General features: G+C 63.3%; 51 protein-coding genes (1 of these 51 running past the window's edge). 38 read left to right on the top strand and 13 right to left on the bottom strand.

The genetic code is table 11. The features are described from left to right. Positions 1-1,493, bottom strand: a 1,493-nt coding sequence (locus KIP88_RS11510) for an NAD-dependent succinate-semialdehyde dehydrogenase (RefSeq protein WP_214488037.1), incomplete at its 3' end; no start/stop codon positions are given. Positions 1,494-1,597: 104 nt separating this feature from the next. Then, positions 1,598-1,918, bottom strand: a complete 321-nt coding sequence (locus KIP88_RS11515) for a hypothetical protein (protein ID WP_214488038.1) — start codon at positions 1,916-1,918, stop codon at positions 1,598-1,600. A 368-nt stretch (positions 1,919-2,286) separates the two neighbouring features. Here KIP88_RS11515 and KIP88_RS11520 point away from each other — a divergent pair, with 368 nt between their 5' ends. Then, complete coding sequence (locus KIP88_RS11520; RefSeq protein WP_214488039.1) at positions 2,287-3,480, top strand: serine hydrolase; 1,194 nt, start codon at positions 2,287-2,289, stop codon at positions 3,478-3,480. A 189-nt stretch (positions 3,481-3,669) separates the two neighbouring features. After that, positions 3,670-5,364, top strand: a complete 1,695-nt coding sequence (locus KIP88_RS11525; RefSeq protein ID WP_214488040.1) for an AMP-binding protein — start codon at positions 3,670-3,672, stop codon at positions 5,362-5,364. Positions 5,365-6,453: 1,089 nt separating this feature from the next. Here the strand turns inward: KIP88_RS11525 and KIP88_RS11530 are convergent. Further along, positions 6,454-7,455, bottom strand: coding sequence for an adenosine kinase (locus KIP88_RS11530; protein WP_214488041.1), 1,002 nt, complete (start codon positions 7,453-7,455; stop codon positions 6,454-6,456). A 112-nt stretch (positions 7,456-7,567) separates the two neighbouring features. On the opposite strand from KIP88_RS11530, the gene murJ reads away from it, so the two are divergent. From murJ to KIP88_RS11550, 4 genes are all read left to right on the top strand, one after another. Next, positions 7,568-9,112 (top strand): murein biosynthesis integral membrane protein MurJ, encoded by a 1,545-nt coding sequence (murJ, locus tag KIP88_RS11535; RefSeq protein WP_214488042.1) that lies wholly within the window; start codon positions 7,568-7,570, stop codon positions 9,110-9,112. An 80-nt stretch (positions 9,113-9,192) separates the two neighbouring features. Further along, complete coding sequence (gene trpS / locus KIP88_RS11540) at positions 9,193-10,245, top strand: tryptophan--tRNA ligase (protein ID WP_214488043.1); 1,053 nt, start codon at positions 9,193-9,195, stop codon at positions 10,243-10,245. A gap of 92 nt (positions 10,246-10,337) precedes the next feature. Next, on the top strand, positions 10,338-10,832 hold the full coding sequence (locus KIP88_RS11545) for a universal stress protein (protein WP_214488044.1): 495 nt from the start codon (positions 10,338-10,340) through the stop codon (positions 10,830-10,832). A 116-nt stretch (positions 10,833-10,948) separates the two neighbouring features. Further along, the gene (locus KIP88_RS11550; RefSeq protein ID WP_214488045.1) at positions 10,949-11,518 is read left to right on the top strand and encodes a NifU family protein; all 570 of its coding nucleotides are present in this window, start codon (positions 10,949-10,951) and stop codon (positions 11,516-11,518) included. 114 nt (positions 11,519-11,632) lie between these two features. Here the strand turns inward: KIP88_RS11550 and KIP88_RS11555 are convergent, their stop codons facing one another. Beyond that, a complete protein-coding gene (locus KIP88_RS11555; protein WP_214488046.1) occupies positions 11,633-13,318 on the bottom strand; it encodes a PAS domain-containing methyl-accepting chemotaxis protein in 1,686 nt (561 codons plus the stop codon). 426 nt (positions 13,319-13,744) lie between these two features. On the opposite strand from KIP88_RS11555, the gene tsaB reads away from it, so the two are divergent. The 13 genes from tsaB (at position 13,745) to trmB (ending at position 26,781) form a co-directional block, all read left to right on the top strand. Beyond that, entirely contained in the window at positions 13,745-14,449 is a 705-nt protein-coding gene (gene tsaB, locus KIP88_RS11560) for a tRNA (adenosine(37)-N6)-threonylcarbamoyltransferase complex dimerization subunit type 1 TsaB (protein WP_214488047.1), read from the top strand. Beyond that, positions 14,446-14,928 carry a ribosomal protein S18-alanine N-acetyltransferase gene (gene rimI, locus KIP88_RS11565; RefSeq protein ID WP_214488048.1) on the top strand — a complete coding sequence of 161 codons (483 nt, stop codon included), beginning with the start codon at positions 14,446-14,448 and terminating at the stop codon, positions 14,926-14,928. Before tsaB ends, rimI begins: the two co-directional genes overlap by 4 nt. A gap of 52 nt (positions 14,929-14,980) precedes the next feature. Next, complete coding sequence (locus tag KIP88_RS11570) at positions 14,981-15,430, top strand: Fur family transcriptional regulator (protein WP_214488049.1); 450 nt, start codon at positions 14,981-14,983, stop codon at positions 15,428-15,430. A 4-nt stretch (positions 15,431-15,434) separates the two neighbouring features. Continuing rightward, a complete protein-coding gene (locus KIP88_RS11575; RefSeq protein ID WP_214488050.1) occupies positions 15,435-16,124 on the top strand; it encodes an HAD family hydrolase in 690 nt (229 codons plus the stop codon). A gap of 152 nt (positions 16,125-16,276) precedes the next feature. Then, positions 16,277-18,244 (top strand): glycosyltransferase family 39 protein, encoded by a 1,968-nt coding sequence (locus KIP88_RS11580; RefSeq protein ID WP_214488051.1) that lies wholly within the window; start codon positions 16,277-16,279, stop codon positions 18,242-18,244. 99 nt (positions 18,245-18,343) lie between these two features. After that, entirely contained in the window at positions 18,344-19,777 is a 1,434-nt protein-coding gene (gene miaB / locus KIP88_RS11585; RefSeq protein WP_214488052.1) for a tRNA (N6-isopentenyl adenosine(37)-C2)-methylthiotransferase MiaB, read from the top strand. A gap of 4 nt (positions 19,778-19,781) precedes the next feature. Continuing rightward, a complete protein-coding gene (locus KIP88_RS11590) occupies positions 19,782-20,837 on the top strand; it encodes a PhoH family protein (protein ID WP_214488053.1) in 1,056 nt (351 codons plus the stop codon). 83 nt (positions 20,838-20,920) lie between these two features. Then, complete coding sequence (ybeY, locus tag KIP88_RS11595) at positions 20,921-21,424, top strand: rRNA maturation RNase YbeY (protein ID WP_374226455.1); 504 nt, start codon at positions 20,921-20,923, stop codon at positions 21,422-21,424. 1 nt (position 21,425) lies between these two features. Further along, positions 21,426-22,544 (top strand): hemolysin family protein, encoded by a 1,119-nt coding sequence (locus KIP88_RS11600; protein WP_214488055.1) that lies wholly within the window; start codon positions 21,426-21,428, stop codon positions 22,542-22,544. Then, positions 22,541-24,151 carry an apolipoprotein N-acyltransferase gene (gene lnt, locus KIP88_RS11605; RefSeq protein WP_214488056.1) on the top strand — a complete coding sequence of 537 codons (1,611 nt, stop codon included), beginning with the start codon at positions 22,541-22,543 and terminating at the stop codon, positions 24,149-24,151. The genes KIP88_RS11600 and lnt overlap by 4 nt, the downstream gene beginning before the upstream one ends. Positions 24,152-24,396: 245 nt before the next feature. Continuing rightward, a complete protein-coding gene (locus KIP88_RS11610) occupies positions 24,397-24,813 on the top strand; it encodes a helix-turn-helix domain-containing protein (RefSeq protein WP_214488057.1) in 417 nt (138 codons plus the stop codon). Positions 24,814-24,913: 100 nt separating this feature from the next. Then, positions 24,914-26,041 carry a M20 family metallopeptidase gene (locus KIP88_RS11615; RefSeq protein WP_214488058.1) on the top strand — a complete coding sequence of 376 codons (1,128 nt, stop codon included), beginning with the start codon at positions 24,914-24,916 and terminating at the stop codon, positions 26,039-26,041. After that, complete coding sequence (gene trmB, locus KIP88_RS11620) at positions 26,041-26,781, top strand: tRNA (guanosine(46)-N7)-methyltransferase TrmB (protein WP_374226461.1); 741 nt, start codon at positions 26,041-26,043, stop codon at positions 26,779-26,781. The genes KIP88_RS11615 and trmB overlap by 1 nt, the downstream gene beginning before the upstream one ends. Positions 26,782-27,049: 268 nt before the next feature. Here the strand turns inward: trmB and KIP88_RS11625 are convergent, their stop codons facing one another. After that, positions 27,050-28,120, bottom strand: coding sequence for a DUF2336 domain-containing protein (locus tag KIP88_RS11625; protein WP_214488060.1), 1,071 nt, complete (start codon positions 28,118-28,120; stop codon positions 27,050-27,052). 340 nt (positions 28,121-28,460) lie between these two features. Here KIP88_RS11625 and rimP point away from each other — a divergent pair, with 340 nt between their 5' ends. The 9 genes from rimP to KIP88_RS11670 all read left to right on the top strand — a co-directional run bounded on the left by rimP (position 28,461) and on the right by KIP88_RS11670 (position 39,800). Next, positions 28,461-29,240, top strand: coding sequence for a ribosome maturation factor RimP (gene rimP, locus KIP88_RS11630; RefSeq protein ID WP_214488061.1), 780 nt, complete (start codon positions 28,461-28,463; stop codon positions 29,238-29,240). A gap of 3 nt (positions 29,241-29,243) precedes the next feature. After that, positions 29,244-30,854: a transcription termination factor NusA gene (nusA, locus tag KIP88_RS11635; protein WP_214488062.1), complete on the top strand. Its 1,611-nt coding sequence runs from the start codon at positions 29,244-29,246 to the stop codon at positions 30,852-30,854. Positions 30,855-30,929: 75 nt separating this feature from the next. Further along, complete coding sequence (locus KIP88_RS11640; RefSeq protein WP_214488063.1) at positions 30,930-31,610, top strand: RNA-binding protein; 681 nt, start codon at positions 30,930-30,932, stop codon at positions 31,608-31,610. Positions 31,611-31,687: 77 nt separating this feature from the next. Beyond that, complete coding sequence (infB, locus tag KIP88_RS11645; RefSeq protein ID WP_214488064.1) at positions 31,688-34,345, top strand: translation initiation factor IF-2; 2,658 nt, start codon at positions 31,688-31,690, stop codon at positions 34,343-34,345. 188 nt (positions 34,346-34,533) lie between these two features. Then, a complete protein-coding gene (gene rbfA, locus KIP88_RS11650) occupies positions 34,534-34,947 on the top strand; it encodes a 30S ribosome-binding factor RbfA (protein ID WP_214488065.1) in 414 nt (137 codons plus the stop codon). Beyond that, entirely contained in the window at positions 34,947-36,083 is a 1,137-nt protein-coding gene (gene truB, locus KIP88_RS11655) for a tRNA pseudouridine(55) synthase TruB (RefSeq protein ID WP_214488066.1), read from the top strand. Before rbfA ends, truB begins: the two co-directional genes overlap by 1 nt. 2 nt (positions 36,084-36,085) lie before the next feature. Then, positions 36,086-36,355: a 30S ribosomal protein S15 gene (gene rpsO, locus KIP88_RS11660; protein ID WP_074272228.1), complete on the top strand. Its 270-nt coding sequence runs from the start codon at positions 36,086-36,088 to the stop codon at positions 36,353-36,355. Positions 36,356-36,673: 318 nt separating this feature from the next. Further along, a complete protein-coding gene (gene pnp / locus KIP88_RS11665; RefSeq protein ID WP_214488067.1) occupies positions 36,674-38,827 on the top strand; it encodes a polyribonucleotide nucleotidyltransferase in 2,154 nt (717 codons plus the stop codon). 226 nt (positions 38,828-39,053) lie between these two features. After that, positions 39,054-39,800 (top strand): superoxide dismutase, encoded by a 747-nt coding sequence (locus KIP88_RS11670; protein ID WP_214488068.1) that lies wholly within the window; start codon positions 39,054-39,056, stop codon positions 39,798-39,800. Between the two features lie 103 nt (positions 39,801-39,903). On the opposite strand, the gene katG is transcribed toward KIP88_RS11670, so the two are convergent. Continuing rightward, positions 39,904-42,057, bottom strand: a complete 2,154-nt coding sequence (gene katG / locus KIP88_RS11675; protein WP_214488069.1) for a catalase/peroxidase HPI — start codon at positions 42,055-42,057, stop codon at positions 39,904-39,906. A 99-nt stretch (positions 42,058-42,156) separates the two neighbouring features. Here katG and KIP88_RS11680 point away from each other — a divergent pair, with 99 nt between their 5' ends. Then, the gene (locus KIP88_RS11680; RefSeq protein WP_214488070.1) at positions 42,157-43,083 is read left to right on the top strand and encodes a LysR substrate-binding domain-containing protein; all 927 of its coding nucleotides are present in this window, start codon (positions 42,157-42,159) and stop codon (positions 43,081-43,083) included. Positions 43,084-43,120: 37 nt separating this feature from the next. Here KIP88_RS11680 and KIP88_RS11685 read toward each other — a convergent pair whose 3' ends face one another. Continuing rightward, complete coding sequence (locus tag KIP88_RS11685) at positions 43,121-45,118, bottom strand: autotransporter outer membrane beta-barrel domain-containing protein (RefSeq protein ID WP_374226456.1); 1,998 nt, start codon at positions 45,116-45,118, stop codon at positions 43,121-43,123. Between the two features lie 172 nt (positions 45,119-45,290). On the opposite strand from KIP88_RS11685, the gene KIP88_RS11690 reads away from it, so the two are divergent. The 5 genes from KIP88_RS11690 (at position 45,291) to KIP88_RS11710 (ending at position 48,302) form a co-directional block, all read left to right on the top strand. Beyond that, positions 45,291-45,746: a GNAT family N-acetyltransferase gene (locus KIP88_RS11690; protein WP_214488071.1), complete on the top strand. Its 456-nt coding sequence runs from the start codon at positions 45,291-45,293 to the stop codon at positions 45,744-45,746. Positions 45,747-46,021: 275 nt separating this feature from the next. Further along, entirely contained in the window at positions 46,022-46,666 is a 645-nt protein-coding gene (locus tag KIP88_RS11695; protein WP_308163512.1) for a hypothetical protein, read from the top strand. A gap of 29 nt (positions 46,667-46,695) precedes the next feature. Continuing rightward, positions 46,696-47,283: a hypothetical protein gene (locus tag KIP88_RS11700; RefSeq protein ID WP_214488073.1), complete on the top strand. Its 588-nt coding sequence runs from the start codon at positions 46,696-46,698 to the stop codon at positions 47,281-47,283. After that, on the top strand, positions 47,261-47,533 hold the full coding sequence (locus KIP88_RS11705; protein WP_214488074.1) for a hypothetical protein: 273 nt from the start codon (positions 47,261-47,263) through the stop codon (positions 47,531-47,533). The genes KIP88_RS11700 and KIP88_RS11705 overlap by 23 nt, the downstream gene beginning before the upstream one ends. 172 nt (positions 47,534-47,705) lie before the next feature. Continuing rightward, complete coding sequence (locus KIP88_RS11710; RefSeq protein WP_214488075.1) at positions 47,706-48,302, top strand: glutathione S-transferase family protein; 597 nt, start codon at positions 47,706-47,708, stop codon at positions 48,300-48,302. Between the two features lie 106 nt (positions 48,303-48,408). On the opposite strand, the gene fabV is transcribed toward KIP88_RS11710, so the two are convergent. The 3 genes from fabV to fabA all read right to left on the bottom strand — a co-directional run bounded on the left by fabV (position 48,409) and on the right by fabA (position 51,471). After that, positions 48,409-49,578 carry an enoyl-ACP reductase FabV gene (gene fabV / locus KIP88_RS11715; RefSeq protein ID WP_214488076.1) on the bottom strand — a complete coding sequence of 390 codons (1,170 nt, stop codon included), beginning with the start codon at positions 49,576-49,578 and terminating at the stop codon, positions 48,409-48,411. An 84-nt stretch (positions 49,579-49,662) separates the two neighbouring features. Continuing rightward, positions 49,663-50,886, bottom strand: a complete 1,224-nt coding sequence (gene fabB, locus KIP88_RS11720; protein ID WP_214488077.1) for a beta-ketoacyl-ACP synthase I — start codon at positions 50,884-50,886, stop codon at positions 49,663-49,665. Between the two features lie 63 nt (positions 50,887-50,949). After that, entirely contained in the window at positions 50,950-51,471 is a 522-nt protein-coding gene (fabA, locus tag KIP88_RS11725) for a 3-hydroxyacyl-[acyl-carrier-protein] dehydratase FabA (RefSeq protein WP_214488078.1), read from the bottom strand. A 337-nt stretch (positions 51,472-51,808) separates the two neighbouring features. Between fabA and irrA the strand changes: the two genes are divergently transcribed. Further along, complete coding sequence (gene irrA, locus KIP88_RS11730) at positions 51,809-52,300, top strand: iron response transcriptional regulator IrrA (RefSeq protein WP_283848508.1); 492 nt, start codon at positions 51,809-51,811, stop codon at positions 52,298-52,300. A gap of 146 nt (positions 52,301-52,446) precedes the next feature. Here the strand turns inward: irrA and KIP88_RS11735 are convergent, their stop codons facing one another. Then, the gene (locus tag KIP88_RS11735) at positions 52,447-52,974 is read right to left on the bottom strand and encodes an SH3 domain-containing protein (protein WP_214488079.1); all 528 of its coding nucleotides are present in this window, start codon (positions 52,972-52,974) and stop codon (positions 52,447-52,449) included. Between the two features lie 348 nt (positions 52,975-53,322). Between KIP88_RS11735 and KIP88_RS11740 the strand changes: the two genes are divergently transcribed. Continuing rightward, complete coding sequence (locus KIP88_RS11740) at positions 53,323-54,324, top strand: D-glycerate dehydrogenase (RefSeq protein WP_214488080.1); 1,002 nt, start codon at positions 53,323-53,325, stop codon at positions 54,322-54,324. Positions 54,325-54,465: 141 nt separating this feature from the next. On the opposite strand, the gene KIP88_RS11745 is transcribed toward KIP88_RS11740, so the two are convergent. Further along, positions 54,466-55,380, bottom strand: a complete 915-nt coding sequence (locus tag KIP88_RS11745) for a LysR family transcriptional regulator (protein ID WP_214488081.1) — start codon at positions 55,378-55,380, stop codon at positions 54,466-54,468. A gap of 120 nt (positions 55,381-55,500) precedes the next feature. On the opposite strand from KIP88_RS11745, the gene KIP88_RS11750 reads away from it, so the two are divergent. After that, positions 55,501-56,496, top strand: a complete 996-nt coding sequence (locus KIP88_RS11750; protein ID WP_214488082.1) for an aldo/keto reductase — start codon at positions 55,501-55,503, stop codon at positions 56,494-56,496. Positions 56,497-56,499: 3 nt separating this feature from the next. Here KIP88_RS11750 and KIP88_RS11755 read toward each other — a convergent pair whose 3' ends face one another. Next, complete coding sequence (locus KIP88_RS11755; RefSeq protein ID WP_214488083.1) at positions 56,500-57,303, bottom strand: molybdopterin-synthase adenylyltransferase MoeB; 804 nt, start codon at positions 57,301-57,303, stop codon at positions 56,500-56,502. Positions 57,304-57,465: 162 nt separating this feature from the next. Here KIP88_RS11755 and KIP88_RS11760 point away from each other — a divergent pair, with 162 nt between their 5' ends. Then, on the top strand, positions 57,466-57,671 hold the start of the coding sequence (locus KIP88_RS11760; RefSeq protein WP_214488084.1) for a serine protease. The gene runs 1,168 nt beyond the window's last position; only the first 206 of its 1,374 coding nucleotides appear in the window; its start codon is at positions 57,466-57,468; its stop codon lies off the right edge, out of view.

A 57,671-nucleotide genomic window follows, 5' to 3' on the forward strand; every position in this document is an offset into this window, starting at 1 on the left:
TACACCCCCGCCATCATCACGTATTTGATCTCGAGATATTCCTCCATGCCGTGATGCGAACCCTCGCGGCCGAGGCCACTCTCCTTCACGCCACCGAACGGCGCGACTTCAGTCGTGATCAGCCCGGTGTTGACGCCGACCATGCCGGACTCCAGCGCTTCCGCGACGCGCCAGACGCGGCCGAGATCGCGTGAATAGAAGTACGACGCCAGGCCGAACGGCGAGTTGTTGCACATCGCAATCACCTCGGCCTCGTCCTTGAAGCGGAACACCGGCGCCAGCGGGCCAAACGTTTCTTCGTGCGCGACCAGCGCGTCCGGCTTCACGTTCGAAAGCACGGTCGGCTCGAAGAAGCTGCCGCCGAGCGCGTGGCGTTTTCCCCCGGTGACGATCTTGGCACCGCCCTCCACCGCATCGGCAATGTGTTTCTCGACCTTGTCGATCGCTTCCATGTTGATCAGCGGGCCCTGCACCACGCCTGCTTCGGTGCCGTCGCCGATTTTCATCGCCGCGACCTTCTTGGAAAGCTTTTCGACGAACTGGTCGTAGATCTTGTCCTGGGCGTAGATGCGGTTGGCGCAGACGCAGGTCTGGCCCATGTTGCGGTATTTCGAGACGATGGCCCCTTCGACGGCGGCATCGATATCGGCATCGTCGAACACCACGAACGGCGCGTTGCCGCCGAGTTCGAGGCCGAGCTTCTTCACGCCGACGGCGGCCTGCTGATAGAGGATCTTGCCGACCTCGGTCGAGCCGGTGAAACCGACGAAGCGCACAGCGGGATGTTCGCACAGCACCTTGCCGATCGCCGACGAATTGCCGGTGAGGATGTTGAACACGCCCTTCGGCACGCCGGCCTTTTCAGCGAGCGCGACCAGCGCCAGCGCGGTCAGTGGCGTTTCATTGGCGGGCTTGAGCACGACGGTGCAGCCCGCGGCGAGCGCCGGCGAGACTTTTCGCGTGATCATCGAGCACGGGAAATTCCACGGCGTGATGGCGCCGCAGACGCCGATCGGCTGCTTGATCGCGAGCAGGCGCGCATCGGGCCGCTGCGTCGGGATGGTTTCGCCGTAGACGCGACGGGCTTCTTCCGCGAAAAATTCGACATAGGCGCCGCCGATATCGACCTCGCCGAGCGCTTCCGCCAGCGGCTTGCCCTGCTCTGACGTCAGGATCAGCGCGAGGTCCTCGCGGTTGGCGATGATCAGATCGAACCATTTTCGCAAAATGTTGGAGCGCTGTTTTGCCGTGAGCTTGGCCCAGGCCGGGAATGCGCGCTCGGCGGCTTCAACCGCTTGGGTGGCTTCCGCAGTGCTGAACGCCGGTACCTTGGCGAGTTCGACGCCATTGACCGGATTGGTGACCGGGCGCGATGGCGTGCCGACCCAGGCGCCGTCAATGTAGCAGCGGTCGCGCAGCAGCGAGGGGTCCTTGAGGCGGTCGTGCAGCGAGGGTGTGGAAGCTTGGGCGCGAGCGGCAACGGGCGGGTTCATGGCGTACTCCTCGGATTTTCTTGGGATATTGGTCCGAGTATAGGCCCGTATCGTCAGCAATGCACCGCCCGCTGAGGCAACCCTGCTTCAACCAATTTTGAGCGTCAGGCCGCGCCGCTCATATAGGTTTCGCGGCGGCCGATCATGCGTTGCGCGGCGGCCTTGGCATCGGCCTTCGAGGAGGTCGCGCATGTCCGGTATTCGAGCTCGGGCAGCTTGGCGGGCTCGCGGCGGCTGAACCAGGATTTGGAACCGACCGGCAAAAGCGCCAAAGCCTGGGCGACGTTGTCGACCGCCTCGAAGGAGTGCAGCGCGCCGGTGCCCGCGTAGCGGACTTCGTAAATGCCGGGCGAGATCGGGGCCTCGATATTTTCGCCACGCCCGGCACGGGGATAGCGCTTCCATTCACTCCAGGTCGAAATCATTGCGTACCTTCGCGACAGGCAGAAATCAGACAATTTTGGTTAATTTGGACCAGCCAACGCACAACGTTTGTGCTGGAATCTGAACGCTTTACTGCAAAAAATCGGCGACGGGAATCGTGGCGAAATCACGATATCGTGGATGGTTAAGCCGGTCACGGCCATTGCCCATCTTCCACCGCTGAATGCGGCGGGGTGTTGCAGTTTTGTGCCGGATAGACCCCACGCCCGCTGCCCACGCCACTCCCAAGCTCCCTTCGCCCATCACGAGATCGCGACATCGCCCGCGGCCGTCCGCTCCCGCTTGCGGGATAAGGCGGCCGGGAGGAAGATCGTTCCACTTCCATAAAAAACATAGCGGGAGGTGACCCATGCAAAGCAAAGCTGAGATCGATCAGGTTCTGCGTCAGAAATGCGAGGCCAAGGAGATTCCCGGCGTGGTCGCGATGGCGGCGACCGGCAGCGAGGTGATTTATCAAGGCGCGTTCGGCAAGCGCGACCTCGGCAAAGACGACGCCATGACCGCGGACAGCGTGTTCTGGATCGCCTCCATGACCAAGGCGATTACATGCGCCGCCGGCATGCAGCTGGTCGAACAAGGCAAGCTCTCGCTGGATGAGCCGATCGGCAAGCTGCTGCCCGATCTCGCCAACCCGCAGGTGCTGGAAGGCTTTGACGCCAGCGGCGAGCCAAGGCTGCGCCCGGCCACGAAGCCGATCACGCTGCGTCACCTCATGACCCACACCGCCGGCTTCGCCTACAGCTTGTTTAACGGTGACTGCGCGCAATATCTGGAGAAGACCGGAACCCCGGACATCTTCACTTGCCAGAACGCGGCGCTGAAGACGCCGATCATGTCCGATCCCGGCACCCGCTGGGAGTATGGCATCAACATCGATTTCGTCGGCAAGGCGGTGGAAGCCGCGAGCGGCAAGCCGCTCGCGGCTTACCTGCGCGATAACCTGTTCGCCCCGCTCGGCATGAGTGACATCGGCTTCAAGATCACGGACGCCATGCGCAAGCGGCTGGTCGGCGTGCATGCGCGCGGCGAGGATGGAGCGCTGTCGCCGATCCCGTTCGAAGTCGAACAGGCGCCCGAATTTCACATGGGTGGCGGCGGCCTCTACGGCACGGCAGCCGACTACATCAAGTTCACCCAGATGATCCTCAACAAGGGCCGCGGCAACGGCAACCAGCTCTTGAAGCCCGAGACGGTCGCACTGATGAGCCAGAACCACATCGGCGATCTCAGCATCGGCAAGATTGCTACGAAGGCGCCCATGTACACCAACGATGTCGATCTCTATCCGGATATCGTCAAGAAATGGGGACTCTCCTTCCTGATCAACACCGCCAAGACGGCGGAAGGCCGCAGCGCCGGCAGCCTCGCCTGGGCCGGCCTCGCCAACACCTATTTCTGGATCGATCCGGCCCGCAATGTCGCCGGCGTGATCCTGATGCAGCTGTTGCCGTTCTTCGATGGGAAGGCGCTGGAGGCTTTTGCGGGCTTCGAGCGCGGGGTTTATGCCGGGCTCGATGCCGGCAGCGGCCAGCGCGCGGCGTGAGGAGTATCTGTTAGAGACCGTCATTGCGAGCGAAGCGAAGCAATCCATACCGCGGCATAACGGATAGATGGATTGCTTCGTCGCTTCAGCGCAAAATTGCTTTGCAATTTTGTCGCGAGCTCCTCGCAATGACGATACGGACATAGTGTCTCGATCCCATACTTCGTGATCCATACCTGGAGATTCGATTTGACCGACATCCTCAACAGCTACGTCTGCGGCACCGCCAACGCGCCGCTGCTCGGCGACACCATCGGACGCTGCCTTGACCAGGCTGCCGCGCGCTGGGGCGATCGCGAGGCGCTGGTTTCGCCGAGCCATGACGTGCGCTGGACCTGGAAGGAATTTGCCTGTCACGTCGACGCGCTGGCGGCGGGCTTTCTTGGGCTTGGGCTCGAGCGCGGCGCGCGGATCGGGGTGTGGTCGCTCAATCGCCCGGAATGGACGCTGACGCAATTCGCTGCCGCCAAAGCGGGGCTCATTCTCGTCACCATCAATCCCGCCTACCGCCTGAGCGAACTCGAGTTCGCGCTGGCCAAAGTCGGTTGCGCCGCGATCGTCACCGCGACCGCTTTCAAGACCTCCAACTACATGGAGATGCTGAACACGCTGCTGCCGGAGCTTGCGGCCTCGCAGCCGGGCGAATTGCAGGCGGCGCGGCTGCCGCAGCTGCGCGCGGTGATCCAGATCGGCGGCCCCAAAAGTCCGGGCACCATCGCCTTCGAAGACGTGACAAAGATGGGCGGCGCGCGACACCACGAGCAACTTGCCGAACTCTCCAGGACGCTGCAGTTCGACGATGCGGTGAATATTCAGTTCACCAGCGGCACCACGGGCTCGCCCAAGGGCGTGACGCTGACGCATCACAACATTCTCAACAACGGCTATTTCGTCGGCCGCGCGATGCGGCTGACGGAAAACGACCGCATCTGCATTCCCGTGCCGCTCTATCACTGTTTTGGCATGGTGATGGGCAATCTCGCCTCCGTCACACTCGGCGCAACCATGGTCTACCCCGGCGAGGGTTTTGATCCGCTGGCGACGCTGCAAACCATCGAGCGCGAAAAATGCACCGCGCTCTACGGCGTGCCGACCATGTTCATCGCCGAACTCGATCACCCCGAATTCGCGCGCTTCAATCTGAAATCGCTGCGCACCGGCATCATGGCGGGCGCGCCCTGCCCGATCGAGGTGATGAAGCGTGTCAACAACGAGATGAACATGGGCGAGGTGACCATCGCCTACGGCATGACCGAAACCTCGCCGGTCAGCTTCCAGAGCTCGACCGACGATCCGCTGGAACGTCGGGTGTCGACCGTCGGCCGCATCCATCCGCATGTCGAGGTCAAGGTCGTCGATCTCGAAGGGCGCGTAGTGCCGCGCGGCCAACGCGGCGAACTCTGCACCCGCGGCTACAGCGTCATGCTGGGCTATTGGGACGAATCTGAAAAGACCCGCGACGTGCTCGACGCGCAGGGCTGGATGCACACCGGCGACATCGCCATCATCGACGCCGAGGGCTATTGCAACATCGTCGGCCGCATCAAGGACATGGTGATCCGCGGCGGCGAAAACCTCTATCCCAGAGAGATCGAGGAATTCCTCTATCGCCATCCAAAAATCCAGGACGTGCAGATCTTCGGCGTCGCCGACGACCGCTACGGCGAAGAGCTCTGCGCCTGGATCCGCACCCGGCCCGGCGAAACGCTCACCGCCGACGACGTCCGCGCTTTCTGCCAGGGCCAGATCGCCCACAACAAGATCCCGCGCTATGTCGAATTCGTCGACGAGTTTCCGATGACGGTGACGGGGAAGATCCAGAAGTTCCTGATGCGGGAAGCGGTGGAAGCGAAGCTGGGGCTGAAGGCGGCGAAGACGGCGTGAAAAGGAAGGATGAGAGTGGCGCGGCACTGCGTTGCGCTCTTCAACCCAACCAATGCTCGTCATCCCCCGCGAAGGCGGGGGACCCAGTACGCCGCGGCCTATCGGTTCTATCACTGCCGTCTCTGGAATACTGGGTCACCCGCCTTCGCGGGTGACGACAACTGTGGGTGCGGCGCTCGCGCTCATCAAACACACCTTCGCGATCTCGCGGCGCATTCCGCCCGAGCTTTGCCATTACCTTTCACGCCCTAGAGAAAAGAGGGCGCAGGGAAGACCGGGTGCGCGCTGCACCCGCGGTCTCGTGTGCAGTTGCGCACAAAGAACGCGCACACGAGCATACAGGTCCAGCGGAGAGCATCCGGCCTTCCCTGCGCAATGGTTTTACGGCGTACTTCGTGATCTCCCCGGTGTGCGAATTCCTTTAGCCACCGTCATCCGCGGATTGATGGATGGGGCCTGCTCGGTCGGGCCGGCACATCCTCCGCGGACTTGACACCAGCAACGGGTGCCAGAACCACACGACTTGGCCGTACGCGGCACGCCCAACACCAGAGGCCTCGACGGGCTTGGTACCCATCCGCCGAAGTCTGGCGAGAAGCGCGTTAGCATCAGTCGTCTGCGTGCCGTCCCTTCGCTCACGGGCTCACAAGAGCCTGCCCTGCGACGACGTTTGCGCGCCCGACGCTGCCGCGTCCACCGCACCCCGCCCCGCGTTTAGTGACGATCGCGAAACGCCCCTCTTAGGGGACGGGATGGCGGAAGTTGTACGAGTGATTTGGGTCAATCGCGAAGCGAATTATTCTTGCGGGAGATCGTTTTTTGATTTGCGATGTCGGGCAAATCAGTGCTGAGGCGCGACGCGGGAGTTCGCTACTGCTTCTGCCCGATGATTGTTCACTGAGCGAGCTTTCCGAAACCAAGATCCGAATCCGTCGTACCGCTTCAACATGTTCGACGGAAATCAATTTGAAATAGCTCGCACTACGCCGTCGCAGGGCTGCTGCAAAAACGACGCCCCTCAGCCAAGACGTGGATGCCCGGGACAAGCCCGGGCATGACGGTGGAGAGATCTCGCCCTCTCGCTAACCCCTAAACCGGCAGCCCGTTCTGCTTCGCCAGATCCTTAAGCGACACCTGCGGCCGTGCCCCGATGTGCTGGATCACCTCTGCCGCCGCCAGCGCCCCTAGCCGGCCCGCCGCCTCATAGCCCGCGTTGCGGACGAGGCCGAACAGGAAGCCGGCGGCGAACAGGTCGCCGGCGCCGGTGGTGTCGACGAGCGTTTGAATCGGGAAGGCCGGCACCGCGGTGACGCCGTCCTTGGCCGCGACCACGCAGCCCTTTTCGCTGCGGGTGACGATTCCGAGTTTGGTATCCGCGCGCAGCTGCTTCAGCGCGCCCTCGAAATCCGAGGTCTGGTACAGCGAGTGCAATTCGGCCTCGTTGGCGAACACGAGGTCGACGGTGCCTTTGCGCATCAGGTCGAGAAACTCGTCGCGATAACGATCCACGCAGAAGGAATCCGACAGCGTCAGCGCCACCTGGCGGCCGGCGCCGTGTGCAATGCTTGCTGCCTTGACGAAGGCTTCCTTGGCATTCTTCGGATCCCAGAGATAGCCTTCGAGATAGACGATGCGGGAGGCTGCGATCTGCGCTTCATCGATGTCGGAGGGCCCAAGATCCTGCGCGGCGCCGAGATAGGTATTCATGGTGCGCTCGCCGTCCGGCGTCACCAGTATGTAGGAGCAGCCGGTGGCGGGGCCGCTTTCCGCCGCCTTGGTCTCGAAGGCCGCGCCGGCGGCGCGGAGGTCGTGGGTGTAGAGCCCGCCGATCTGGTCGTTCTTGACCTTGCCGATGAAGGCCGCGCGGGCGCCGAAACTGGCAAGGCCGACGATGGTGTTGGCCCCCGAGCCGCCGCTCATCTCGGTCGCCGGGCCCATCTCCTTGTAGATGGCGGCGGCGCGGGCCTCGTTGATCAGCGCCATGCCGCCCTTGGTCATGCCGTGGCGGGCGAGAAAACCCTCGTCGGTCTGCACCAGCACGTCGAAAATCGCATTGCCGATCCCGAGAACGTCGTATTTTGCGTCAGTCATTCGTCCGTCCTGTTTACGGCGTTGCGCGAAGAAGCCGAGCGCGGCTAAGAAGTCTGCGGCCTACCAGATCGGCCCCGCGCCAGCAAGGGAAGCGGATGCTATAGAACCTCCAATGATCCGCTCCTTCCTCACGGTATCCTCGGGAACGCTGGCCTCGCGGCTGCTTGGATTCGCCCGCGATTCCATGCTTGCCGCGCTGCTCGGCGCGGGCGCGGTGGCGGATGCGTTTCTGGCGGCGTTTCAACTGGTCAATGTCATCCGGCGGCTGTTGACCGAGGGCGGGCTGAACGCGGCGCTGGTGCCGGCATGGCTGCGGGTGCGTGAAACCGATGGGGCTGTGGCCGCGGCGGCATTCGCCGGCCGCGTGCTCGGCACGGTGACAACAGCGTTGATCGCAGCCACAGCGTTGCTCGCGCTGGCGATGCCGCTCGTCATTGCGGCGCTGGCGCCGGGATTCTCGGGGCGCGAGACGCTGCAGCTCGCCACCGACAATGCCCGCCTGATGCTGCCCTACCTCGCCTTTGCAGGTCCCGTGACCGTGATGATGGCGCTGTTGAACGCGCAAGGCCGTTTTGCGCTGACCGCGTTTTCGCCGCTGCTGTTCAACATCACGCTGATCGCGGTGATGGTCGCACTGCTCGCCATACGGCCGGATGCGGTGCAAGCCGCGCAGATCGTCGCCGCAACGGTCGGCATTGCCGGGCTGTTACAGCTATCGGTGCTGGTGCTGCGCCGTGGCGACAACATCGCCGCGCCCTTGCGGATTTCATTCGATCCGGAAATACGCGGCTTTCTCGCCAAGGCCGCACCGGGCATGATGGCGTCGAGCGCGCCGCAGCTGTTGATGGTGGCGGGTGCGATCATCGCGTCTTCGTCGCCGTCGGCGGTGTCGTGGCTCTATTTCGCCAATCGCCTGGTTGAACTGCCGCTCGGCATCGTCGGCGTCGCCATGGGCACAGTGCTGATCCCGGAATTGACGCGCGCGGTGCGGGCGGCGGATCGCGCGGCCGTGGCGCATGCGGAATCGCGAGGTCTCGAACTCGCCGTTGGGCTGGCGCTTCCCGCCACGCTCGGACTGATGGTGCTCAGCGAGCCGATCGTGCGGCTGTTGTTCGAGCACGGCGCCTTCACCGCGGATGATACGAAAGCCACCGCCCGCGCGCTGATGTGGCTGACGCTGGCGCTGCCGGCGCATGTGCTGGTCAAGGCGCTGTCGCCGGCGTTCTTCGCGCGCGAGGATACGATGACGCCGCTGGTCGCCGCGCTGCTAGGCGTCGTGCTGGCGATCGCGGCGGCCTTCCTGCTCGGGCATTGGTACGGCGCCGACGGCATTGCAGCGGCGATTGCGCTTGGCGCGTGGAGCATGGCGCTCCGCCTGATCCGCCGCGGCGCGGAGATTTTTGGATTTTCGATCGATACAGAAGCCAGGCGGCGACTGCCGCGCATTGTACTGGCAGCGCTCGCCATGGGCGCGCTGCTGTGGCTGGCGGCGCAGTCACTGCCGGCCCTCACCTCAGGCGCGCACCGCCTGGTGCACGCCGTCCTGCTGCTGGCCGTGATCGCGGCGGGAATGGCGATTTACGGCCTGTTCTTAAGGCTTTTCGGCGTCACCGGCTGGCGCGACGCGGTTAACGCCGTCAGGCAATCCAAGGCCTAGCGGCTTGCGCGAATAGGGTTCGCGTGGCAAACGACAGCGCGAAACAGGCATCCGCTACAGGATCCTTGGGGAAGCTGACTATGGCTTTTGTTGAAAAAGTATTTTCGGGCGTCCAGCCGACGGGCAATCTGCATCTCGGCAATTACCTCGGCGCGATCGTCAACTTCGTGAAGATGCAGGAAACCCATAACTGCATCTATTGCGTCGTCGACATGCACGCGATCACGCAAGGCGTCGATGTCTGGGGCGGCCCGGCGGAGCTCGCCCGCAACACCCGCGAGGTCACCGCGGCCTTCATCGCCGCCGGCATCGATCCGAAGAAGCACATCGTCTTCAACCAGAGCCAGGTCGCCGGCCACGCCGAGCTGGCCTGGATCTTCAATTGCGTGGCGCGGGTCGGCTGGCTCAGCCGCATGACGCAGTTCAAGGAGAAGGCCGGCAAGGACCGCGAGAACGCCTCCGTCGGGCTCTACGATTATCCGGTGCTGATGGCGGCGGACATTCTGCTGTACCGCGCCACCCATGTGCCTGTCGGGGAGGACCAGAAGCAGCATCTGGAACTGTCGCGGGACATCGCGCAAAAATTCAACAACGACTTTGCCGATTCGATCCGCGGCCACGGCGCCAATGACGGCATGTTCTTTCCGCTGCCGGAGCCGTTTATCACCGGCCCGGCGACGCGGGTGATGTCCTTGCGCGACGGCACCAAGAAGATGTCGAAGTCGGACGCCTCGGACAATTCGCGCATCAACCTGACCGACGATGCGGACCTGATCGCGCAGAAGATCCGCAAAGCCAAGACCGATCCGGAACCGTTGCCATCGGAGGAAAAGGGGCTGGAGAACCGGCCCGAGGCCGACAACCTCGTCGGCATCTATGCCGCGCTGGCCGACCGGAACAAAGCCGACGTGCTCCGCGAATTCGGCGGCGGGCAGTTCTCCAGCTTCAAGAACGCGCTGGTGGAACTTTGCGTGACAAAACTCGCGCCGATCGCCTCCGAGATGAAGCGACTGGTCGCCGACCCCGGCCATGTCGACAAAATCCTGGTCGACGGCGCCGACCGGGCGCGCGTCATCGCCGACGAAACCATGCGCGCGACCATGGATATCGTCGGGTTCATCCGAAAGCGCTAGGCTTCAAGATCGCCTGACAACAGCGACGCCGCTTGTCGAAGGCGGCTGCGCCGTGGCAGCATGCGTCGGTTTGGCGCAGCACCGGGACATGCATGACCACCCAGCGACGAAGCTACGAGACGGGTCACAAGCCAAAATGCCTCGTCATCGTTGACGACACCGCGGAATGGGACCGCGCGGTGTATTACGCCAGCCGCTGGGCGGTGCGCGTCGGCGGCGGCGTGGTGATGCTGCGCATCATCGCCATCGAGGACCAGAACCAGCAATGGCTGGGGGTCGCCGACCTCATGCGCGCCGAGGCGGAGGACGCCGCCAACGAGGCGCTCGACCGCGCTTCGGGGCGCGCCAACGGCATCGCCGCGATCACGCCGGAGCGGGTGATTCGCGAGGGCGACCCGACCACCCAGATCCTCGACGTGATCGACAAGGACGTCGATATTTCGATGCTGGTGCTGGCGGCCAATCCGGGCCCCGAGGGCCCGGGGCCGCTGATCAGCATGATGGCCCAGGTCGCAGGCTCGTTCCCGATTCCGGTCGTCATCGTGCCCGGCGATCTCAGCGATTCGGATATTGACGGCCTGTCCTGAGGCTTGATTTATCTACGGAATTGCTGGTTTGCGCCCCTTGATCGTGCGCTCCCCGTCGCCATCTGCTACAGGAGACCCACGCGCCGGCCTTGAACCGGCGACGCCGGAGAAAACCAATGTTCATTCAGACTGAAGCCACGCCCAATCCCGCCACGCTGAAATTCATTCCGGGCCGCACGGTGCTCGACACCGGCACGATGGAATTCGCCAACCGCGAAGCCGCCGCACGATCGCCGCTTGCCGAGCGGCTGTTCGGCGTGCCCGGCATCTCCAGCGTGTTCTACGGCTACGATTTCGTCACCGTGACCAAGGCGGATGGCGACTGGCAACACCTCAAGCCTGCGATCCTCGGTGCCATCATGGAGCACTACATGTCCGGCGCGCCGCTGCTGGCGGACGGCACCGTGGGCAATGACGAGGCGGCCGACGAGGAAGGCGAGTTCTTCAACGAGGCCGACGCCGATACGGTCGCGACCATCAAGGATTTGATCGAGACGCGGGTGCGGCCGGCAGTGGCCAATGACGGCGGCGACATCACCTTCCGCGGCTTCAAGGACGGCGTCGTTTACCTCAACATGAAGGGTTCCTGCGCGGGCTGCCCGTCCTCGACGGCGACGCTGCAGCACGGCATCCAGAATCTGCTGAAGCATTTCGTGCCCGACGTGGTCGAAGTCCGGCCGATGTAAGCTGGTGCCGCAGGGTGGGCAAAGCGCAAGCGTGCCCACCATTCACGACGATTGCTGCAGATAGATGGTGGGCACGTCGCTAACGCTCCTTTGCCCACCCTACGAAGATTCTCGCTACGCCGCCTGCCCGATACTGGCGGCCTCGGCCGCGGCGCGCTGCATGCCTTCGGACATTTCGCTCGTCACCGCGCTCTGCTGCTGAACGGCCGCAGCCGTTGACGTTACATACTCGCTGACATCCTGGATCGCCTGCCTGATCGAGTTGAGGGCCGCAACGACATCGCTGGAGATGCCGTTGAGATTGCCGATCTCCTGGTCGATCTTGTCGGTCGCCTGCTTGGCCTGATTGGCGAGGCCCTTCACCTCGGACGCGACCACGGCGAAGCCGCGGCCGGCTTCACCGGCCCGTGCCGATTCGATCGTGGCGTTCAACGCCAAGAGGTTGATCTGGCCGGTGATCGCGCCGATCAGCTGCACGATGCTGCTCATCGACTCCGACGCCTCCGTCAGGCGCTGCGCCTGCTGGTCGGCGGCCTCGACGCGACCAACGGCCGTGCGCGCGGTTTCCTTCGACTTCGCCATGGCGTCGGAGATTTCGCGCACCGACACGTTGAGCTCCTCGGCGCCGGAAGCGACCGTCTCCATCAAGCCGCGAACCTTCTCGCTGCGCATCCGCGCGATCACCTGCGCCGTGGTGTCGGTGGCGTATTTCACGACCTTGTAGGGCTTGCCGTTGAGGTCGCGGATCGGGTTGTAGGACGCCTGGATCCAGATCTGCCGGCCGCCCTTGCCGAGCCGCTCATACTCGCCCGACTGGAATTCGCCGCGGTTCAGGGCGGCCCAGAACGCGCGATAGCCGTCGCTGTCGCGCGCCTCATGCGGCATGAACAGGCTGTGATGCTTGCCCTCTATCTCGGCCAGCGAATAGCCGAGCGCGCCCAGGAAGTTCTGGTTCGCAGTCAGCACCTTGCCGTCCATGTCGAACTCGATGACCGCCTGCGACTTGCCGATGGCTTCGATCTGGCCGGCGAAATTCGCGGTCTTCAACTTTTGATCGGTGATATCGGAGGCGAACTTCACCACCTTGAACGGCTTGCCGGCGTCGTCGAGAATCGGGTTGTAGGACGCAAGAATCCAGACCTCCCTGCCGCCCTTGCCGAAGCGCTTGTATTCGGCCGACTGGAATTCGCCACGGCCGAGTTTCGCCCAGAATTCGCGGTAGGCCGCGCTGTCGCGCTCGGCCGGAGCCACGAACATCTGGTGATGCTTGCCCTGGATCTCGGCCAGCGAGTAGCCGATCGCGCTAAGGAAATTATTGTTTGCCGTGATGATGATGCCGTCGAGATTGAACTCGATCACGGCTTGCGCACGGGCGATCGCCTCGATCTTGCCGGCATCCTCCATGCTGCGGATCTTGCGCTCGGTGATGTCGGTGGCGAACTTGACGACCTTGGTCGGCTTGTTGGCGCTGTCCAGGATCGGATTGTACGACGCCTGAATCCACACTTCGCGGCCACCCTTGCCGACGCGCTTGTATTCGGCGGACTGATACTCGCCCCGATTCAATTTCGCCCAGAACGCATGATAGTCCGGGCTGTCGCGGAGTTCCGGCGTCACGAACATCCGATGGTGCTTGCCCGCAATTTCGTCGAGCCGATATCCCATCGTGTCGAGGAAATTCTGGTTGGCGGTGATAATCGTGCCGTCCATATTGAACTCGATCACCGCCTGCGACTTGCTGATGGCGATCGCTTGCGCCAGCGCGTCACGCGCGGCGGAACTGCTTTTCAAAAAGGGCATAAAAAATTCTCCGGTTCTGGAAACGAGCGTGGCTTGATTTGCCGAAGCTGCATCGTCCGGATCCCTATTGACCCGTATTTTCCGCTGTGGACGAAGGTCGCATTAGATGGCTAATTCTTTATTAATTCCTTTTATTTTCAATGGCTTAGTGTCCCAGAAGTTGTGTTGGCCAGGTCAGGCTTCCAAATTGGGGCGGTAAAACCGTGCCGCTGTGCGCCGCGCAGAATTGCGGAGAAGCCATTCTGAAAGCTCGCAAAACCGGGGATGAAATCTTCCAATCAGCACGGGAATCTCTCGAGCCCTTTTTTGGTTCTGATTGAATCAGAGCCGGCTCTAGATTCTTGTTCTGACGAGATTCTTGTTTTGACGCGTTTTCTAGGCGCGAGCCGGTGTCCACCTCGCTCGAAAACGCTATAGGGTAGCCCGATGCTCATCCTCGCCATCGATACCGCGCTTGATGCCTGCGCCGCGGCCGTGCTCGACACCAGCGCAGACGGCGTCATCGCGTTAGAATCGCAGGCGATGAAGCGCGGTCATGCCGAAGCCCTGATGCCGCTGATCGCGCGCGTGATGAAAGCATCAGGCGTTGGCTTTGCCGCGCTCGATCGCATCGCCGCGACGAGCGGTCCCGGCAGCTTTACCGGATTGCGCGTCTGCCTTTCCGCCGCCCGCGGCATTGCGCTCGCCGCCGGCAAGCCGGTCGTCGGCGTGACGACACTGACCGCTTTTGCCGCCCCCATCGTCAGCAAGAATGGCGAACCTCATCCTGTCATCGCCGCGATCGATGCGCGGCATGATCATGTCTATTTCCAGGTGATCGGCGGCGACGGTATTGCACTGATCAAGCCGAAGGTCGCGCCGATAGCGGAAGCGCTCGACGCGGCGCGCTTTGGTGCGCCATATCTGGTCGGCAATGCGGCGAAGATTCTGGCGGACCGCTGGCCGGCCGATGCAGCGCCGCCGGTCAAGGTCGATCAGCAGGCAGCGCCCGATATCGCCTGGGTGGCGTGGCTGGGCGCCGCCGTCAGTCCCGAGAGCTCGCCGGCACGGCCCTATTATCTGCGCGCGCCCGATGCCAAGCCGCCGAAGGATCTGCTGTCCGGCGCAGCACAGCCGCCGGCATCGCGATGACATGGCTCTCCGAATGGTGGAGCGGCGGCACGGCCGTGATCGAACCGGCCAGTCCGCGCGACGCGACGCGTCTGGCGCAACTGCATGGCGCATCGTTTCACCGGGGCTGGGGCGAAGGCGAATTCGAGGTCATGCTGACCGAGCGCAATACGCTCGTTCACCGGCTCAGACGGGGGCGCAGGATTATCGGCTTTGCCGTGTCGCGCATGGCGGCCGACGAGGCGGAGTTACTGTCGATCGCCATCGATGCGACCCAACGCGGCCGTGGCTTGTCGCGCAACCTGTTGCTGACGCATCTCGGTCATCTCGCGGGCCGCGGCGTGCGCAAGGTGTTCCTCGAGGTCGAAGAAAATAATCAGCCGGCGCGGCGCCTGTATGAATGGGCCGGATTTGAGGTCGTTGGCCGCCGGGAACGCTATTATCAGCAGCCCGGCGGCGAGCAATTGAATGCACTTCTGATGCGGCGTGACTTGTCGTAATATGCGGGCGGTGGCAAAAGACACCCGACCTGCGTCCGAAGGCCCTGAGATCATGCCCGCACTGAAATCCCCGCCCGCGCATAAAAATACCGGCATCGAGGCCCGCTGCGCCGCCACCGGCATGCGCATGACCGAACAGCGCCGGGTGATCGCGCGCGTGCTGGCTGATTCGGTCGACCATCCCGACGTCGAGGAACTTTACCGGCGCTGTGTCGCGGTCGACGACAAGATCTCGATCTCGACGGTGTATCGCACCGTAAAACTGTTCGAGGATGCCGGGATCATCGAGCGGCACGATTTCCGCGAGGGGCGGGCGCGCTATGAGCAGATGCCCGACAGCCACCACGACCACCTGATCAATCTGCGCGACGGCAAGGTGATCGAGTTCACCTCCGAGGAGATCGAGAAATTGCAGGCCGAGATCGCCCGCAAGCTCGGCTACAAGCTGGTCGATCACCGGCTGGAATTGTATTGCGTCCCGCTCGACGAAGATAAGTCCTGATCGCGTGCAAAACTCAAATCCGAATTTCGATCTGATCATCTTCGACTGCGACGGCGTGCTGGTCGACAGCGAAGTCATTTCATGCCGCGCGCATGCTGAGACGTTGACGCGTCATGGCTATCCGATCACTTCCGAACAGGTGCTCGTTCGCTTTCTCGGCGTGTCTGAACGCGAGGCGCGCCAAATGATCGAACGCGAGATCGACCGGAAGCTGCCTGATGACTTCGAACAACAGGTGAACGCAGCCACGCTGAAATCTTACGAGGGCGATTTGCAGGCGATCGCGCATGTCGGCGAGGCAATTGGCGCGATACGCCTGCCCAAATGCGTCGCTTCCAGCGGAACGCCCGAAAAGATTCGCCACGGCCTCACCTGCGCCGGCCTCTACGACCAACTCGCGCCGCATATTTTCTCCGCTACGCAGGTCAGCCGCGGCAAGCCGGCGCCCGATCTGTTTCTGTTCGCCGCCGAACAGATGAAGGTGCAACCGTCCCAGTGCCTGGTGATCGAGGACAGCGTGCCCGGCGTCACCGGCGGCCGCGCCGCCGGGATGACCGTGCTCGGTTTCCACGGCGGTAGCCATTGTCAACCGGGCCATGCCGAGATGCTGCGCGCCGCCGGTGCCGCCTTGACGTTCGACGATATGCGAACACTGCCCGATCTGATTGCGCGCACCGGTCGAAACGCCGACTAGCCTCACATCGCATGGTTGAAGTCCGGCGTCGCCGCCGACATCAGATCAAACAACCTTGCCGCGAGTTAACTGGGCGCGGGATCCGCAGGTGATAGTTTCCGATGAACCTGCGTGAGGGGAGCGCGCGCATCGTGAAATTACCTGACAGCCAAATGTCAAAGGCAGCCTTGCTGCTGAAAACGGCCTTGCCGCTCACGCTCGTTGCGGCGGTGGCTGTGCTGGCGCGAACCTGGCAGCTTTCGCAGAACGATTTTGGCAGGCAATACTACGCTGCAGGCGTGCTCAGCATGCTGGGTAGCTGGCACAATTTCATCTTCAACGCGTTCGACCCCGCAGGCTTTGTTTCCATCGACAAGCCGCCCGTGGCGATCTGGCTGCAGGTCGCCAGCGCCAAGCTGCTCGGCTTTGGCGCGCTTTCGATCCTGCTCGCCCAGGCGATGGCGGGATTGGCCGCGGTCCTCCTCGTTTACGTTCTGGTGCGGAAATATTGGGGCGGGAAGGCCGGCTCTATCGCCGCGCTGTCGCTCGCGCTCAGCCCGATCAATGTTGCCGTCGACCGTTCCAACAATACCGAGAGCTGTCTCATCCTGGTGCTGCTGGCCGGCGTGTGGTTGGGGATGCGGGCAGCCGAAACCGGCCGGCTCACGACATTCTGCGCCGCGATGGCCACGATCGGCATCGGCTTCAACGTCAAGATGGGAACTGCGCTGGTGCTGGCTCCCGTGCTGGCCTTGACGTTCAGCCTCGCCCGGCCGGGCGCTCCCGTCACCTGGCATGTCCCGCGACAAGCCATCGCAGGCATCGTCCTCGTTGTCGTGTCGCTGTCATGGGCGATCTTCTTCGATCTCACGCCGGCTCAAAACCGACCCTATGCGGGCAGCACCAAACACAATTCGATGCTGGAGCTTGCATTGGTGCATAATGGCGCGGCCCGCTTCATTGCGATGTCCGCGCCCGCAGGCAATCCGGCAATTTCCTCGCCCGCCGCCTCCAGCGAGACGGCGCCGGCAACCACGGAAGTCCGGCAGCCCGTTATGACCGACGATTCGCCGACAGGCCCTCTCCGCCTGTTTCGGCCACGAGCCGCGGCACAGTTCGCCTGGCTGCTGCCGCTCGCGCTCGCGGGCCTTGTTCTCGCATGGTCGGATGCATGGGGCCCGGGCACGCCGGCGTCACGCCGCATCAGCGCCGGTGTGTGGACCGGCTGGCTCGTGATGTACTGGATCGTGCTCAGCTTTGCGGGCGGATTGATCCACACTTACTACGTCGCCGTGCTTGGTCCGCCGCTCGCCGTGTTTTCCGGCATCGCCGTCGCCGGGCTTTGGTCGAGGTGGCAAGCAGGCAAGCCGGGGCGGATATACTTGCCGCTGATCATTGTGGCGACGGCCGGATGGCAGGCCTATCTCTGCATCGCGCAGTCCGAGACGATCGGATCCGATTGGCTCAGCCTGACATGGCTGACGTCGATCGGGATCGCCACGATTTGCGCTGGTGTCCTTTATGCATTGCCGCAGCAGGGCAGCGGATTCGCGAAACTATTCGCGGGCGCTTCCATCGGCGCGCTGCTCGTTGCGCCGATCCTGACCACCGCGAGCGTCGTTCTGAGGCGCCCCAACATCGCGGCGCCGGTCGCCAACATGACCGCCCTGCTCGCGCCATCGGATACCGAGCGGGTAGCACTACGGACATCGCGGCTGGAAGCCGCCCGCCAGAAGCTCACCAGTTACCTGATCGCCAATCGTGAGACCGCAAAGTTTCTCGTCGCCGTTCCCAACGCCAACGTCGCCGCGCCGCTCATTATCCAGACCGGCCTGCCCGTCATGGCGATCGGCGGCTATCTCGGCGACGATCCGATCCTGACGCCTTCGGACATCGAACGGTTGGCCACGGACAGGCAATTGCGCTTCGTGATGCTCGGCGGATTTACCTTGGCGCCGGCAAAGCAGATGGCGGCACTCGATCCGATCGCGCGATGGGTGCGCGCCAACGGCCGCCCCGTCGATGTCAGATTGTGGCGCCTGTCCGCATCGGCCGGCACGCCCTACCGCATCAACCTCGGCAACGAGTGGGTGGAGGTTCCGCCGCCCGAACTGTTCGATCTCTGGGGCAAGGCGAACTGAGCCTGCCCGTCATTCCGGGCGAACGCTGGCTTTTTGGCCACTTAGGCTATATTTGAGCCCCAGCCGCCGCCAGGGCGCCATTTCCACCCGTAAGGTTCCATGAAGCCGCCGCGCAAGCTGCATATCAAGTCCTATGGCTGCCAGATGAACGTCTACGATGCGCAGCGCATGGTGGACACGCTGGCGGGCGAGGGCTTTGTCGAAACAGCCAGCGCCGAGGATGCGGACCTGGTGATCCTCAACACCTGCCACATCCGCGAAAAAGCTTCTGAAAAGGTCTACTCCGAACTCGGACGGTTGCGGGTCGCGAAGGATGAGGCGGCGCGGAACGGGCGCGAGATGCGCATCGCGGTGGCGGGCTGCGTCGCACAGGCCGAGGGCGAGGAGATCATCCGTCGCGCGCCAACCGTTGACGTCGTGGTCGGCCCGCAGAGCTATCATCATCTGCCGCGGCTATTGGCGCGCGCGAAGAGCGAAGGCCGCGCGCTGGAGACCGAATTCCCGGTCGAGGACAAGTTCGGCTTCCTGCCACAGCCAAAACCGGCTGCGATCCGCGCGCGCGGCATCTCCGCTTTCGTCACCGTGCAGGAAGGCTGCGACAAGTTTTGCACCTTCTGCGTCGTGCCCTATACGCGCGGCGCGGAAGTCTCGCGCCCCGTGGCGAAGATCGTCGACGACGTGAAGCGGCTCGCCGATAACGGCGTGCGCGAGATCACCCTGATTGGGCAGAACGTCAACGCCTATCATGGCGAAGGCCCGGACGGACTGACGTGGCCGCTGGGCAAGCTGTTGCATCGGCTTGCCGAAATCGAGGGTATCGTGCGGCTGCGCTATTCAACCAGCCATCCCCGCGACGTCGATGATTCGCTTGTTTCGGCCCACCGCGATCTCCCGGCGTTGATGCCGTTCGTGCACCTTCCGGTACAATCCGGCTCCGACCGGATCCTGGCAGCCATGAACCGCAAGCATACCGCCGATGATTACCGCCGCGTCATCGACCGTTTTCGTGAGGCCCGCCAAGATATTGCTTTCTCATCGGATTTTATCGTCGGCTTCCCCGGCGAAACCGAGGGAGAATTCGCCGCGACCCTCGCGCTTGTCATGCAAATCGGGTACGCTGGGGCTTATTCGTTCAAATATTCGCCGCGGCCCGGCACGCCGGCGGCGGACATGCAGGAGACGGTGTCAGCGGCTGAAATGGACGAGCGATTGGTGCGGCTTCAGGAATTGATCGACAGCCAGCAATCGGCCTTCAACAAGGCCATGATTGGCAATACCGTCGATGTGCTGTTCGAACGCGCGGCCCGCAATCCCGGCCAGATCGTCGGCCGCACCGCTTACCTTCAGCCCGCGCATGTCTTTGCCTCGCCTGACATCATCGGACGGGTGCTGCCGGTCAAGATCGAGAGCCTCGAGCGCTACAGCCTGCTCGGCGAACTCGCCGGCGCTGCCGCGCGGCCAGTCTCTTCAACACTTTCAACCATGACCCATTCTCAACAAACCAGTTCTTCTCAAGAAACTCAGGGAGCCTGAACCCTTGCCAAAAAGCGCATCGGATTCACCTTCACTCGCTCCCAGCCGCAAGTTTGACCGCGATATGCAAATTCCGCCCGAGACCCAGGTCGTCATCGACTTCGACGACAACCGCGCCGCTTCCGCGCTCGTCGGCCCCTACGGCCAAAACCTGGCGCTGGTCGAACGGCGGCTCGGCATCGTCGTCGATTCCCGCGGCAACCACATCACCATCGCCGGCTCCCGCGACGGCTGCGACGCCGCGCGGCGCGTGCTGGAGACGCTCTATGCACAGGCCTTGCAGGGCCATGATCTCTCGCAGGGCGAGGTCGAAGGCGCGATCCGCGCCGTGCTCGCACAGGGATCGCTGTTCGAGTACGACGCCAAGACCGCCAAATCGTCGTTCGAGACCATCAATCTGCGCAAGCGTCCGGTGCGCGCACGCACGGCGGCGCAAGATTCCTACATTCGCGCGTTGAAACGCCACGAGATGGTGTTTGGCGTAGGCCCCGCCGGCACCGGCAAGACATGGCTTGCGGTGGCGCATGCCGCGCAATTGTTCGAACGCAAGGAAGTCGATCGCATCATCCTGTCGCGGCCCGCGGTCGAGGCCGGTGAGCGGCTCGGCTTCCTGCCCGGCGACCTCAGGGAAAAGGTCGACCCTTACCTTCGCCCGATCTACGACGCGCTGTACGATTTGATGGATTCGCGCATCGTCGAGCGCGCGCTGCAGGCCGGCGAGATCGAGATCGCGCCGCTGGCCTTCATGCGCGGCCGCACGCTCACCAATGCCGTCATCATCCTCGACGAGGCGCAGAACACCACGTCGATGCAGATGAAGATGTTCCTGACCCGGCTCGGCGAGAACAGCCGCATGATCATCACCGGCGATCCATCGCAGGTCGACCTGCCGCACGGCCAGGCTTCCGGACTTGCCGAGGCCGTCAAGCTGCTCGACGGCGTCGAGGGCATTGCGCAGGTGAAATTTACCGCGGAAGACGTCATCCGCCATGAACTGGTGGCGCGGATCGTCGCCGCCTATGAGGGATTGCCGCAGAAGCCGGCAACCGGAAAATCTTGACCCAAGAATCTTCGGCCGTGAACCTGCTGCAGGCAGGTTGCGGCCGTAACCCGAACTCTGAAATGCAAAGCGCTGGAACGCCCGTGTCGTCCGCCCTTCCTCTTACCGAGGTTCTCGTCGTCGCCGAGTGCTGGCAGACGGAGCCGGACGCCGAGGCGGTGATTCATCGTGCCATCAATGCGGCGGCCGAAATCGCCGATGCCGATGTCGGCGAGGCTGAGCTCGCCGTCATGCTGACCGACGATGCCGGCATCCGCACGCTCAACAATAACTGGCGCGGCATCGACAAGCCGACCAACGTGCTGTCGTTCCCGGCGCTGCAGCCGACCACGGGCGCACCTCCCGACGTGCCGCGCATGCTCGGCGATATCGCGATCGCCTATGAGACCACGCGGAAAGAGGCCGATGACGAGGAAAAGCCGTTCGATCATCATCTCAGCCATCTGGCGGTCCACGGCTTCCTGCATTTGATCGGATACGATCACGAGAAAGACGATGACGCCGAAGCCATGGAAGGTCTCGAACGGGAGATTCTCGCCCAGCTCGGCATTCCCGATCCGTATACGGATCGGGAGCGGGTGGACTGAAATGCCGGACTCCGACCCGATACAGGACAACCCGCGCGACACGCCCAATCTGCCGGTGGTGGTGCAGGAAGGCGAGGTGCTGCGCCCGGCCGCCGACAGCTGGCTGATGCGCGCGATCCGCACGCTGTTCGGCTGGAAGGCGGGCTCGGTCCGCGCCGATCTCCAGGTCGTACTCGACGCCTCCACCCCCGATGACGTCGGCTTTTCCGCCATCGAGCGCACGATGCTGCGCAACATCCTCGGCCTGAACGAGCGGCGGATCGCCGACGTGATGGTGCATCGCGCCGACATCGTTGCAGTGAAGCGGGATATTCCGCTCGGTGAACTAATGAGCCTGTTCGAAAGCGCGGCGCATTCGCGGCTCGTGGTCTACAACGAAACGCTCGACGACCCCGAAGGCATCGTTCACATCCGCGATCTCCTGGCGTTCATGACCGCGAAGGCGCGGGTCGGCGATACGACCAAGCCCAAGCGCAAGAAGCCGTTCCCGGCCGGCCTCGACCTGCGCGCGGTCGACCTCGCATTGCCGCTGGCGGAGGCCAACATCATCCGCAAGCTGCTGTTTGTGCCGCCGTCGATGCGGGCGATCGACCTGCTGGCGCAGATGCAGGCCTCGCGCATCCATCTGGCGCTGGTGGTCGACGAATATGGCGGCACCGACGGGCTGGTGTCGATCGAGGACATCGTCGAGCAGATCGTCGGCGAGATCGACGACGAGCACGACAGCGACGAGCCACCGTCGATCGTCCGACAGGGCGACAACGCATTCATCGCAGACGCCCGCGCCAGCCTCGAGGATGCCCGCAAGATGATCGGCGAGGAATTCGTCACCGGCGAGGCCGGCGAGGAAGTCGAGACGCTGGGCGGCTACCTGGTGGCGCAGGTCGGCCGACTGCCGGTGCGCGGCGAAGTCATTGCGGGTCCGGGCAATTTCGAGATCGAGGTGCTCGACGCCGATCCGCGACGGGTCAAGCGGCTGCGGATCGGGATTCGGAAAGAGCGGCCGGCGACGCGCGTGACGCGCGAGCGAAGCCGCCGCGAGGCCCCGCCCGATACCAATGTGCCGCCGACCAATGACAATACACCGCCGCCCCCCGGTGATGGAGCCGGCTCGCAGTGATCTCAACCAGCAAATTCCGCGTCGCGGGACTCTCGATCATCCTGGCCTGGGGCTGGAGGCGTGCGGCAATCGCGCTTGTCGCGGGTGCGATGTCGGCGCTTGCGATGGCGCCGTTCAATGCCTGGCCGGTGCTGTTTGTGACCTTTCCGGTCGCGGTCTGGCTGATCGACGGGGCGGCAGCCGGAAAACGGCGCGGCGTGCCGGCGGCGGCGATGTCGGGCTTCTGGTTCGGGCTCGGCTATTTCGTGCCCGGGCTTTACTGGACCGGCAACGCCTTTCTGGTCGACGCGCCGACCTTTGCCTGGCTGATGCCGTTCGCGGTGCTCGGCCTGCCGGCCTACCTTGCCTTATTTCCAGCGCTCGGCTTCGCGCTGGCGCGCCTGATCTGGACGCGGGATGCTTCGCGGGTGCTGGCGCTCGCGATCGGGCTCACGGTCAGCGAATGGTTGCGTGGCTATGTGCTGTCGGGATTCCCGTGGAATGCCTTCGGCTACGCGCTGTCGGAGCCGCTGGCGCTGGCGCAGACGGCGTCGCTGATCGGGCTGTGGGGCATGACCTTCCTCAGCGTAGCGATCTTCGCCAGCCCGGCGGCGCTGATCGACGGTTCTTCGCGCGGCCGAAAGCCCTGGATCGCGCCGGTGGCGGCGCTGTCGCTGCTGGTGGTGATGGGTGTCTACGGCGCCGTGCGGCTGTCGCTGCAGCCGACCGCATTGACCAAAGTCAGGCTGCGCATCATGCAGCCGAACCTGCAGCAGGACGTCAAATTCAACTACGCCGCAAAGGCGGAGGTGATGCAGAAATACCTGACGCTTTCCGACCGCGCTTCAGGACCGCAATCCACCGGCGTGCGCGACGCCCAGATCCTGATCTGGCCGGAATCGGCTTTCCCGTTTTTCCTGACGCGGGAAGCCGACGCAATGGCGCAGATCGCCGAGCTCCTGCCCAAGGGTACCGTGCTGATGACCGGATCGGTGCGCGCCCCGGACGGACCGCCCGGCGCCCGCGTCCGCCGTGCCTATAACTCGATATATGTGATCGACCATGACGGTGGTGTGCTGTCGGTTTACGACAAGCTGCATCTGGTGCCGTTCGGCGAATACCTGCCGTTTCAGGAGTGGATGGAAAAGCTCGGCTTCGTGCAGCTAACAAAAGTGCACGGTGGCTTTATTCCAGGCACGCGGCGCCAGACGATGGAGATACCGAATGCGCCGAGCGCGCTACCGCTGATTTGTTACGAGGCGATTTTTCCCGGAAATGTTGCGGCGCGTGACGATCGCCCCGGCTGGATCATCAACCTGACCAATGACGGCTGGTTCGGAAATTCGACGGGCCCCTATCAGCACCTGCAGCAGGCGCGCCTGCGTGCGATCGAGGAAGGGCTGCCGATGGTGCGCGCCGCCAACACCGGCATCTCGGCGGTGATCGATCCCTCGGGCCGAATTGTGGCACGGCTCGGCCTCGGCATCGAAGGCGTGTTGGATGCCAGCCTGCCGTCGGCGCTGCCGCCGACGGTTTATACTCGTTTTGGAGATATCCCGGCTGCCATCATCGTGGCCGGCGCACTCCTGCTTGTCGTCCGTCGCCGCGTTGCGAAGCGCGCCGACTGAGATTTACGCGTCACAGGTTGTCACTGGTTTACTAAAAAACGCTGACTGCGTGGTTCCGCCAGTTGACAGACAGCCTGCGATTCGCTTTCTGCGGTTGCAAGCCAAGAACAACAACCAGTCACTTCATTGCTCAGATCGTCCGCAATTCTACCCGATCCTTCGAGCAGGATATGACGGTCACGGCGCGCATGAGGCATGTCCTTCCACTGCCTCATTCCCGGCGCGCGATCTCAGGAGTGATCTAGATGTCCACCAAAGCGCCCAATCCGGTTGACAAATATGTCGGCAGCCGCGTCCGGATGCGCCGCATCATGCTGGGCATGAGCCAGGAAAAACTGGGCGAAGCGCTCGGCCTCACCTTCCAGCAGGTTCAGAAATACGAAAAAGGAACCAACCGGGTCGGCGCCAGCCGCCTGCAGCAGATATCCGAAATATTGCAGGTACCTGTGTCGTTTCTGTTCGATGGCGGGCCGAGCGGCGCGGTGAATGGCGCGGGGTTCGGCGAAGGCGCCTCCCCGGCTTATGTGTCCGATTTCCTCGCGACATCAGAGGGTCTCGCGCTGACGCGCGCGTTCACGCGCATCGGCGATTCCAAAATGCGGCGCTCGATCGTCGAGCTGGTCGAGCAGATCGCGTCGCGCGACGGCCCCGACCCGCGCTGATTCTCATCCGCGCCGGTTTGAGAATTTCGTATTCTGGAATATGCCATCATTTCCCGATGCGAAATTGCGCATCTTGGAATGACGCTGTATCGGATACGACATGACGACAGCCAATCCGTTCGATGCCACGCCGATCCTCGAGGGCATCCGCCGCTGGGTCGAGATCGAGACCCCGACCGAAGCGCCCGAGCAGGTCAACAAGCTCGCCGACCTCGTCGCTGACGGCTATCGCGGTCTGCCCGCGACCATGGAGCGGATCGCCGGGCACTCCGGCTGCGGCGACCATCTGGTGGCGCGCTCGTCATGGGGGCAGGACGCACCGGGAATCCTGGTGCTGAGCCATCTCGATACGGTGCATCCGCTTGGATTCATCAATCGCCTGCCGTTCCGTATCTCGGGCGACAGCGCTTTCGGCCCGGGCATCTACGACATGAAGGGTGGCGCCTATCTCGCCTATCATGCATTTCGGCAGGCTTGCGCCGACGGCTCGCGGCCGTCGCTCGGCATCACCCAGCTCTATGTCTCCGATGAGGAGATCGGCAGCCCGACGTCGCGCGCGCTGATTGAGAGCGAGGGCAGAAAGGCGAAATATGTGCTGGTCACCGAACCGGCGCGCGACGGCGGAAAGATCGTGACGGGGCGCAAGGGCGTCGGGCGCTTTGAGGTCTTCATCAAGGGCGTGCCCTCGCATGCCGGCACCAGGCCCGAGGACGGCCGCAGCGCCATCCGCGAACTCGGCAATGTCATCCAGACGCTGGAGGCGATGAACGATCTGGCGCGCGGCATCACCGTCAATGTCGGCGTGGTCCGCGGCGGCACACGGTCGAACGTGATTGCGGAGGAGGCCTATGCCGAGGTCGATTTGCGCGTGCCGACGATTTCGGATTCCGACGAGCTCACGGCGAAAATCCTCAATCTGAAATCGCGCACCGAGGGTGTCACCGTCAAGGTGATCGGCGAGCTGAACCGTCCGCCGTACGAAAAGAGCAATGCCGGCGCCGCGCTCTACGAGCATGCCAGGACGATTGCGGCGGAGATCGGTTTCGACCTGGTCGATACGTCGACCGGCGGCGGCTCCGACGGCAATTTCACCGCGCCGCATACCGCAACGCTGGACGGGCTCGGCGTCGACGGCCAGGGCGCACATACCCATTACGAGCAGATGTACATCTCCTCGATCGAGCCGAGAGCGCGGCTGTTGTATCGTCTGTACCAGACACTGCGATGATGACTGCACCGCGCGATACCGGCGACCGCGACGCGCCGCCGGATGACGGCGCGTCGGCACATGCGCGCGGCTCGTTCTTCGGTCGCCGCAAGGGCCACAAGCTCCGCATCCATCAGGCCGACCTGATCGACAATCTGCTGCCGCATCTGGCGCTCGACATCGGAGCGCCCGCGCCGGCGCGGCTTGCCGAGCTGTTCGATGGCGAAATCGAGGATGTCAAACTCGAAATCGGATTCGGCGGCGGCGAACATCTGATCGCGGAGGCGCAAGCCTTTCCCGACATCGGGTTCATCGGCTGCGAGCCCTATGTCAACGGCATGGCGAAAATCCTGACGCAGATCGAGGCCCACAACATCAGCAACATCCGCCTCTATGCCGGCGATGCCGCGGAGTTGCTGGCCTGGGCCCCGCCGCGCTCGCTGGCGCGGATCGACCTGATCCATCCCGATCCTTGGCCGAAGCGGCGGCACTGGAAGCGGCGCTTCGTGCAGGACGCAACGGTCAACGCGATGGCGCGCATCCTGAAAGACGGCGGCGAGTTTCGGTTCGTCAGCGACATCGACGATTACTGCGCGTGGACGCTGGCGCATCTGATGCGCAGCTCCGATTTTCTCTGGACTGCGGAGCGCGCCGCCGACTGGCAAAAGCCGTGGGACGGCTACACCATGACGCGCTACGGCCGCAAAGCCGAGCGCGAAGGACGCGTGGCGGCGTATTTGCGGTTTCGGCGGGTGGGCTAGGTGCCGTCATTCCGGGGCGCGCGAAGCACGAGCCCGGAATCCATCGGGCCACATCGCAGGCGGAGAAATGGATTCTCTGATGTGCAATTGCACATCATAGCTCGCGCTACGCGCGCCCCGGAATGACGAGCCGCTATTGATTGCCCATCTTCGCGTTCTTCAAACGCGAAGCGTTTGCGCAAGGGAGCTCGCGACAAAATTGCAAAGCAATTTTGCGCTGAAGCGACGAAGCTGCGCTCGCAATGACGAGCGAACCGATAAGGCGCGATTACCGCGTCTTCCAGAACGCGACGACGCGCTGGGCGGTCGAGGGCATCAGGCGAACGTAGTTCACCCGCGCGTTTTCGATGTCGGCGGGGGATGCGGTCCGATTCGGACCGAGCCGAAGCAGGATCAGCGCGCGAACGGTCGCCCATTCGATATCGATGGATTTCCCGGCGATCAGGATCGGATCGTAGCGATCGCCGCTGATCAGGCGGTCGAGGGTTTCGATCTTGACGCCGGTCATCGCCGACAGCGCGGCGACCGACTCCTCGTATTTGAAGGCCCTGGCAAAATTGAGCAATGCGCCTTCGCCGAGCATGCCTTCGCGGTGGAGCTTCAGCACGGTGCGCTGCGCCGGCATGAAGTCGCGCCGCTCCTCGCGTTCGGACGGGCCGGTGATCGCAGTCATCGCCTGCTTGATGTCGGCCTGCCGTTCGGGCTTGACGACCTGGAACAGGCGGCGACGGACGACGTCGATGGAGCCGGACAGCAGGTCCTTCAATTGCGTTGGTGACAGATCGTCGCGCTGGCCGAGCCTGATGGTCAGCACGCCATCCTGGCCGGCGCGCTTGATCAGCGTCGAATAGCTGTTCTCCGAGAAGGCTGCGCCCGCATTGCCGGCGGCGCGCCTGATCACGTCGCGCTCGCCGCGGGCAACGATGACGTCGGTGAGATCGGTTGAAAGCGTGGGCCGCTCCGCCATCGCCAGCAGATGGCCCTGGCCCTTCATCGACGCAATTTCGATCAGCATTTTTTCGTCGATGAGCGGCGAGCGGCGCAGCAGCGGGCCTGCGATGGCAATTTCATCGTCATGGGCGAGTTGGCCGACCAAACCACGCGGCGCGTTCGCCAGCATCGACAAGCGCTCGGCCAGCTCGGCGCGCTCGGCCAGTTCGGCATGCGGGACGAGACTGGTCAGGACACCGTCGAACAGATCGACATGATCGGAGCGGAAGCTCGCCGCACCCTGCAGGAAAAGCTCGCTGATGCGGCGCGCGGCATCGGCACGGCGCTTGGGGTCGCCGCGACTGATGATGTCGTCGAGTTCCGGGATCAGCGATGGTGAAATTATCATAAACCCGCCCAAACCGGCCTGAATTGGCTGGTTTTCGGGAAATCTAGGCACCGTTCATGAATGAAGGGTTAGATTTTGCCTCCCCACTCAAAGCTTGGCAAAATCGGACTTAACGGGATCGCGGGCCTTGTCGGATTGCGGAAAAACCGCTATATCCGCGGCAACTTATGGTTCTCATACGATCGCGTATTGAGAGTGGGCCCCCCGGGACCCGCTCTTTTTTATTACCTGAACCTGCCCTGCCCAGAATGGGGCGTCAGGCGCGGTTCGGGGAGCCGGCCGGACTGCCGGTTAAGGCCCGGCCTAAACCCATGCAAGTAAGACGCTTTTGACCCTGGACATGACCGATCCAACTGCTGGTTCCGTGGATGCCGACCTCTTGGCCGAGCCCCGTCTCGTCGTCGAGCCGGGCGCAGCTGCGCGGGTATCGGCGGTGGCTGGACCGGTTTTGCAGGGAATGGGCTACCGGCTGGTCCGGATCAAGATTTCAGGCGAGGCCGGCTGCACCGTCCAGATCATGGCCGAACGGCCTGATGGTACGATGCAGATCGAGGATTGCGAGGCGATCTCGCGGGCGCTGTCGCCGGTGCTCGACGTCGCCGATCCGATCGACCGCGCCTACCGGCTGGAGATTTCCTCGCCGGGCATCGATCGCCCGCTGGTGCGTCGTTCCGATTTCGAGCGCTACGCCGGTCATCTCGTGAAGATCGAAATGGCGGTCGCCCATCAGGGCCGCAAGCGTTTCCGTGGTACGCTCGGCGCCGTCGAAGGCGATGCCGTGCGGTTACATCGGGATGACATACGCGCGGAGGAAGATGCCGACGTGCTGCTGGTGATGGAAGACATCTCCGATGCACGACTGGTTTTGACCGACGAATTGATTGCGGAATCGATGCGGCGCGGCAAGCAGGCCGAGCGCGAGCTGAAGCAGAATCTCGGGCTGGCGCCACAGCCTCCGCCGCACGCAAAGAAGAGCGATCCGGCCAGGAGCAACAAACCGAAGCCGAAGCCCGGCAAGAAGCCCGAGCCCAAAAAGCCCGAGCCGACCAATACCAAGAAACACCGCCTCGCCGCAGAAAGACTGCGCAGAGGCGACCTCGATCCTACCGAAGGAGACTAGGCCATGGCCGTCAGTGCCAACAAACTCGAACTGCTGCAGATCGCAGACGCGGTCGCCCGCGAAAAGTCGATCGACCGCGGGATCGTGATTGCTGCGATGGAAGACGCCATCGCCAAGGCGGCCCGCGCCCGTTACGGCAGCGAGACCGACGTTCACGCCGAGATCGACGCCAAGAAGGGTGAGCTGCGACTGTCGCGCCACATGCTGGTGGTCGAGCAGGTCGAGAACTCCTCGAACCAGATTTCGCTGGCGGACGCGCAGCGCGCCAATCCGGGCGCCCAGGTCGGCGACACCATCGCCGACACCCTGCCGCCGCTGGAATATGGCCGCATCGCCGCGCAATCCGCCAAGCAGGTGATCGTGCAGAAGGTGCGCGAGGCCGAGCGCGACCGGCAGTACCAGGAATTCAAGGACCGCATCGGCGACATCGTGAACGGCGTAGTCAAGCGCGTCGAATATGGCAGCGTGATCGTCGATCTCGGCCGCGGTGAAGCCATCATCCGCCGCGACGAAATGCTGCCGCGCGAGGTGTTTCGCAACGGCGACCGCGTCCGCGCCTACATCTTCGACGTCCGCCGCGAAACCCGCGGACCGCAGATCTTCCTCTCCCGCACCCATCCGCAATTCATGGCCAAACTGTTCGCGCAGGAAGTGCCGGAAATCTATGACGGCATCGTCGAGATCAAGGCGGTGGCCCGCGATCCCGGCTCGCGCGCGAAAATCGGCGTTATTTCCCGGGATTCCTCGGTGGATCCGGTCGGCGCCTGCGTCGGCATGCGCGGTTCGCGCGTGCAGGCGGTGGTGAACGAACTGCAGGGCGAGAAGATCGACATCATTCCGTGGTCGCCCGACATCGCGACCTTCGTCGTCAACGCGCTGGCGCCTGCCGAAGTCGCCAAGGTCGTGATCGACGAGGACCGCGAGCGGATCGAGGTCGTCGTTCCCGACACCAACAACCAGCTCTCGCTGGCGATCGGCCGCCGCGGCCAGAACGTCCGCCTCGCCTCGCAGCTCACCGGCTGGGACATCGACATCCTCACCGAACAGGAAGAATCCGAGCGCCGCCAGGCCGACTTCGAGAACTCGACGCGGGTGTTCATGGAAGCGCTGAACGTCGACGAAGTCGTCGGCCAATTGCTGGCGTCGGAAGGCTTTACCTCGGTCGAGGAACTCGCGCTGGTCGACGCCAAGGAACTGGCCGGCATCGAAGGCTTCGACGAAGAAACCGCCAACGAGCTGCAGAGCCGGGCGAGAGAATACCTGGAACAGCTCGAAACGGAGCTGGAAAACAAGCGTAAGGAGCTCGGCGTGGATGATGCTTTGAAGACGGTGCCCGGCGTGACCTCGAAGATGCTGGTCAAGTTCGGCGAGAACGACATCAAGTCCGTCGAGGACCTGGCGGGCTGTGCGACCGACGATCTGGTCGGCTGGACCGAGCGCAAGGAAGGCGGCGAGCCGACCAAGTTCCCCGGCATTCTCGACGCCAATGAGATCTCGCGCGACGATGCCGAACGCATGATCATGCAGGCCCGCGTCATTGCCGGCTGGATCACCGAGGCGGAACTCGCCAAACAATCCGAGGCGACCGAGACCACCGAAGACCAGACGGCGTAATGCGGGTGTTCCGCAAAACCGAAAATCTTTTCTGCGCGCAGTCCGTGCGCAGATGACCGGAGCCACTAAACAGGCATGCTCGCTTTGGCTGACCCCGATCTCGACCATGGGCCGCGGACCGACAAGTCCGCGACCATGCGGATGTGCGCGGTCAGCCGCGAGGTGCGCCCGATCGACGAGCTGATCCGGTTCGTGGTCGCCCCGACGGGCGAAGTCATCCCCGATTTGAAGCGAAAATTGCCCGGCCGCGGCCTGTGGGTCCAGGCCTCGCGCCGGACCGTTGCGGAAGCGGTACGGCGTCACCAATTTAGCAGAGGGTTCAAGCGCACCGTTCGCGCCGCGGCGACCCTTCCCGCCGATACCGAGGCCCTGCTGGAACGAAGCTGCACCGAGGCGCTGGCCATGGCGGCCAAGGCCGGTCAGGTCATTGCCGGCTTTGCCAAGGTCGAGGGCCTGCTCGAACAGGGCAGGGCCGGAGCCCTGATTCACGCTTCCGACGGCGCGGCCGACGGAATCCGCAAATTGGACGCTATCGCTGGGCAAAGGACCGGAAATATCGGTGAATCGCGGGGTTTACCGATCGTTACCGCTTTAACCTCGGCACAATTGGATTTGGCACTGGGCCGGTCAAATGTGATACATGCTGCGCTGCTCGCGGGCCCGGCGAGCAAAACGTTCCTGTCGCGCTGCCAGATCCTGGTTCGATACCGGCTGGACGACGACGACAAGACCGGGGATGGCGGCCAGAAATTCTGACGGACGAAGATTGGTTCCGAAGCCTTGCTTCAATGAATGTGCGGATACGCACAATGTAACGAGATTAGGACTGCTGAATGGTTGATACCAAAACGCCTGGCGACAAGACTCTGAGTGTCCCGACCAAGACCTTGACGCTGAAGCCGCGGGTCGAGACGGGCACTGTGCGCCAGAGCTTCAGCCATGGCCGGACCAAGCAGGTCGTGGTCGAAAAGCGTGGCAAGCGCCGCGTTGGCGGCGACGCGCCCGCGACCGAAACGCATGCGCCCGAGCCGGTCGTCGCCAAGCCGACGCCTGCCAAGGCCCCCCTCTCCCGCCCCGCGGCAGCGCCGGCCGCGCCGCGCAGCGGTTCGGGCGTGGTGCTGCGCACGCTGACGGAAGACGAGCGTTCCGCCCGCGCCAGCGCCCTGGCCGATGCCAAGGTGCGCGAAGTCGAGGAACGGCGGCTGGCCGAGGAAGAAGCCAAGCGCCGCGCCAGCCGTGAAGGCATCGAACAGGCCGAACGCGAGGCCGCCGAAGCCCGCCGCAAGGCCGAGGAAGAACGGCACCGGCTGGAAGAGGAAGCCAAGCGCAAGGCCGAAGTCGAGGCCAAGAAGCGATTTGGCGAGGCCGAGGCCAAGACCGCGACCGCGCCGACGACGTCCGCTGCGGCGCGGCCCGCCGCGGCCCGCCCGGCGGCTGGAGCCCGCCCGGCAGTCGTGCCGCCCGCGCGCGCCCCGGGCGTTGCTGCCGACGCTTCCGATGAGGACGAAGGTCCGCCGCGCCAGGTTCGCCGCGGCCCCGGCGGCGCCATGCGCCCCGCGGTGCCCCCCAAGACCACCCATAAGCCTGGCCCGCAAAAGGAACGCGGCCGCCTGACGCTGGTCACCGCGCTCAACGCCGACGACGTGCGCGAGCGTTCGATCGCCTCGTTCCGCCGCCGCACCCAGCGCCTAAAGGGCCACGCCTCCAACGAACCGAAGGAAAAGCTCATCCGCGAGGTGACGATCCCGGAAGCGATCACGATCCAGGAACTCGCCAACCGCATGTCGGAGCGCGCCGTGGACGTCATCCGCATGCTGATGAAGCAGGGCGCGATGCACAAGATCACCGACGTGATCGACGCCGACACCGCGCAGTTGATCGCCGAGGAATTGGGCCATTCCGTCAAGCGCGTCGCCGCGTCGGACGTTGAAGAGGGCCTGTTCGACGTGGTCGACGATTCGACCGATACCGAGCCGCGCTCGCCGGTCGTCACCGTGATGGGCCATGTCGACCACGGCAAGACCTCGCTGCTCGACGCGCTTCGCCACGCCAACGTGGTGTCGGGCGAAGCCGGCGGCATCACCCAGCATATCGGCGCCTATCAGGTGACCTCGCCGGAAAGCGGCAAGAAGATCACCTTCATCGATACGCCCGGCCACGCCGCGTTCACCGCGATGCGCGCGCGCGGCGCCAAGGTCACCGATATCGTGATCCTGGTGGTGGCGGCCGATGACGGCGTCATGCCGCAGACGATCGAGGCGATCAACCACGCCAAGGCGGCGAAGGTTCCGATGATCGTCGCGATCAACAAGATCGACAAGCCGGACGCCAAGCCGGAACGCGTGCGCACCGAACTGCTGCAGCACGAGGTTCAGGTCGAATCGTTCGGCGGTGAAGTCGTCGACGTCGAGGTATCAGCCAAGAACAAGACCAATCTCGACAAGCTGCTCGAGATGATCGCGCTGCAGGCCGAACTGCTCGACCTCAAGACCAATTCGGAACGTCCGGCCGAAGGCACCGTGATCGAAGCCAAACTCGATCGCGGCCGTGGTCCGGTGGCCACCGTGCTGGTCCAGCGCGGCACGCTCAAGGTCGGCGACATCATCGTGGCCGGCGCCGAAATGGGCCGCGTCCGCGCGCTGATTTCGGACCAGGGCGAGAACCTCGACGAGGCCGGACCTTCGGTGCCGGTCGAAGTGCTCGGTTTCAACGGCCCGCCGGAAGCCGGCGACCGCCTCGCCGTGGTCGAGAACGAAGCCCGCGCCCGCCAGGTCACGAGCTATCGCGCCCACCAGAAGCGCGAGAACGCCGCCGCCTCGATTTCCGGCATGCGCGGCTCGCTCGAGCAGATGATGTCGCAGCTCAAGACCGCGGGCCGCAAGGAATTCCCGCTGATCGTGAAAGCCGACGTGCAGGGTTCGCTCGAAGCCATTTTGGGTTCGCTGGAAAAACTCGGCACCGACGAAGTCGCAGCCCGCATCCTGCATGCAGGCGTCGGCGGCATCTCGGAATCCGACGTCACGCTGGCGGAAGGTTTCAACGCCGCGATCATCGGCTTCTCGGTGCGCGCCAACAAGGAAGCCGCGGCTGCCGCCAAGCGCAACGGCATCGAAATCCGCTACTACAACATCATCTACGATCTCGTCGACGACATCAAAAAGGCGATGTCCGGCCTGCTCGCGCCGACGCTGCGCGAAACCATGCTGGGCAATGCGCAGATCCTGGAAGTGTTCAACATTTCCAAGGTCGGCAAGGTCGCCGGCTGCCGCGTCACCGACGGCACCGTGGAACGCGGCGCCAATGTGCGCCTGATCCGCGACAACGTCGTCGTGCATGAAGGCAAGCTTTCGACGCTGAAGCGCTTCAAGGACGAAGTAAAGGAAGTGCAGTCCGGCCAGGAATGCGGCATGGCGTTCGAAAATTACGGCGACATGCGTCCCGGCGACGTCATCGAGTGTTACCGCGTGGAGACCATCCAGCGCTCTCTGTAAGTCCAAACCTTGCGAAGAGCCTTGGATTTTATTGACTGAGAATGCGGCGTCATGGCCGGACTTGTTCCGGCCATCCACGTCTTAACCTGATTCAACAAGCAAAAACGTGAATGCCCGCGCGCAGGCAAGTTTGCGCAGCCTGCCTAAAGTTGGCTGCGGCGCGGGCATGACGGCTTTGAAAGACGAAAATGCCCCGCCATCATACCAAAGGTTCCGCCCCCGGCGGCTCGCAACGGCAATTGCGCGTCGGCGAGACCGTGCGCCATGCGGTCGCCGATATTCTGTCGCAGGGTAGCGTGCACGACCCCGACCTCGAAGGCCACATCATCACCGTTCCCGAGGTGCGAATGTCGCCGGACCTGAAACTCGCGACGATTTACGTGATGCCGCTCGGCGGCCGCGATACCGAGGTCGTGCTCGCGGCGCTCGCGCGCAACAAAAAATTCCTGCGCGGCGAGATCGCTCACCGCGTTAACCTGAAATTTGCTCCTGACCTTCGCTTTCGCGTCGACGAACGATTCGACGAAGCGGAACGGATCGAGAAATTACTGAGAACACCTGCGGTGCAAAGAGACCTCGCACCCGATTCGGACGACAAGTGATGACCATGCCCACCGCGAACAGCGCGATCGAGCAGCAAACTGCCGAAGCGCACGACGCCGAAAAAAATATTTTTTCAGGCGAGTCGCGAGGCGACGACGAACGTCGCGCCGGCGAAGACCAGCGCCGCAGCAACAACGATCCGCGTCACAACAAGCAGCCGCGGCAGAACAACCAGCCGCGCCGCGACAAGCGCGACGTTCATGGCTGGGTGATTCTCGACAAGCCGATCGGCATGACCTCGACGCATGCGGTTGCCGTGCTCAAGCGCCTGTTCCAGGCCAAGCGCGCCGGCCATGCCGGTACGCTCGATCCTTTGGCATCCGGCGGCCTGCCGATCGCGCTCGGCGAGGCCACCAAGACGGTGCCTTTCGTGATGGACGGCCGCAAGCGCTACCGCTTCACGGTCGCCTGGGGCGAGGAGCGCGACACCGACGATACCGAGGGCCGGGTGGTCAAGACCAGCGAGCTGCGGCCGTCGGCGGAAGCGGTGCGGGCCCTGCTGCCGCAGTTTACCGGCCTGATCGAGCAGATCCCGCCGCAGTATTCCGCCATCAAGGTCCAGGGCGAACGCGCCTATGACCTGGCGCGGGACGGCGAAACAGTGGAACTGAAGCCCCGCCCGGTCGAGATTCACGAATTAACCCTTGTAGAACATGGAGATAATGGCCAGTCCGTGTTCGAGGCCGAGTGCGGCAAGGGTACCTATGTCCGGGCGCTGGCCCGCGATATCGGCCGGATTCTGGGCTGTTTCGGCCATATCTGCGCGTTGCGGCGGACTTTGGTCGGCCCGTTCCGCGAGACGGACATGATTCCGCTGGAAGAGTTGGAGGCTTTATGCAATAGAGCCGCGTCTGGCGAGGGAAGCCTCGCCGACGCGCTTTTGCCCGTTGAGACCGCGCTGGACGACATCCCGGCACTGGCCGTCACACGGGCTGATGCGGCAAGGCTCCACCGGGGCCAGGCCGTTTTGTTGCGCGGACGGGATGCGCCCAATAGTAGCGGCACAGTCTATGTCACGGTGGCAGGCCGGCTTCTGGCCCTCGCCGAAATTGGCAATGGCGAACTCATCCCCAAGCGCGTGTTCAACCTGACCGGGCTGACTGCCAGTCCCGGTCGCAGCAATGAGAAAGTTTGACGATGTCGATTACCGCCGAACGCAAAGCGGAAGTCATCAAGACGAATGCCAACAAGGCCGGCGACACCGGCTCGCCCGAGGTTCAGGTTGCGATCCTGTCGGAACGCATCAACAACCTCACCGGGCACTTCAAATCCCACGTGAAGGACAATCATTCGCGCCGGGGTCTTTTGAAAATGGTCGCAACACGCCGTTCTCTGCTCGACTACATCAAGCGGAAGGACGAGGCGCGTTACAAGGCGTTGCTCGAAAAGCATAACATTCGTCGTTGATTTGAGAGTACGCGCGCGCAGTTTGCGCGCGTTTTCGCATGGTCTTCCGGGAAACGGACTCCGAATTGTTCGGAGACGATCATGCGCAAGGGCATCATCCGGAATGGATCATGCCCGACAAACGTCCAGCAGCAATCCGGCCGCTGGACAGGGCAAGGTGCCCGTGACTGCCGAGAGGATGGATGCCATCCGAAAGATGAAGACCATGGCAGGATCGCCGGATGTTGATCTCGTATCGCGATCAGCGTCCCGCAATCTTGCGCATGGTCTTTGTGTTTCTGGGCCCCGCTCTCTCGTGAACCCATGAAAGAAACCACTATGTTCAATAAGCATTCCGTCGAGATCGACTGGGGTGGACGTCCCCTCAAGCTGGAAACCGGCAAGATCGCCCGTCAGGCTGATGGCGCCGTGATCGCCACCTATGGCGAGACCGTCGTGCTCGCCACCGTCGTTGCCGCAAAGTCGCCGCGCGAAGGCGTCGATTTCCTGCCGCTCACCGTCGACTATCAGGAAAAGACCTACGCCGCAGGCCGCATTCCCGGCGGCTACTTCAAGCGCGAGGGCCGTCCGACCGAAAAGGAGACGCTGGTCTCCCGCCTGATCGACCGTCCGATCCGTCCCTTGTTCGTGGACGGCTGGCGCAATGAAACCCAGGTGATCGTGACGACGCTGTCGCACGACATGGAAAACGATCCCGACATCCTCGCACTGGTCGCCTCCTCGGCGGCGCTGACGATATCAGGCGCCCCGTTCAAGGGCCCGATTGGTGCTGCCCGCGTCGGTTTCGTCAATGACGAGTATGTGCTCAACCCGACGCTCGACGAAATGGTCGACACCCAGCTCGACCTGGTCGTCGCCGGCACCGCGGACGCGGTGCTGATGGTGGAATCGGAAGCGAAAGAGCTCAACGAAGACATCATGCTCGGCGCCGTGATGTTCGGCCACCGCCACTTCCAGCCGGTGATCAAGGCGATCATCGAACTGGCCGAGAAGGCCGCCAAGGAGCCGCGCGAAGTCAAGGTCGTCGACGAAAGCGCGCTGGAAAAGGAAATGCTCGGCCTGATCGAGCAGGAGCTGCGCTCCGCCTACGCCATTCCGATCAAGCAGGATCGCTATGCGGCGGTCGGCAAGGCCAAGGAAAAGGTGATGGCGCACTACTTCCCGGAAGGGCAGGAGCCGAAATACGACAAGCTGCGCATCGCCGCCGTGTTCAAGGAACTCGAAGCCAAGATCGTTCGCTGGAACATCCTCGACACCGGCAAGCGCATCGACGGCCGTGATTCCAAGACCGTGCGCAACATCATCGCCGAAGTCGGCGTGTTGCCGCGCGCCCACGGTTCGGCGCTGTTCACCCGCGGTGAGACCCAGGCGATGGTCGTGACTACGCTCGGCACCGGCGAGGACGAGCAGTACATCGACGCGCTGTCGGGAACGTACAAAGAGACGTTCCTGCTGCACTACAACTTCCCTCCCTACTCGGTCGGTGAAACCGGACGCCTCGGCGGCACCAAGCGCCGCGAAATCGGCCACGGCAAGCTCGCCTGGCGCGCGATCCACCCGGTCCTGCCGCCGCACCACGAATTCCCCTACACGGTGCGCGTGGTCTCCGAGATCACCGAATCCAACGGCTCCTCGTCGATGGCCTCGGTATGCGGCGCCTCGCTGGCGCTGATGGATGCGGGCGTTCCCTTGAAGCGGCCGACCGCGGGCATCGCGATGGGTCTCATTCTGGAAGGTTCGCGCTTTGCGGTTCTGTCCGACATTCTCGGCGACGAGGATCATCTCGGCGACATGGACTTCAAGGTGGCCGGCACCGACCAGGGCATCACCTCGCTGCAGATGGACATCAAGATCGAGGGCATCACCGAGGAGATCATGAAGGTCGCGCTCGGCCAGGCCAAGGACGGGCGTATCCACATCCTCGGCGAAATGGCCAAGGCATTGACCAACGCCCGCGCCGAGCTCGGCGAATACGCGCCGCGCATCGAAACCTTCAAGATCGCCACCGACAAGATTCGTGAAGTGATCGGCACCGGCGGCAAGGTGATCCGCGAGATCGTCGAGAAGACCGGCGCCAAGGTCAACATCGAGGACGACGGCACCGTAAAGGTCGCCTCCAACGACGGCGAGGCGATGAAGGCCGCGATCAAGTGGATCAAGTCGATCGCCTCCGATCCGGAGATCGGCCAGATCTACGAAGGCACCGTGGTCAAGGTGATGGAGTTCGGCGCGTTCGTGAACTTCTTCGGCGCCAAGGACGGCCTCGTCCACATCAGCCAGCTCGCTTCGGCGCGCGTGCAGAAGACCTCCGACGTCGTCAAGGAAGGCGACAAGGTCAAGGTCAAGCTGCTCGGCTTCGACGACCGCGGCAAGACCCGGCTGTCGATGAAGGTGGTCGATCAGGCCACCGGCGAGGACCTCGAGGCCAAGCAGAAGGCGGAAGCGCCGCAGCGCGAAGCCGCCGGCGAGTAAGGCATCGCTAAAATGTGAACAAAGGGGTGGCCTAACGGCCACCCCTTTTTTTGTTGCCCGCCTGAGTTACATTGCCGGGACCGCAGCACCTGTGCGATTACGTCGCAGGCTCACGAGGGCAGAAAACGAAACCTGATCCCGCCATCGCCCGTAGCTTGCCGCGCAGCGGCATTTGGCGTTCGTTCACACATATTTTCCCAGTTCACCTACAGGTAAGGAGAAGTCGATGTCATCCATGTCCCGGCGCCAGTTGATGTTTGCAGCAACCGGTATCGCGGCCGTTGCTGCAGCTCCACGTCTTGTCTTTGCGCAGGCGGCCGCTCCGGCCCCGGCTGCGGCCCCAACGGGCCCCTTCACGCTGCCGCCGCTGGCCTATCCGACCAATGCGTTCGAACCGCATATCGACGCCAAGACGATGGAAATCCATCACGGCAAGCACCACGCCGCCTATGTCGCCAACCTCAACAATGTCGCCAAGACCAATGCGCAGTTGGGAACGGCGAAGATCGAGGACGTGCTCGGCAATCTGAATGCGCTGGACGACAGCATCAAGTTCACCGTCCGCAACAATCTCGGCGGCCACGCCAACCACACCATGTTCTGGGAAATCATGGCACCGAACGGCGGCAAGCCGGAGGGCGATGTGCTGGCGGCGATCGACCGCGACCTCGGCGGCATGGAAAAATTCCAGAACGACTTCAACGCCGCCGGCGGCCGCCAGTTCGGCTCGGGATGGGTATTCGTGACCGTAGCCAAGGACGGCAAGCTCGCGATCGAGACCCGCCCGAACCAGGACAGTCCGATCATGGATGGCAAGCGCGCGCTGATGGGCAACGACGTCTGGGAGCACGCTTATTACCTGAACTACCAGAACCGTCGCGCCGATTATCTGAAGGCGTGGTGGAATACCGTGAACTGGGCCAAGATCGCCGAGCGCTATGCGGCGGCAAAGGCCGGCACGCTCGGCGTCTGACCGCATTTCATGTGAAAAGGGCGGCCTTTCGGCCGCCCTTTTTTGTTTTCCGACTTGTTTTTCCGGATAGCTTCGCGCCAGCGGCGCGAGCGTCTTGTAAAGATCAGGCAGCCTCGAAGCGATCGAGGTTCATCACCTTGGTCCATGCCGCCACGAAATCCTTGGCGAACTTCTCCTTCGAGTCGGCGGCCCCATAGACCTCCGCGAAGGCGCGGAGCTGCGCGTGCGAACCGAAGATCAGGTCGACGCGGGTGCCGGTCCACTTGACCGCATTCGTCTTGCGGTCGCGGCCCTCATACGCACCGTCAGAGCCGGCGGGCTGCCATTGCGTGCTCATGTCGAGCAGGTTGACGAAGAAGTCGTTCGTCAGTGTCTCGGGCTGCTTGGTAAACACACCGTGCTTGAAGTTGCCGGCATTGGCACCGAGGACGCGCAGGCCGCCGACGAGAGCCGTCATCTCGGGCCCCGTCAGCCGCAGCAATTGCGCCCGGTCCACCAACGCCTCTTCAGGCGCCATGAACTGATGCTTCTTGCTGTTGATATAGTTGCGGAAGCCGTCGGCCCGCGGCTCGAGCGGAGCGAACGATTCGACGTCGGTCTGATCCTGCGACGCATCGGCGCGTCCCGGCGTGAAGGACACCTTCACATCCAGGCCAGCGTCCTTGGCGGCTTTTTCGACTGCCGCGCAGCCGCCGAGAACGATCAGGTCGGCAAGCGAAACCTTCTTGCCGGACTCCTTCTGGATCGCTTCGAGCTTCTGCAGGACCGTCTTGAGTTCGGCCGGCTGGTTGACCTCCCAGTCCTTCTGCGGGCTAAGACGAATGCGCGCGCCGTTCGCGCCACCGCGCTTGTCGGAGCCGCGGAACGTCGACGCCGACGCCCACGCGGTCGAGACGAGCTGGGACACCGACAGGCCTGAGGAGAGAATCTTCGCCTTCAGCGCGGCGACGTCCTGCTCGCCGATCAGCTCATGATCCACCGCCGGGATCGGGTCCTGCCAGATCAGCGTTTCCTTCGGCACGAGCGGGCCGAGGTAGCGCGCGATCGGGCCCATGTCGCGGTGGGTGAGCTTGAACCAGGCACGCGCGAACGCGTCGGCGAACTGGTCCGGATGCTCCAGGAAGCGCCGCGAGATCTTCTCGTAGGCCGGATCGAAGCGCAGCGACAGGTCGGTGGTCAGCATGGTCGGCACATGCTTCTTCGAGTTGTCGTAGGCGTCCGGGATGGTGGCTTCCGCGCCCTTCGCCTTCCACTGCTTGGCACCGGCCGGGCTCTTGGTCAGCTCCCATTCGTTTTCGAACAGATTCTTGAAGAACAGATTGCTCCACTTGGTCGGCGTCTGCGTCCAGGTGACTTCCGGGCCGCCGGTGATGGCGTCAGCGCCGACGCCGGTGCCATACTTGCTCTTCCAGCCGAGGCCCTGATCCTCCAGCGCACCGCTTTCCGGGTCCGCACCCACCAGCGACGGGTCGCCGGCACCGTGGGTCTTGCCGAAGGAGTGACCGCCGGCAATCAGGGCGACCGTTTCTTCGTCGTTCATCGCCATGCGGAAGAACGTTTCGCGGATATCCTTTGCCGCCGCGAGCGGGTCCGGATTGCCGTTCGGCCCTTCCGGATTGACGTAGATGAGGCCCATCTGCACGGCGCCGAGCGGCTCCGCAAGCTGGCGTTCACCGCTGTAGCGTTCATCGCCGAGCCACGTGCCCTCAGGACCCCAGAACAGCTCTTCAGGCTCCCAGACGTCGGCGCGGCCGCCGGCGAAGCCGAAGGTCTTGAAGCCCATCGATTCCAGCGCAACGTTGCCTGCGAGAACCATCAGATCGGCCCACGAGATTTTCCGGCCGTATTTCTGCTTGATCGGCCACAGCAGCCGGCGTGCCTTGTCGAGGTTGGCGTTGTCGGGCCAGCTGTTCAGCGGTGCGAAGCGCTGTTGACCCGCACCCGCGCCGCCGCGGCCATCCGTGATGCGGTAGGTGCCCGCGCTGTGCCACGCCAGGCGGATCATCAGACCGCCATAGTGACCGAAATCCGCCGGCCACCATTCCTGCGATTCCGTCATCAACGCATGCAGGTCCTTGATGACGGCGTTGAGGTCGAGCGTCTTGAATTCCTTGGCGTAGTCGAACGCCTCGCCCATCGGATCGGACAGAGCGGAGTTGCGGTGGAGAACCGAAACGTCCAGCGCGTCCGGCCACCAGTCGCGGTTCGTGCGCGCGCGATTGCCGCCCGAGAACGGGCATTTGGTTTTGTCATCCATGGTCGTCTCCTGAGGGTACCTGTCAGATTGGAAGCAATCTAAGCATCGCCCTCCATCAGGTAAAGTTGATTTTAATGATCGAACCGATAAGATGACCTGATGATCCAGATGACGCTCAGACAGCTCCGCTACTTCGATGCGCTGGCACGTCACGGCCATTTCGGGCGCGCGGCCGAGTCATGTTCGATCTCGCAGCCGGCGCTGTCGATGCAAATCAAGGAAATGGAGGAAACCCTCGGCGGCGTGCTGTTGGAGCGAAGCGCACGGCAGGTGACGCTGACGAAGTTCGGCGAAGAGATCGTCCAGCGCGTTCGCGAGATCCTGCGTTCGGTCGATGAACTCGGAGATTTTGCGCGCGCGTCGCGGGACCGGCTCGCGGGACGGTTGCGCATCGGCATGATCCCGACGATTGCGCCTTATCTGCTGCCGAAGGTGATCGAGAATCTCGCGCGCATGCATCCGGAACTCGACATTCACGTCCGCGAGACGCTGACGCCGAAGCTGATCAAGGAGGTCGTGGAGGGCCGGCTGGATACGGCGATCGTAGCGCTCCCGGTATCCGAACCTTCGCTGACCGAGGTCGTGTGTTTTTCGGAAAATTTCCTGCTGGTGCGGCCGGGCGAGGATGAGGGAACGCCGGTGCCAAGCCACGAGACGCTGCGCGAGATGCGCCTTTTGCTGCTCGAAGAGGGACACTGTTTTCGCGACCAGGCGCTGTCGTTCTGCAACATGCAATCACCGCCACGGGAAGTGCTGGACGCAAGCTCGCTGTCGACGCTCGTGCAAATGGTCGGCGCCGGCATCGGCGTCACCCTGATCCCGGAAATGGCGGTCGCGGTGGAAACGCGCTCGGCGACGGTCTCGGTCGCGCGCTTCAGGAACCCGCAACCGTCGCGAACCATCGGCATGGTCTGGCGCAAGACGAGCCCGCTCGCCGCACAGCTCCAGCAGATCTCTGAAGTGGTTTGCCTCGCAGCCGACGCGTTGCGGGAAGAGCGCAAGGCGAAATCGCCAGCGCGGAAATGAAATGACGGCCTGACGGCCCTCCGCGCGGCCCGAGCCACTAAAGCCTTATCCTGAGCGTGAACGATCCCGTCTGGTTCAGAAAGCCGGAAGGACTGGTCTGCATACCGTAGCGCATGCTGAGGTCCAGATCGCCCGTTCGCTTCGAGGTCAGCCCGACGCCTGCTGAATAGAGCCAGGGCGACTGGCTGAAAGCCGTGGTGACGAAACTGTCGCCACCGGCTGCGAACGCCGCTGATATCTGCAGTCGGTTATTGAGAAGGTTGTAACCGGCCGCGCCGTCGGCGGTGAGCCAGATGTGGTCGGCGATCCGGTAAGAGCCCTTCATGCCCGCGCTCAGCATCAGTTCGCGATAGAGCTGCGAATCGACCTTGAGGTTCAGTCCTCCGGCGCCGCTTTCGTTATAGGCATCGGCCTGTACCTGCGCGTAGTCGAGCCGCAGCGACGGCAAAATCGAAAACCCGGCGTGTACCGGGATCAGCTGCTTGACCGCGACGCCGGCATGGCCGGTGTAGCTGAGATAGTCCGCAAAGGCCGCGCTGCCCACGAACGAGAGCGAGCGATTGACGCGGTTCTGGTTGATCCCGCCATCGAGCAGGAAATCGATTTCCGTGCCGGGCCTCAACGCGTGGGCGCCATAGAGCCCGAGCTGATAGGTGTCCAAGCCGATGCGGTTGGGCACCGTCTCGTCGCTGCCCGTGATGTTCTGATGTGAATACGAAAACAACCCTCCAAGCACCGACCTCGATGACACCGGCACATCCACACCGGCGACCAGGCCGCCGCCGCTCGCACGATAGCCCGGCGCACCGTCATTGCCGCCTTGGCTGGCGACACTGCCGAGCGGCTTAAGCCAGACATTTCGCTCGGCTGTCACCCCGGCCGCACGCAGGCCGTAGGCGTCGTCGAGGCGGCCGATGACAGTCTGCTGCAGCGCGCGTTGCGTGGCGTAGGTCGCCTGCGACGCCGCGCCGGCGAGAACGGGCAGCGTCTGGCTGATAGCGTTCGAAAGCGCCGGCGCATCGAGATTGTCGAGGATCGCAAATGTCGGCGCCATGGCTCCCGTCAGCCCGAGCGGCGTTGACGCCATCCGGTCGAGCACGGCGGCGGCGCCGAGGCCGGCGCGGTTGTTCTGTCCGGCCAATACCTCGGCGTAGGGCTGCACAAGCGACATGGCAGCCCATCCTCCGGTCGGACTGCCGGTCATATCGTAGGTGCTGACGAGTATTTGCGCGCCCGACGGGTCGCCGCTGGCGCTGCCGTAGAGGCTCGTGAGATTGCCGCGCGACAGCGTGTTGAAGAGCACCCTGCCCTCGGGGGTGACGGAGCCGAGCAGGGTGAAGTTTCCCGCGCTGCTTCCCGAAGGCGCCGCGCCGCTGCCCCAGAAATATCCGTTCTGATAATTGCTCATCACGAACCGCCCGGGCGTCGTGGTGCCGAACATCGACGGACTGGCGATGCGCCAGCGCGTGCCAGACGTCCACGCCCATTCCGGCACCGAATTCGCAAGGATCGGTTGCGGGGCCGGCGGCAAGAAGGTTGCGGGGTTGTAAGGGGTCATAGAGGCCCAGTGCGTGATCAACAGGTTTTGGCCCGTAATCATTTGCATTTCCATCTTCCACACGCCATCGATCAGCCGCATCTGACCGAGGCCTACGGTCGGCGTGCCACCGCCAACCGGCGTAAACACCATGGTGATCTGCCCAGACGTCGTGACAAAACCCTGGATCGTCGAGTTCTCGGTGTGCGCCGCTGGTCCGATCGCTAGCTGCGCGCTGCTGAACCCCGTGAAGGCGCCGTTGGTCGCCGTTCCAAGCGACCACAGGGTTTGATCGCCGATCGCGATCGGGTTGGAAAAGCCGGTTGCCGGTGCGGCATAGGCCAGCAATTGCGGGACCGGGACATACCAATGCGAATTGGACAGCGCCGCGTCCCAGTTCGCGGATTGCGCGAAGGCAGGTCCGCCCACGCTCATCATGATCACGCCGGCGGCAATTGTCAGCAGGTGCGAGCGATTCCAGCGCGTCAACAACGCCACTTTCCTTCGTGAAGACCGTAGAAGCGGCCGCGCGGATACCTCGCGCAGAGCTATTGCGGACATAGCCGTCACGACCGAAAGTGCACCGAGCGCGGCGTCGTTGTCCTCCCATGTTCATGGGGCACGGGTCGCTTCGAACCCGATCGTTGCAAGCGAAGCTGGAAGCATTGCCGTGACACAGGCCGTAATCCGCCCTGCCCGCCCGGACGAGTATGACGATGTCGCCCGAGTCTGGATGGAAAGCTGGGCATCGACCGGGCTCGAAGCCGCCAGCAATTTCCTGCTGGCGAAATTGCGCGCGCGAGTCCCGATGGAGGTGGAGAAGGGCTGGACTCTTTACGTCGCCGATGACGATGGAAGATTGGCGGCGATGCTGGCGATGCATTTGCCCGAGCGCTATCTCGACCAGCTATTCGTCGCGCCGGAATATCAGGGCGACGGTCTCGGGCGGCGATTGCTCACCTTCACGCGACAACATCTGCCGGATGAAATCTGGCTGCGCTGCGTGCGCGAGAATGAAAAGGCGTGGCGCTGGTACGAGCGCGAAGGCTTTGTGTTCGAGAAGGAGCAGGTCGAGCCGTTGACGGGATTCACGATGAAATATTATCGCTGGCGAAAATCGGCGTGAAAGCCATCGCTCGGCTTGCGGACGATGCCTGCACGCTCTAGTTTGCGTGTCTAGTGCCATCAACTTGCGTTCTTCAAGCCATGCTCCGTAGCTTCGCTACCGCCACCATCCTTGTGTCATGCCTCACGGCGGCCGGATGGGCCCAATCTCCTGCGACATCCAGCGCACCGGCGGCAGCGACACCCGCGAAGCCTGTTACAAAGAAAGCGGCGCCCAAGGCCAAGGCGGCGGCGAAGCAACCGGTTGCGGCGGAGACTGGACCTTGCAGGCTCGGCGTGATTTCGGCGATCGGTGATCGTTTTGCCGTACAGAAGTTCGGCCTCACGATTTTTGAGACGGAGGAGAGCGAGGTTCCGGTCGAGGGATGGGGGTTAGACGATCTCGTCGTCGCGCGGGTGCGCGCGGCGACCGGCGCTGATCCAACGGTCCGGAGAATCGCCTATCCGAAGGGAGCGTTTGAGCCCTTCTATCATCCGACATCACGATTCCTGCCCGACCCACGCGAAGGCCTGCCGGCGATCGTCAGAAGCATCACGCCGGCTGCGAATTGCGAACGCTACCTTGTTGTAACCCGCTTCAAGGGGCAGGTGCCGGGCACCAATCTCATGCTTGACGGAATCGGTGCATACAGTCGCGGACTGGGATCACTCGTCAGGCACTCGCACCTGTTCGCTAATGTCGCGGTGCTCCTACTCGACGGCAGCAACTACGAAACGATTAGCCGCCCGTTCGCTGGTCTTGGTACGAGACTGGCCGAAGGCTTGCGATTGACTGAGGATCCGCTCACCAAGCTCGACAATTCGCTGTTTCCCGAACCAGCGACGGCCGTTCCAGGTAACACGACGCTTCGCGAAAGAACCCGTGCGCTGGTTGCGGCACGGCTTGACCAGACGCTGCCCAACTATCTCAAGAACGATTGAGCGCCTCCTCCCACATCCACCGAGTCACAATGATCCGAGTTATCGCCGCTGCGATTTTCCTGTTCTGCTTTCCCATTCCCTCTTTCGCGCAGATACAGCCGGCACCGGAGGCAACAACGCAACGGGCCGCACCGGCGGCGAAGCCCACCGCCAGGAAACTTGCGCCAATAACCAACGTTGCCGCCAGATCGACAAAGCCGGCGGAAAGCAGATCGTGCCAGATCGGCGTCATTCCCATCGCCGGCAACCTGTTCCTCGTCGAGAAGTTCGGGCCTCTCACGTTCACCGACACCTATGAACGGGTGGCGGTCGATGGGTGGGCACTCGACGAGTTGGTGGTCTCACGTGTTCGGGCCGCGGCACCCGGCATGTCAGTGCGGCGGATTCCTTTCACCAAAGAGGAACTCGCAAACCACCCGAAGCCCGCCTCACGCTTCGGTCGCGACGACAACGTCAGGGAATTCGCTCAGTATGTTGCCCGCGGAATGACCTGCGAGCGTTACGTCCTCGTGCACCGGCACGGTGGCAGCCAGCGGGAATTTGGCATTGGTATTTTCGAAGCACTACCTCGGCAGTTACGCGTACCTTTTCGCCATGATGTACATCCGCGTCTATGACGAACAGACCTTTCAACTGATCAATGAGGCGCCGGCATTGATGGCCGAGGACACATTCGCCAACCGTGTGCATTACCATCAGCTCGGAGGCCCCTCTCGCCCGATGGATCTCGCAATGTTTCCGGAGAAGGCTGCTGACGCCGCAAAGAGCCCGGTGCTGCGCGACGGCGTACGCGCGATGCTGACGACAAGCCTCGACAAGACCCTGCCGGGGATGCTTCGACGTCCGGCACAAGGAGCCTCACGGTAGTCGACCTCCACAGTTCGCCGGAGATCGCTTGCCGATCGGCCGCACGAGATAAAGTTGACCAACATGTCGCTGGAGTACGGTTCGTTCATCCAAGGCGTAGTGCGTTGCCAATTCCCAGCAGACGCGCAATGAACAGCGGGCTGTTCGCCCCAAGCCGATGAAAGGTTCCCCCATGATCCAGCTCTACTGGTCGCCCCGCTCCCGCTCCATCTCCGCGATCTGGCTGCTCGAAGAAACCGGGCTGCCTTACGAACGCGTGCTGACGGACATTACGACCGGTGCGCAGAAGGCGCCGGAATATCTCGCGATCAACCCGATGGGCAAGGTGCCGGGGTTGAAGGACGGCGACGCCGCGCTCGGAGAGGCGGCTGCGATCTGCGCCTACATCGCCGACCGCTATCCCGAAACCAACCTTGCGCCTGATGTCACCGACCCGCTGCGCGCGCGATATCTGCAGTGGCTGTTCTTTTCGCCAAGCTGCATCGAGCCGGCGCTGATCCAGCTCTTCACGAAACTGGAGGTGCCGTCGAGCACGGCGGCGTGGGGAAGTGCAACGCAGACCTTCGACGTGCTCGATGCCGCCCTGCAGAAGGGCCCCTGGATTCTCGGCGAAAAATTCTCCGCCGCCGACATCATGCTCGGCTCCGGACTGAATTTTGCGGTGCGGATGTTCAAGATGGTGCCGCCGCGGCCGTCGTTCGACGCCTATATCGACCGCTGCGTGGCGCGCCCGGCGTTCCAGCGCGCGGAGAAGATCGCCGCGGGGTGAAGTAAAACGTAGCCCGGATGGAGCGCAGCGTAATCCGGGGCAATGCACCGCGTGCGAGATGCCCCGGATTTCGCTTCGCTCCATCCGGGCTACGAAACTACGAAACTCACGTGACGACGCGGGGGTCCACGTCCTGTGAATAATCGACGCCGTCGATGCCAAATCCGAACAGGCGAAGGAATTCTCTCCTGTATTCCGGCAGGTCCGCCAGTTCGCCGAGCGTTTCCGTGGAGAGCAGAGGCCATCGTCGCAACACCTCCGCCTGAACTTCGGGTGAAAGCTCCCAGTCGTCGACTCTGATGCGCTGCGCCTCGTCAACTTCGACACCCCCGCCAAGGCGCGTCCGGAACAGGCGATCGATCTGTTCGATGCATCCTTCGTGGAGCCCGAGTTGCTTCATGACCTTGAACAGCACCGTGCCATAGAGCGGCACCACCGGAATGGCTGAACTCGCCTGGGTGACCACGGCCTTCAGCGCCACCACGCGTGCCGCGTCCTGGCCGAGCCGGCCCCGGATTTCTTCCGCCTTGCGGTCGAGATCGACTTTGGCGCGCCCCAGAGTACCTTGCCAGTAGATAGGCCAGGTCAGTTCGCTGCCGATATAAGTATAGTTGAGCGTCCGGAAGCCCGGCGCCAGAACGCCGGCGTCCGCGAGTTGGTTGATCCAGCGCTTCCAGTCATCGCCCCCCATCACCGCCACCGTGGCGGTCGCTTCATCCTCACTCGCCGGCGCAATGGTCGTCTCGAAGACCTCGCCAGTTTCAGTGTTGAGGGTCTTGATTTCGACGGGATTGCCGAGCGGCTTGATCGCCGAGCGATAGGTCTTGCCCGTGTCCGGATCTGTCCGGACAGGCGCGGCCATGCTGTAGACCAGCATGTCCAGCTGCCCGAACTTTTCACGCACATGCTCGATGAAGGTCTTCTTCAGCGCGTCGGAGAAGGCGTCGCCCTCCAGCGTGAGGGGAGACCGGCCGATCTTTTGAGCCTCGATCTCAAAGGCGCGATTGTTGTACCAGCCGGCGCTGCCTGTCCTGGTCGCTGAAGGCTCGCGCTCCAACGACACGCCGATGGTCTCCGCTCCTCCGGCGAAGGTCGCAACAATGCGGCTCGCGAGGCCGTAACCGGTCGAACACCCCAGCACGGCGACGCGCTTGGGGCACTCCGGAATCGAACCCTGGCGGAGAACATAAGCGATCTGATCGCGGACATTTGTGGCGCAGCCGACGGGATGTGCCGTCGTGCAGATGAAGCCTCGCACGCGCGGTTCGATAATCATGCCCACCCCGTTTCGGATTGTTGCAAAGTCACCATGCGCTGCCTGCCTACCTCTCGCCGCAAGCGAGGAGAGGTAAAAGCGAAATCACGCATCCATCCGCTTGAACACCAGCGTGGCGTTGGTGCCGCCGAAGCCGAAGGAGTTCGACAGCACGGTGCCGAGCTTGGCGTTGTCGATGCGCTTGCGCACGATCGGCATGTCGGCAAACACCGGATCGAGTTCGGTGATGTTGGCGCTCTCGCAGACGAAGCCGTTGTTCATCATCAGAAGCGAATAGATCGCCTCCTGCACGCCGGTGGCGCCGAGCGAGTGACCGGTCAGCGCCTTGGTCGCCGAGATCGGCGGACACTTGTCGCCGATGCCGAACACCTTTCGGATCGCCTCGATTTCCGGGGGATCGCCGGCAGGCGTCGAGGTAGCGTGCGGGTTGATGTAGTCGATCGGGGTTTTCACGGTTTCGAGCGCCATGCGCATGCAGCGCTCGGCGCCCTCGCCCGACGGCGCGACCATGTCGTAACCATCAGATGTCGCGCCATAGCCGACCACTTCGGCGTAGATACGCGCGCCGCGCGCCTTGGCGTGTTCGAGTTCTTCCAGCACCACCACGCCGGCGCCGCCGGCGATGACAAAGCCGTCGCGACTGATGTCGTAGGGGCGCGAGGCGGTGGCCGGCGTATCGTTGTATTTCGAGGACATCGCGCCCATGGCGTCGAACAACACCGACAGCGACCAGTCGAGCTCCTCGCAGCCGCCGGCGAAGATTATGTCCTGCTTGCCGATCTGGATCGTCTCATAGGCGTTGCCGATGCAATGGTTCGAGGTCGCGCAGGCCGACGAGATCGAGTAGTTCACGCCCTTGATCTTGAACCAGGTCGCGAGCGTGGCGGAAGCCGTCGACGACATCGCCTTCGGTACCGCGAATGGCCCGACGCGCTTCGGGCCCTTGCTTCGGGTGATGTCGGCGGCTTCGACGATGGTCCGGGCGGACGGCCCGCCGGAGCCCATGATGATGCCGGTGCGGACGTCGGACACTTCCGCAGGCGAAAGTCCGGAATCCTGGATCGCCTGCTCCATCGCGATGTGATTCCACGCCGCGCCCTCGCCGAGGAAGCGCATCGCGCGGCGGTCGATGACGTCGGCCGGATTGATGGTCGGCGCGCCCTGCACCTGCGAACGGAAGCCCAGCTCGGCGTATTTCTCCGCACGCTTGATTCCGGATTTTGCTTCGTGAAGGCTCGCAAGCACTTCCTGGGTGTTATTTCCGATGGACGAGACAATACCCATCCCCGTGATGACAACCCGCTTCATGATCGCCTCGCCCTACCGTTTCCGTTCGTCCGTGAAGATATCTTCGTTGCGTGATCGCGTTGCTCAGCCCGGCGCAGAGCCCTGCTTGAACAGCCCGACCTTCAGGTCCTTGGCGCGATAGATAATCTCGCCATCCATGGAAAGCCAGCCGTCGCCAACGCCAAGCACCAGCTTTGAGCGCATCACGCGTTTCATGTCGATGTTGTACACAACCTTGCGGGCGTTCGGCAGCACCTGGCCGGAGAACTTCAGTTCGCCCAGCCCCAGCGCGCGGCCGCGTCCCTCGCCGCCGATCCAGCCGAGGTAGAAGCCGACCATCTGCCACATCGCGTCGAGGCCGAGACATCCTGGCATGACCGGGTCGTTCTTGAAGTGACAGCCGAAAAACCACAGGTCCGGCTTCACATCGAGTTCGGCCCGAATCAGACCCTTGCCGAACTCGCCGCCTTTTTCGCTGATTTCGGTGATGCGGTCGAACATCAGCATCGGGGGCAGCGGCAGCTGCGCATTGCCAGGGCCGAACATCTCGCCGCGGCCGCAGGCCAGCAAGTCCTCGTATTCATAGCCGCTGCGCCGATCCAGCATCGTGTCCCGCCTCTACCTTAGATGTCCCGATGGAGCGCTTTCTGAGCGAACCGGACCCGTTTCCCTACGGGAGAACACTTGTTTCCCGCAAATTGGCGCTACTTAGGGTGCTATCGGCATTAGCCTCTGCCGAATTCGCATATGTGGTCCGCGCGCTCTGTAACATAGGCACCGGGGCCCGGCAAAGCACTGGAACGGGCTAAAACGCCCCGTTTGCACGCTGGTTCCTCTTTACCCTGGGCCGGTTCTAGTTGCGAAAAACTTGCATCTACCTGATTTCCTTTTATATTGGGCAAGAATATTGCCCAAGTTAGCGCGCGTGGTACCCGAAGTGGAAATGATCGACCAAGCCTCGACCCCGAACGACGACGGTATCGATCCGGCCGCCCGGGCCGCCGGACATCAGCCGGCGTTGACCGGCTGTCCTTGGCATGACGTCAACGAAATGCTGCAGGCCGCCGGTCTGCGGCCGACCCGCCAGCGCATGGCCCTGGGCTGGCTCCTGTTCGGCAAGGGCGCCCGCCACCTGACCGCGGAAATGCTGTACGAGGAAGCGACGCTGGCCAAGGTTCCGGTATCGCTGGCGACCGTCTACAACACGCTCAATCAGCTCACCGATGCCGGTCTCTTGCGCCAGGTCTCGGTCGACGGCACCAAGACCTATTTCGATACCAACGTGACCGCGCACCACCACTTCTATCTCGAGAACAACCACGAGCTGGTCGACATTCCCGATCCGCATCTGGTGCTGTCGAAGATGCCGGACGTGCCGGAAGGCTACGAAATCGCCCGCGTCGACATGGTCGTGCGCCTGCGCAAGAAGCGCTAGCCGCTTTCGTCGTCCCCGCAAACGCGGGGACCCATAACCACAAATGCTTGTTGCTTGTGGAAGGCGTCTAATCCCAGCGCCTCACGGATAAGCCGCGGCGTATGGGTCCCGGCTCGCGCTTCGCTTGGCCGGGACGACGGCGTCGGTCACTCCACCTTCTCATCTGCGTAGACGCCCCACAGGCGCTGCTGCTCGATCCAGCCGTCAAAGCCGTTGCCGATCACGCGGCACCAGCCATTGGTGCATTTCTTGACCTGGGCGACGACGCCAACCTGCAGGCGGGCCGCAATCGCGCTGGTCGGATCGGGACGGTCATAGAGCGACGCCAGCTCGTCCTTGGACTTCATGGTGACGACCGCAGTGCGGCGGCCGGACAGCAGCGAATGATAGACCCAGCCCTCGGAGCCCTCGGAATCGCGCACGCGGCGCCAGTTCTCGAACTCGGCTGTTATTTCGACCGGCAATCCGGAACGGGTATAGACCCAGGCGACATCGTTGTCCTTGGTCGGACCGGCCCGGACATTCACATGGTCGGATTTGAGGCTGACATATCGCGGCACCGGCAGGCCGCTTGTGGTGATGGCCGAATCCTTGGCCGAAAACCCTGTGCTGACCGATGCGACAAACCAGCACCCCGCCAGCACCGCTACCGAACAGATACGCCCCAACGCCATCAACTCGTCTCCTGCCGAGCTATCCCCAACTCAAATTCTTCGAGTTGAAACCGCTCGCTAACGCCCGAAAACCCCAGACCCCTGTGCCCCGCAATAGTCGTGCCCGGATTTTCGACTTCCGAGGGGTTCTTGTCTTGGCCCCGCCTTCTGATAGAGAGGACGGAACGTTGAGAACAAGAACACCCGAATTTTCCGCTGAAAATCCGCGGCAAGTATTTGGGAACCCAAGGACTTACCTGAGGAAACAGCGGGACACCGGGACCGCGTGGCGTCAGCAGTGTCGAACAACCGGGTTAATGAGGTCTGAACGGCGAGCTCTGGCGAGCCATTGCCTCATGAGAGCAGGACATGTCGGTTAAGAAAAAACCTCTCGTCGTCGTCACCCGCAAGCTGCCGGACTCGATTGAGACCCGGATGCGCGAACTGTTCGACGCGACGTTGAACCTCGACGACACACCGATGACGCCGCAACAGATTGCCGAAGCCAGCCGCTCGGCCGACGTGCTGGTGCCGACCGTCACCGACATGATCAGCGAGGAGATGCTCAATCACCCCGACTGCAAGCTGCGCATGATCGCCAATTTCGGCAACGGTGTCGACAATATCGACGTCACGGCGGCGCATGCGCGCGGCATCACGGTGACCAATACGCCGAAAGTGCTGACAGAAGACACTGCCGACATGACCATGGCGCTGATTCTCGCGGTGCCGCGGCGGCTGATCGAAGGCGCAACCATCCTCCCCGAAGGCAAGAACTGGCCGGGCTGGTCGCCGACCTGGATGCTCGGCCATCGCATCGGCGGCAAGCGCCTCGGCATCATCGGCATGGGCCGGATCGGCCAGGCGGTCGCCCGCCGGGCGCGCGCCTTCGGCCTGCAGATCCACTATCACAACCGCCGCCCCGTGGCGCCTGTTATCGCCGAGGAGCTCGGCGCGACCTATTGGGAAAGCCTCGACCAGATGCTGGCGCGGATGGACATCATCTCGGTGAACTGTCCGCATACGCCGGCGACCTATCATCTGCTGTCGGCACGGCGGCTGAAGCTGATCCGCAAAGACGCCTATATCGTCAACACCGCGCGCGGCGGGGTGATCGACGAGGACACCCTGGTCAAGCTGCTCGAAGCCGGCGACGTCGGCGGCGCCGGCCTCGACGTCTATGAGCACGAGCCCGCGGTCAATCCGAAGCTGGTGCGGCTGGCCAAGGCCGGCAAGGTGACGCTGCTGCCGCATATGGGCTCGGCCACCATCGAAGGCCGCGTCGAGATGGGCGAGAAGGTGATCATCAACATCAGAACCTTCCTCGACAACCACAAGCCGCCGGACCGCGTGCTGCCCAGCATGCTGTGAGCGAATGTCGCAGCGAGCGTAGCCCGGATGGAGCGAAGCGAAATCCGGGGCATCGTGCCGCGGATGCAAATCCCGGATTACGCGGAGCCTGTCATCGGGCGCGCGTTCGCGCGACCCGTTGGCTCCATCCGGGCTACGGCATTATCTGTTTTTGCGCCGTTCCCGCTTCCGCCATTCCGCGACGAAGGCCACGAACGCGGCGAGCGCCGGCGGCGGTTGGCGACGGCTCGGGTAGTACAGAAACGGTCCCGGAAACGGCGCGCACCAATCATCGAGCACGCTGACCAGCGCGCCTGATTTGATGCCGTACCGAACGTACCCCTCGAACGTCATCCAGAAGCCTGTGCCGTCATGGACGGCGCGCAGCGCCAATCCCAGATAGGTCGCGATCAGCTTGGCCGGCGGCGAGACCTTCACGACGCGGCCTGCCTTCTCGAATTCCCAATCCAGCATCGCGCCGCTGCCGAAGCGGGTGCGGATGCAGGCGTGATCGAGCAGTTCCTTCGGATGTTTGGGATGGCCATGCTGCGCCACATATTCGCGCGAAGCCACCACGGCGTAGCGCTGCGGCGCCCCGAGCGAGACCGCGATCATGTCCTGCGCCAGATGCTCGCCATAGCGCACGCCGGCATCAAAGCCTCCAACCACGATATCGACGAACGAACTCTCGCCAACGATTTCCAGATCGATCTTGGGATGGGCTGCAAGAAACGGCGCGACCATCGGCGCCAGCACCAGATCGATTGCCGGCGGCGGCGCATTGATGCGCAGACGCCCCGACGGCACCGCCCGCAGGCCGCGTACCTGATCCAGCGCCGCGCCGACATCTGACATCGCGGGACCGACACGGGCCAGCAATAGCTCGCCGGCTTCGGTGAGCGCGACGCTTCGCGTGGTGCGGTTCATCAGGCGGACACCAAGCCGCTCCTCCATGTCGCGCAGCCGCTGGCTGAGGCTCGAGACGGAGACGCCGTGCTCGACCGCGGCGCGGCGGAAATTCCGGGTGCGCGCCACGGCGACGAACGCATCGAGGTCGCGGAGGTCGAAATTCTTCATTGTTCGGTATACTGAACAAGCTATTTAGGATTGTCCAGCTTATCGCATTGGCCCGAAAGGCTCATATCAGCCTCGTCACCACGGCGCGAATATCCGCCGCCGATTACGAGGAGAACCACCATGGAAAAACGCAAACTCGGCTCTACAGGCCCCACCGTCTCGGCAATCGGCCTCGGCTGCATGGGCATGTCGGACTTTTACGGCCCGGCCGATCGCAGCGAGAGCATCGCCACGATCCATGCCGCGCTCGATGCCGGCATCACCCTGCTCGACACCGGCGATTTCTACGGCATGGGGCACAATGAGATGCTGATCCGTGAAGCGCTCATGGGGCGCAATCGCGACAATCTCCAGATCAGCGTCAAGTTCGGCGCGCTGCGCGATCCCAACAAGGGATTTCTCGGCTATGACAGCCGCCCGGCCGCGATCAGGAATTTCGTCGCCTATTCACTGCAGCGGCTCGGCGTCGACACAATCGACATCTATCGGCCCGCACGGCTCGATCCGGACGTGCCGATCGAAGAGAGCATTGGCGCGATGGCCGACATGGTGAAGGCCGGCTGGATCAGGCATATCGGCCTTTCCGAGGTCGGCTCCGACACCATTCGCAGGGCGCACGCGGTGCATCCGATCGTCGACCTGCAGATCGAATATTCGCTCGTCGCGCGCGGGATCGAGAGTGACATTCTCAAGACCTGCCGCGAGCTCGGAATCAGCATCACCGCCTACGGCGTACTGGCGCGCGGGCTGATCAGCGGACACTGGTCGAAGGAACGCTCCGCGGTGCAGGATTTTCGTCAGATCAGCCCGCGCTTCCAGGGCTCCAATCTCGACACCAATCTGGCACTGGTGGATTCCCTGCGTGCCATTGCGGCCGAGGTCGGTGCATCACCGGCGCAGGTCGCCATCGCCTGGGTCGCAGCGCAAGGCAACGACATCGTACCGCTGGTCGGCGCACGTCGCCGCGACCGCCTTTCCGAGGCGCTCGGCGCGCTCGATGTGAAATTGACGCCGGCTCATCTGGCAGCACTTGCCGAAGCATTCCCGCCAGGCGTGGCCGCAGGGGCGCGCTATCCCGAGGCGCAACTCGCGCATATGGACAGCGAGAAGCGTTGAATATTACGCCGCGTGCCCGCTCAGATCGGTGATGACAGGCTTATCGCCGTTGAGCGGGTTGGCCGGGTCGCGCGCGTAGCGCAACGTCTCGAACCGCATTGCGCGGGCGTCCACCATCACCAGCCGGCCGACCAGGCTCTCGCCAAAGCCGACGATTTCGCGGATCGCCTCCAGCGCCATCATCGAGCCCAGCATGCCCGCCAGCGCGCCCATGACGCCGGCCTCCGCACAGGCCGGCACGGTGCCGGGCGGTGGCGGTTCGGGAAACAGGCACCGGTAGGTCGGATTGAACTCGCCCTGCTCGTTGCGCTCATGCGCACGGATCGTGGTCAGCGATCCGTCGAACTGGCCGAGTGCCGCCGTGATCAGCGGCTTGCCGGCAAAGAAGCAGGCATCGGACACCAGATAGCGGGTTTCGAAATTGTCGGAGCCGTCGAGCACGAGATCGTAGCCGCCGATCAGCGACATCACGTTCTTTGCATCGAGGCGCACTGCATGCGCCTCGAAATGAACATGCGGATTGAGCGCGTGGATCACTTCAGCGGCGCTGTCGACCTTGCGCCGTCCGATGTCGGGCGTGGTGTGGATGATCTGGCGCTGCAGATTGGACAGCGAGACGATGTCGTCATCGACAGCGCCGAGCGTGCCGACACCGGCGGCCGCCAGATACATCAGGACCGGCGCGCCGAGACCCCCGGCGCCGATCACCAGCACCGACGCCTCCTTTAGCGCGGACTGCCCGGGGCCACCGACGTCGCGCAACACGATATGGCGGGCATAGCGTTCGAGTTCGTCGGCCGTCAGCATGGTCGTGTGCTGTCCTTCCTTCGCTGGTAATCCCTCAGGATGAGGGAAACCGGAAGTCCCCTGAACCGGGGCTCGGTTGTTGCCGACTAAGCAGATGTGCTTAATTGGCAGGACGTCAATGCGCGCTCCCTTATTCCATTCCTGAATTCTCCCGGATTTGTCATGAGATCGGTGCTTTCGGCAACATTGATGGTGGCGGCCTCAGTTTTAGCCGCCTCGGACGCACGGGCGCAAATGACGCCCCCCTCCACGGCCGGCGCCAACGCGAAACCGGTGACAACGGTGCCGATCCGTCCTGCGCTGCAGAGGCCGGAGGACACGGCCAAGGCATTGGGGCAGGCCGAGCGGCTGGCGCTGCAGTCGGATCT

The organism is Bradyrhizobium sp. SRL28 (genome assembly GCF_018596315.1).
In the GTDB taxonomy this organism is placed as follows: domain Bacteria; phylum Pseudomonadota; class Alphaproteobacteria; order Rhizobiales; family Xanthobacteraceae; genus Bradyrhizobium.

Coding starts and splice junctions, on each gene's coding strand:
- KIP88_RS11515 (WP_214488038.1), bottom strand. CDS start 1,918: ATGATTTCGACCTGGAGTGAATGGAAGCGCTATCCCCGTGCCGGGCGT.
- KIP88_RS11520 (WP_214488039.1), top strand. CDS start 2,287: ATGCAAAGCAAAGCTGAGATCGATCAGGTTCTGCGTCAGAAATGCGAG.
- KIP88_RS11530 (WP_214488041.1), bottom strand. CDS start 7,455: ATGACTGACGCAAAATACGACGTTCTCGGGATCGGCAATGCGATTTTC.
- murJ (WP_214488042.1), top strand. CDS start 7,568: ATGATCCGCTCCTTCCTCACGGTATCCTCGGGAACGCTGGCCTCGCGG.
- trpS (WP_214488043.1), top strand. CDS start 9,193: ATGGCTTTTGTTGAAAAAGTATTTTCGGGCGTCCAGCCGACGGGCAAT.
- KIP88_RS11545 (WP_214488044.1), top strand. CDS start 10,338: ATGACCACCCAGCGACGAAGCTACGAGACGGGTCACAAGCCAAAATGC.
- KIP88_RS11550 (WP_214488045.1), top strand. CDS start 10,949: ATGTTCATTCAGACTGAAGCCACGCCCAATCCCGCCACGCTGAAATTC.
- KIP88_RS11555 (WP_214488046.1), bottom strand. CDS start 13,318: ATGCCCTTTTTGAAAAGCAGTTCCGCCGCGCGTGACGCGCTGGCGCAA.
- tsaB (WP_214488047.1), top strand. CDS start 13,745: ATGCTCATCCTCGCCATCGATACCGCGCTTGATGCCTGCGCCGCGGCC.
- rimI (WP_214488048.1), top strand. CDS start 14,446: ATGACATGGCTCTCCGAATGGTGGAGCGGCGGCACGGCCGTGATCGAA.
- KIP88_RS11570 (WP_214488049.1), top strand. CDS start 14,981: ATGCCCGCACTGAAATCCCCGCCCGCGCATAAAAATACCGGCATCGAG.
- KIP88_RS11580 (WP_214488051.1), top strand. CDS start 16,277: ATGTCAAAGGCAGCCTTGCTGCTGAAAACGGCCTTGCCGCTCACGCTC.
- miaB (WP_214488052.1), top strand. CDS start 18,344: ATGAAGCCGCCGCGCAAGCTGCATATCAAGTCCTATGGCTGCCAGATG.
- KIP88_RS11600 (WP_214488055.1), top strand. CDS start 21,426: ATGCCGGACTCCGACCCGATACAGGACAACCCGCGCGACACGCCCAAT.
- KIP88_RS11610 (WP_214488057.1), top strand. CDS start 24,397: ATGTCCACCAAAGCGCCCAATCCGGTTGACAAATATGTCGGCAGCCGC.
- KIP88_RS11615 (WP_214488058.1), top strand. CDS start 24,914: ATGACGACAGCCAATCCGTTCGATGCCACGCCGATCCTCGAGGGCATC.
- trmB (WP_374226461.1), top strand. CDS start 26,041: ATGACTGCACCGCGCGATACCGGCGACCGCGACGCGCCGCCGGATGAC.
- KIP88_RS11625 (WP_214488060.1), bottom strand. CDS start 28,120: ATGATAATTTCACCATCGCTGATCCCGGAACTCGACGACATCATCAGT.
- rimP (WP_214488061.1), top strand. CDS start 28,461: ATGACCGATCCAACTGCTGGTTCCGTGGATGCCGACCTCTTGGCCGAG.
- nusA (WP_214488062.1), top strand. CDS start 29,244: ATGGCCGTCAGTGCCAACAAACTCGAACTGCTGCAGATCGCAGACGCG.
- KIP88_RS11640 (WP_214488063.1), top strand. CDS start 30,930: ATGCTCGCTTTGGCTGACCCCGATCTCGACCATGGGCCGCGGACCGAC.
- infB (WP_214488064.1), top strand. CDS start 31,688: ATGGTTGATACCAAAACGCCTGGCGACAAGACTCTGAGTGTCCCGACC.
- rbfA (WP_214488065.1), top strand. CDS start 34,534: ATGCCCCGCCATCATACCAAAGGTTCCGCCCCCGGCGGCTCGCAACGG.
- truB (WP_214488066.1), top strand. CDS start 34,947: ATGACCATGCCCACCGCGAACAGCGCGATCGAGCAGCAAACTGCCGAA.
- rpsO (WP_074272228.1), top strand. CDS start 36,086: ATGTCGATTACCGCCGAACGCAAAGCGGAAGTCATCAAGACGAATGCC.
- pnp (WP_214488067.1), top strand. CDS start 36,674: ATGTTCAATAAGCATTCCGTCGAGATCGACTGGGGTGGACGTCCCCTC.
- KIP88_RS11670 (WP_214488068.1), top strand. CDS start 39,054: ATGTCATCCATGTCCCGGCGCCAGTTGATGTTTGCAGCAACCGGTATC.
- katG (WP_214488069.1), bottom strand. CDS start 42,057: ATGGATGACAAAACCAAATGCCCGTTCTCGGGCGGCAATCGCGCGCGC.
- KIP88_RS11680 (WP_214488070.1), top strand. CDS start 42,157: ATGATCCAGATGACGCTCAGACAGCTCCGCTACTTCGATGCGCTGGCA.
- KIP88_RS11700 (WP_214488073.1), top strand. CDS start 46,696: ATGATCCGAGTTATCGCCGCTGCGATTTTCCTGTTCTGCTTTCCCATT.
- KIP88_RS11705 (WP_214488074.1), top strand. CDS start 47,261: ATGATGTACATCCGCGTCTATGACGAACAGACCTTTCAACTGATCAAT.
- KIP88_RS11710 (WP_214488075.1), top strand. CDS start 47,706: ATGATCCAGCTCTACTGGTCGCCCCGCTCCCGCTCCATCTCCGCGATC.
- fabV (WP_214488076.1), bottom strand. CDS start 49,578: ATGATTATCGAACCGCGCGTGCGAGGCTTCATCTGCACGACGGCACAT.
- fabB (WP_214488077.1), bottom strand. CDS start 50,886: ATGAAGCGGGTTGTCATCACGGGGATGGGTATTGTCTCGTCCATCGGA.
- fabA (WP_214488078.1), bottom strand. CDS start 51,471: ATGCTGGATCGGCGCAGCGGCTATGAATACGAGGACTTGCTGGCCTGC.
- irrA (WP_283848508.1), top strand. CDS start 51,809: ATGATCGACCAAGCCTCGACCCCGAACGACGACGGTATCGATCCGGCC.
- KIP88_RS11735 (WP_214488079.1), bottom strand. CDS start 52,974: ATGGCGTTGGGGCGTATCTGTTCGGTAGCGGTGCTGGCGGGGTGCTGG.
- KIP88_RS11740 (WP_214488080.1), top strand. CDS start 53,323: ATGTCGGTTAAGAAAAAACCTCTCGTCGTCGTCACCCGCAAGCTGCCG.
- KIP88_RS11745 (WP_214488081.1), bottom strand. CDS start 55,380: ATGAAGAATTTCGACCTCCGCGACCTCGATGCGTTCGTCGCCGTGGCG.
- KIP88_RS11750 (WP_214488082.1), top strand. CDS start 55,501: ATGGAAAAACGCAAACTCGGCTCTACAGGCCCCACCGTCTCGGCAATC.
- KIP88_RS11755 (WP_214488083.1), bottom strand. CDS start 57,303: ATGCTGACGGCCGACGAACTCGAACGCTATGCCCGCCATATCGTGTTG.